The sequence below is a fragment of the Roseovarius arcticus genome, from assembly GCF_006125015.1.
GTDB classification, from domain to species: Bacteria; Pseudomonadota; Alphaproteobacteria; order Rhodobacterales; family Rhodobacteraceae; genus Roseovarius; species Roseovarius arcticus.
In genome coordinates, this window is record NZ_SZZN01000001.1 from 2,112,764 (window position 1) to 2,168,146 (window position 55,383).

Here is a 55,383-nt window from a genome sequence, read left to right on the forward strand (position 1 = left end):
CCAATCAACACGCGCCTCCGCCTTGTCTATTTTGGCCGCATAGGTGACGCCCTCCGTTGCCTGAGGCTGCGGAGCCAGACTATCCAGCCTCTCCAGCGCTTCGCAAATCAGCGGCGCGCCCATGGCGCTGAGGCGGTCATGGAACTGCCCGGTCGTCTCCTCCGTGCCTATTGGTGTCTCGCCGCGTAGCAGAACAGGGCCGGTATCCAGCCCCGCGTCCATTTGCATAATGCAGACGCCAGTGACCGCGTCCCCGGCCATGATCGCCCGGTGGATCGGCGCGGCACCGCGCCAGCGTGGCAGCAGGGACGCGTGAATGTTCAGGCATCCATTTCGCGGCGCGTCCAAAACAATCTGCGGCAGGATCAGACCATAGGCGACCACCACGGCGACATCCGCGTTCAGCGCGGCGAACGCCTCCTGAACTTCTTTCCCCTTCAGGCTGGATGGGTGGCGCACCTCCAGCCCCAGTTGCATCGCGCGGGCATGCACGGGCGTGGGCCGGTCCTTTTTGCCCCGCCCTGCCGGGCGCGGTGGCTGGCAATAGACAGCGGCGATATCGTGCCCCGCCGCGATCAACGCGTCCAGAACAGGGACTGAGAAATCGGGCGTTCCCATAAAAATAACGCGCATATCTAACCAACCCTCTTGCGTGCCTTGCGCAGCAGCATATCGCGGCGCAGTTTCGTCAGGCGGTCGAAATACATGCGTCCGTTCAGATGGTCGATCTGGTGCTGAACTGACGTGGCCCACAGATGGACGAAGTCGCGCTCTTCTATCTCGCCCGCCGCGTTCAAAAACCGCACCGTCACAGCGCGGGGACGCGCGACCAGCGCCGAAAGGCCCGGCAGGTTTGGGCTGGCCTCCTCATGCGGGCGCATCTCGGTGCTGGCGTGCAGCACCTCGGGGTTCGCCATACGGATCACGCGGCCCCGCTCGTCACTGGCATCCACGACGGCAAGGCGCAGCATCACGCCAATCTGCGGCGCGGCCAGACCGACGCCCGGCATCGCCTCCATCGTGTCGATCATATCGGACCAATGTGCCGCGATCTGGTCGGTGATGGCCTCAACCGGGGCGGCGGCGTTACGCAGCCGTGCGTCGGGCCAAGGGATGCAGCGGCGCACGCTCACGGTATCACTCCCGCGCCATTTCGCGTTTCAGTTTCTGCATCCTACGGGTGATTAACTGCCGCTTCATCGGGCCGATATGGTCGATAAAAAGCGTACCGTTCAGATGGTCAATCTCGTGCTGGACACAGGTTGCCCAAAGCCCGTCAAAACCGCTCGTTCGTTCGTTTCCGTCCATATCGATCCAGCGCACCTCTACCTCGGCAGGGCGGGTCACGTCGGCGAATTGATCGGGGATCGACAGGCACCCCTCCTCGTAGACATTTTGCGCGTCGGAACTGGCCGTCACCTCGGGATTAAACATCACCATCGGTTGCGGCGGCGCGCCCTCTTCTTTGATGCAATCCATCACAATCAGGCGGGTGAGAATGCCAATCTGCGGCGCAGCAAGGCCAATACCGGGGGCGCCATACATCGTCTCTAGCATGTCATTGGCCAAAGAGCGCAACTCGCCCGTCACATCTGGGACGGGATCGCACAGCTTTTTAAGGCGGGGATCGGGATGGATCAGGATGGGCATTTTCATGGGCTGCATGTAGGCCAAGCGGGCCTGCGGTGCAACGCCCCTTGCGCCCGGGATCAAACCGCGTAGCTTGCCTATGGACAGAATTGTGCCGTTGATACGCGGCAAGAAGGAGAGCCACATGAACTTCGACGAAATCATCGACCGCGTCGGCACCCATTCCAGCAAATGGGACATGATGATGCCGTTATATGGCGTCAGCCCCGAAGACGGTATTTCGATGTGGGTGGCCGACATGGACTTTCGCCCGCCTACCTGCGTCTCGGCAGCGGTGGCAAAGATGCATGATCATGGCATCTATGGATATTATGGCGACGACGGCGCCTACCGCGCCGCGATCCAGTGGTGGATGCAAGAGCGCCACGGTTGGAGCGTCGAGAAGGATTCAATCTTCACCACCCACGGCCTCGTCAACGGCACGTCGATGTGTATCGACGCCTTCACCGCACCCGGCGATGGCATTGTTCTGTTTACGCCCGTCTACCACGCCTTTGCCAAAGTGATCAAAGCATCCGGGCGTGAGGTGGTGGAATGCCCGCTAACCCGCGAGAGTGGACGGTACCAGTTTGACTTCGCCGCCTACGACGCCCAGATGACAGGGCGCGAGACGATGTTGATCCTCTGCTCGCCGCACAATCCCGGTGGACGCGTCTGGACCGAGGCCGAATTGCAGGGCGTCGCCGATTTCGCGCGCCGCTACGATCTGATCGTGGTGTCGGACGAAATTCACCACGATCTGGTGATGCCTGGTCATACCCACATTCCGATGGCCCGAATTCAGGGGGTGGAGGACCGCCTCGTGATGATGACGGCCACGACAAAAACATTCAATATTGCTGGATCGCACACTGGCAACGTGATCGTGCAAGACGGCGCACTGCGCGCCCGATTTGCCGCGCGGATGGCGGCGATGGGAATGTCGGCCAACTCCTTCGGCCTCTTCATGGCCGAGGCCGCGTATTCCCCCGAAGGGGCCGAATGGGTCGATGCACTGCGCCTTTACATTGATGGCAACCGCAAGCTGTTTGACGATGCGATTAATGCAATCCCGGGCCTTGCATCAATGCCGCTGGAGGCGACATACCTTGCATGGGTCGATTTTGCCGATACGGGTATGGCGCGCGATGAATTCGATGCACGTATCCAGCAACGGGCGCGCGTCGCAGCTAGTCACGGACCCACCTTCGGCGAAGGCGGCGAAAGCTTCTCGCGCTTCAACCTCGCGACGCCGCGTGCGCGCGTCGCCGAAGCAGCAGCGCGCCTAACGGATGCCTTCAGCGATCTTCAATAGTTGAGCTGCTGGGCGTCCACGTGCCGCCCGGCACATCCAATCACCCTTCCGGCACCTCGTCAGCTGCAGTTGAATCCTCAAGCAAAGCAGTCGGCGCATTCGGCGCGCGGACAAAATCGACAGGCTGGCCATCCGACACCGGGGTCATGCGTTTGTATTCGAAATGCTGTTCGCCGCCCTCCTCGGATGCGGCGACGATGAGACATCGTGACAAATGGCGCGGCCCGTCATAAAGATCGACCAACCCGCGGAGATGGGCGGCATCTGCCGCCTCAACTGCAAATCCACCGGGCCACGCTCGCAAGATGCGATAGGATACACCGCCAACCTCGACGGTCAGGCGACTACTCTTTAGCAGCGCCGCCCGGCGTGCCTTATCCAGACCCTCCTGCACGTCGGGTGGTAAATGCATATCCATAGCTAACCCCTATCGTGAAAATTGATTAATCCAAGAATGACGGTTAATTAGTTCCGATCAAGTTAAGATTTTGCGAAATGTGCGGCTGTGACTACGATGCTTTGCGCGGTCCGCAAGGTATCGGTCCTTGCGTGGAGAAACGATATCCGTTTGAACGCTCGCAGTATTCTTTGAGTTCTGCGAAAGGACGGCCCCTATGGACATCGCAGCAATCATCGCACTGGCCATGATCCTGGACGCCGCCATTGGCGAGCCGCGCTGGATATGGAGCCGGGTGCCGCATCCTGCAGTTCTGATGGGGCGCGCGGTCGCACTACTGGACGCCCGTTTGAATGTCGGCAGCGCACGGCGCGCAAAAGGGGTTGCGGCAGTGGTGATCCTCGCGTCCTGCGCGCTAGGGATCGGCGCCGCCGTTTCCCAACTGGGCGGATTTGCCAGTATCTTGGTCGCCGCAATCCTAATTGCGCAACGCTCCCTCGTTGAGCACGTTCGCGCCGTGGCCACCGGTCTGCGACATTCCACAGGCGCGGGGCGTTCGGCCGTTACAATGATCGTCGGGCGCGACACCGAGGGCATGGATGCGGCCGCCGTCACCCGCGCCGCCATCGAATCTGCGGCTGAGAATTTTAGCGACGGCGTGATAGCGCCAGTTTTCTGGTTGGCTGTGGCAGGTCTGCCAGGCCTTGTGCTTTATAAGGCGATCAACACTGCCGATAGTATGATCGGCCACCGCACCCCGCGCTATGAGCGTTTCGGCTGGGCGGCGGCTCGCCTTGATGATGCACTTAATATAATTCCCGCACGCGCAACTGCCGCCCTGATCGCAGTCCTCGCGCGGCCCCGCCCGCATTGGCGTGACATCGCGCATGAGGCGCGTCTGCACCGCTCGCCGAACGCCGGATGGCCAGAGGCCGCGATGGCGCGCAGTATCCGCGTATCACTGTCCGGCCCGCGCACATATAACGGGCAGGTGGCAGACTACCCGTTTGTCAACCCGGACGGAATGCGCACCCACGGTCCCGTCCAAATCGACGACGCTGTCACTGTCCTGTGGCACGCATGGCGGGTCGTCCTAATATTCGCGATTCTGGCTGCCCTCCTGCTTTGATTTGTATGGAATAAGCTGTCGTCGTTAACTTCGCGTTTAAGGCGTTCGTCTAAGTCATATAAGCTACGACGAAATTGCCCCCATTTGAGAGGCTGCGGATGCGCCTTCTACTCCTTCTGACCGCCCTTTCACTATGGACAGCGCCAGCAAGCGCCGCGCCCTGTGGCGGTGAATTTGATGACTTCGTCGATCACCTCAAGAGCGAGGCCGTGAGCCGGGGCCATGACCCCGGTGATGTCCAGCGGTTTTTTGATCCGGTAAGGCGCGATGGTGCCGTTATCAAGGCAGATCGCGCGCAAGGTGTGTTTCAAAAGCCATTCACCGATTTCGCACAGCGCCTGATTTCGTCACATCGGCTCAGTACCGGCCGCTCCAAGGCTAAAAGTTACGACACCATTTTTGACCAGATCGAGGCCGATTATGGCGTCAGTCGGGGAATCTTACTGGCATTCTGGGCGTTCGAGACCGATTTTGGCGGCTTTCAGGGCGATTTCAATACGCTGAATGCTCTTGTGACTCTCTCCCATGATTGCCGTCGCCCTGCCCTTTTTCGCCCGCAAATATTTGCCGCACTGCGCCTGTTTGAGCGGGGCGATTTTGATCCCGCCCGTACTACAGGCGCGTGGGCGGGCGAGATCGGGATGGTCCAGATGCTACCTCAGGACATTTTGGATAACGGCACGGACGGCGACGGCGACGGTCATGTTTCCCTCAAAACGTCGGCGCCTGACGCGCTGATGTCGGGCGGGCGAATGTTGCGTCATCTGGGTTGGCGCGCGGGCGAGCCATGGTTGCAGGAGGTCACGGTGCCCGCAGGGCTGGATTGGTCTCTGACTGGGCTACGTACAGCGAAAACCGGCCGGGAATGGGCCGAATTGGGTGTGCAGGCGCGACAGGGAAGCCTCGCGCAAGATTTACCGGGCAACATTCTGCTGCCTGAGGGGCGCGGCGGTCCGGCCTTTATTGCATACCCAAATTTTCGCGTTCTTTTCAAATGGAATCAAAGCTATACGTATGTTCTGACCGCGGCCTACTTTGCTACTCGGCTAGAGGGTGCGCCTGTTATGCAGTTGGGCAATCCCGAGACGGGCCTGTCATCTAAACAGATGATGCTGTTGCAACAAAAGCTTGCCGCGCTTGGCTATGACGTGGGTGAAATCGACGGTATCCTCGGCGGCGGCACACGCGCGGCTGTCCAAGACGTACAGCAGAAACTTGGGATGCCAGCCGATGCATGGCCCACGCGCGAGTTGTTGCGACGGCTGTAACGCGTCCTTGTCGTAGGAAAAACGATCGGATTGATGACTGCGTTTAAATGCAATCTGCGATCTAAGAAGGGAATGATCGAACGACTTTGACCGCAACGAATTGCTGAAATCCCAAAAGGCATCACATGTGCAGCATATGGTAACGCATGCTGGATCGGACGATCACGCCACCATCGCCTCAGCCTTGCGAAGATCCACTGAGACAAGCTGCGACACCCCCTGCTCGGCCATCGTAACACCAAAGAGGCGATCCATCCTACTCATTGTCACCGCATTATGTGTGATGATCAGAAACCGGGTTTCGGTGCGGCGGCACATCTCGTCTAGCAGATCGCAAAAACGGGCGACATTGGCGTCGTCGAGCGGCGCGTCTACCTCGTCCAGCACACAGATTGGGGCAGGATTTGCCAGAAACACGCCAAAGATCAGCGCCAGCGCGGTGAGCGTCTGCTCGCCGCCTGACAGCAAGCTGAGAACGCTAAGTTTCTTGCCCGGCGGCTGGCACATAATCTCAAGGCCGGCTTCCAGCGGATCGTCGCTCTCAACCAGCACGAGGTTCGCCTCGCCGCCGCCAAAGAGGTGTTTGAATAACATAGAGAAGTTTGAATTCACCTGCTCGAAGGCGGTCAGCAGCCGTTCGCGACCCTCCCGATTGAGACCAGCAATTCCGCTGCGCAACGCCTTGATTGCCTCCTCCAGGTCGGTCTTTTCTGCGACCAGTATATTGTGCTCTTCCTCGATCTCTTTTGCGTCTTCGTCGGCACGTAGGTTGACAGCGCCCAGCGCGTCTCGCTGGCGCTTGAGCCGGTTGACATCAGCCTCAATCGCGTCCGAGGTCGGCATCTTCTCGGTATTGATTTCCAGCGTTTCCAGCAGCGCCTCTGGTGTCGTTTCTAATTCGTCAGCGATGCGCTGCGTGGCGGTGCGGCGTGCCTCGCTGGCGGCATCGGTGCGGGCCTCGCTGCGGGCGCGGGCCTCTCGGGCCTCACCTGCGACGCGCTCGGACGCGCGCTCGGCCTCGGCGGCGTGGCGTAGCGCGCCCTCCCCTGCACTCAGCGCGTCACGGGCCGCAGCTTGTCGGGCCTCGGCATCCGTGATCTTGCCAGACAGCGCAGCACGCTGCTCGGCAATGCGTGCTGGAACAGCAGCGGCCTCTGCCAACTCAGCTTCGGAGGCATTTCTCCGCTCTTCCAGTTCAGTGCTGCGCTTTTCCGCCGTCTCCAGCCGCAATTTCCAGCCGCTGATTTCCTTCGTCACCTCCTGTTGTCGCCGCACTCGCGCCTCGCCCTCGCGGCGCACCTCGTCATGCGAAGAGCGGCGCGACATCATCAAGATACGAGCGCCCTCAACAGTCGCTTTGATATCCTCAGCTCGGACGCGCTCAGCCTCTAGGTCGCCCAATTCGGCTAGTCCGGCCTCGGCTTCTGCCAACTGGGTGCGCGCGGACAGCGCCTCGTCCTCGTGGCGCGTCACTGCCAGGCCAAGCGATTCCAGCTTGGACGCCGCCAGATTGCGATCGGCCTCGGCCCGGCTAAGCGCGCGCGCGGCGTCGTTGAGCGCCGAATCGGCGGCCCGGCGAGCGGTGCGCGCGCCCTTGTCGGCCTCCGTCCGCGCGGCCAATTGGCGGCCCAGCGTCTCGTGCGCGGCGCGGGCACCATCGGCCCGGGCGGTGGCATGGGCCATCTGCTGTTTCAGCTGCTCCAGCCGGTTTAGCTGCTCAAGCCGAAGCGCTGCCGCCGACGGCGCATCCTCGGCCCAGGCGCGATATCCGTCCCAACGCCAAAGATCGCCCTCAATGCTGACCAATCGTTGACCGGGTTTCAGCATCGGTTGCAGGCGCGGGCCGTCATCAGAATCGACCAAGCCAATCTGGCTCATCCGGCGGGATAGCACGTCAGGCACCGATACATTCAACGACAGCGCAGGCACGCCGTCCGGCAGCGTCTGAGGCACATCATATTCCGGCAACTCGGCCCAGCCAGAGGGGCCATCGGCCTCGACCTGCGGCGCGCGCAGATCATCGGCCAGCGCGGCGCCCAGCGCCTTTTCATAACCCTGCTGCACCTGCAGCCGGTCGAGGATCTGCCCGCCCTCGGCTGTATCCCGCTCCAGCAGGCGGGCCAGCGCGGACACTTCGGCGCTCAGCGCGCTCAGTTCGCCCTCGGCCTCGCTGCGCTCGGCGCGCGCGTCTGCCTCGCGCGATTGGGTGTCGCCGCGCGCCTCATCCGCCGCAATCAACGCAGCATCGGCGGCAACGGCAGCCGCTTGGGCGTCCGTCTCGGCGCGCCCTGCCGCCTCAAAATCACGACCTGCCTGCTCCATCGCGGCGCGGCTAGACTCTACGGCGTGGCGGGCGCGCTCTGCCTCGCTTTCGCTTCGTTCCAGCATCTTGCGATTGTCCGCCAGAAGACGCTGCGCCGATTGGTGACGCGCCGAAAGCCGCGCGACATCCTCGGTCAGCGTCGCAAGTTCGGTCTCGCGGGTCTGCAACACAAGGCTGGCCTCGCGCGCAGCGGTGGCTGCGGCCTCAAGCCTTTCCTCGTGGCCGCTCGCAGCCTTGGCCAGCTCTGACTGTTCCCATTCCAACCTCTGCACGGTGTCGCCTGCATCGCGGTTAAGGGCCGCCTCACGCTCGCTATCGCGGGCCAGTTGGGTAATGCGGCCCTCCAGCGTATCAATCCGCGCACGGGCGCCGGTTTCCTGATCGGCAAGGGTGGCCTGCTCTACGCTCAGACGTTGCAGTACGGCGGCGGCGATCGCCTCCTCCTCGCGCAGCGCCGGCAGGGCCTCATCGGCTGCGGTGCGGTCCTTCGCAGCCTCGCGCGCTGCGGTTTCTGCACGGGCAGTGGCGCCGGTGCGATCGCGCAACTCGCTGCGAGCTGTATTCAGTGCCTCGTCCGCCTCGCGCCAGCGACGATAAAGAAGCAGACCCTCGGCTGCACGCAATTCATCACCGATCGCACGATAGCGGGCAGCCTGCCGCGCCTGCCGGGCCAGCGTAGCAAGCTGGCTGGCGAGTTGTTCGACAGTGTCGTCGACGCGCGTCAGGTTTGCCTCTGCGCCCTTCAGCTTCAACTCGGCCTCATGCCGCCGTTGGTAGAGACCGGATATCCCTGCCGCCTCCTCCAGAATGCGGCGGCGCGATTTCGGCTTCGCGTTGATCAACTCCGATATCTGGCCCTGCCGCACCAATGCGGGCGAATGGGCACCAGTAGACGCGTCCGCAAACAGCATTTGAACGTCGCGAGCGCGCACATCCTTGCCATTAACCTGATATGCGCTGCCGATATCGCGGGTGATGCGACGGATGATCTCGATATGATCGGCGTCGTTAAAGCCGGCGGGCGCGAGGCGGTCCGCATTGTCTATGTGGATCGTAACCTCGGCAAAATTGCGCGCGCCGCGGCTGGAGGCGCCGGCAAATATTACATCCTCCATCCCTCCGCCGCGCATCGCCGTCGGGCGGTTTTCACCCATAACCCAGCGCAGTGCCTCCAGCAGATTCGACTTGCCGCATCCGTTAGGGCCTACCACGCCAGTTAGCCCGCTGCCGATGATCAAATCGGTCGGGTCAACAAAGCTTTTGAATCCAGTCAGTTTAAGCTTGGAAAAACGCAAGCGGTGTCTCGCTTCCTCGTTGTTTTGCATAGGCAGGCCGCGCGCCAATGTGGCGCGCCCTACGGCAACGTGTCAACGCTGAAACACCCTATCTGGCGAATCAACCATAGTTATCCACAAGATATTGACGCCGCGTTAGTTTGAAACTGCGTCATGGCTTGACTTTGCACCCTCTCGGATCACAAATTCCGCACATGTTGATCGTAGAGCCCGCGCACCCGAACGACCCTGGCCCTTGTGCCCTGCTGCAGCAGAGCCATGCCCTGATGCTGCAGCTCTTCGAGCCAGAGCAAAATCACTTTCTCGGCTTCGACGCGCTTAGCGCACCGAACGTACATTTCTTTGCCGCGCGTAACGGGTCGGAGGTCCTTGGGACGGGCGCGGTGGTACAAGTGGATGCCTACGGCGAGGTGAAATCGATGTTTACCAGCGCGGCAGCGCGCGGGCGCGGCGTGGCCGCTGCGATCCTGCGCGCGCTGGAGGATCACGCGCGCGGGCTGGGCCTGCCACATCTGCGGCTGGAGACGGGTGAGGCGCTGACGGCCGCTATCCGCCTATACGAGCGCAATGGGTTCACCCGCTGCGGCCCTTTCGGCGATTATCGCGCTGACGGCATCAGCGTCTTTATGGAAAAGTCGCTTTAGCCCTTTTTCTCAGGTGCTTTGTCCTCTGCCGCCTTCTCTTCTTGTGCGGCTTTCATTCGCGCAAGCAATTCGGCCTTGTCGGGCCGCTTGCCCGAGCGTTTGCCAAACGGATCCTTGTCCGATCCCGGCTGGTTATGTTCGCTGTGGCGTGGTGCGTTTCGGCCCATCTTGGGTGCTCCTTGTGCCTTGTAGTTCATGGCGGTCATCCTTGGCGGGCGTATCTGCCCCTTTGCCAGCTATTGCCGCAAACGCGCACGCTTTACAAGCAGGGCGAGTTAGTACCGCACCTCTTGGCAGGTCAGTTGAGCAAGGCTGCCCACGCTCTCATATACATCACAATCATATTCGTGACCTCGCGGAAGGGGCACCAACTGTTGCCCGCAATCCAGACGGGCGGTCAAGAGGGCGGCGTCGCCGTCCTTTTTGCGCACGCGGCAGCCAGAAACCTGCTCAATCGCGGTGACACCCTGCGGTGCAACCGCACTCAGCCGCGGCGCCCAGCGGGTATTGAGACGCATGGCCTGCGCCTTCAGGCCATCAACACGCACGTCAAAGACATCACCGCGCACTGAGATGCGAACAGGATCGATTCCGCGAAACGCCGGGCCGGGCGTATTGCAGCCCCCGAGCAGCAGGGCGAGCGTGGCGAAGGTGAGCAAAAATCTCATCCTCGCCCGTATTGCATGGCAATGGTTAACGAACAGTTATCGCGAACGTGGCAGATGCGTGAAACTTCCGCACAGAAACGGCGTCTACGACCCTAGTTTCGGCACCGCTATGACTGCTTGGCAGTTGGAAATTGACGGCTCGTTCAGTGCATGCCGCAATCCTGTTTTCTACTGCCCAGATCGCCACGACTGGCGCGAAGCAGCGGTTGAATCCGGCCGCCTAAGCGCCTCTTCATCGATGACGCGTGCGCCGTCGCCGCCCGGATCATCATCGGCCACAAGATCACCAGACAAAGGCGCTGTGCGCGGCGCGGCAACCGGACCCGGTGCCGCAAAACCTGCCGCTACGCACACCGCACGCTGCATTTGGATCGTTCGCAAACGCGCCATCGCCGCATCGCCGGAGCTGTCACCGCAGGCGCGAAAATCGCGATAAATAAAGTTCACCTTGAGCCCCTCCCAAAAGGCCACCACCCGTCTAGACGTTAACCGCAGAGCCAAAATCGCCCAAGCGTCATCGTGTCTAAGGCTTAACGCCGCATTTACCCTAGCTCAGCGCTTACGGCGCACAGCGAACGGTTGACTTTGAAGAGTGCGCAGCTGCCACATCGCCCCTTTCACATCCCTTCCCCATCGGGCAAACTGCGCCTGAGCGTTCCGTGCCGAACGCCAATGTCGGCAAGTCCGCCACCCTTGGCAATCGCTACCCGGTTCAAATAAAAAACGCCCTAGCAGCACCGCATAAGAAAGGCATATCTCATGGCAGCACCCGGACAGAACCTCAAAATCGACGGCCAGCGCCTGTGGGACAGCCTGAACGAGATGGCCAAGATCGGCCCCGGCGTCGCGGGCGGTAACAATCGCCAGACGCTGACGGATGCAGATGCCGAAGGCCGTGCATTGTTTCAGTCGTGGTGCGAAGACGCGGGCGCGGTCATGGGCCTTGATACGATGGGCAACATGTTCGCCCGCCGCGAGGGGACTGATGCAGGCGCCCTACCCGTCTATGTTGGGTCTCATTTGGACACGCAGCCGACGGGCGGAAAATATGACGGCGTCCTGGGCGTGCTTGCAGGGTTGGAGCTGATCCGCACGTTGAATGACCTGGATATCAAGACAAAGCATCCCATAGTCGTGACCAACTGGACCAACGAGGAGGGAACGCGCTTTGCCCCTGCCATGTTGGCGTCCGGTGTTTTCGCGGGTCTGCACGATCAGGACTTCGCCTATTCGCGCAAGGACACGGCCGGCAAGACCTTTGGCGAAGAGCTGGAGCGCATCGGCTGGAAGGGCGACGAGCCTGTGGGCGAGCGCAAGATGCACGCGTTCTTTGAGCTCCACATCGAGCAGGGCCCTATTCTGGAAGCAAACGGCATAGATATCGGCGTCGTCACGCACGGCCAAGGTCTGGACTGGACGCAACTGACGATCACCGGCAAGGACGCGCATACCGGATCGACGCCCATGCCGATGCGCCGCAACGCGGGGCTGGCCATGGCGCGCGTTCTGGAAAAAGTCGAGCAGATTGCACTGGATCATGCCCCGAATGCCGTCGGCGCGGTCGGCCATCTGGAGGTGTTCCCCAACTCGCGCAATGTCATCCCCGGCAAGGCAGTGTTCACGGTCGATTTTCGCTCGCCAGACATCAACGTGCTTGCCGAAATGGTCGACCAGATGCGCGAGGCGGCACAAAAGATATGCGATGATATGGATTTGCAGGTCGAATTTGAAAAGGTCGGTGGGTTCGATCCGGTCGAATTTGACGCAGGCTGCGTTGGCGCCATCCGGTCGGCCGCCGAACGTCTGGGATATTCGCATCAGGATGTGATCTCGGGCGCGGGCCACGATGCCTGTTGGATTAACCGCGTTGCGCCCACAGCCATGGTGATGTGCCCCTGCGTGGACGGGCTGTCGCATAACGAGGCCGAAGAAATCACGCTGGAATGGGCCGCAGCGGGCGCCGATGTGTTGCTGCATGCAGTGGTCGAGACGGCGGTCGTCGAGTAGGGGCTAGCGAGTGGCGCGCGGTTGAAACTTCGCGTGCCCCGCATCCCTGACCCTATGCCTCATCGCCGTGCATCACTCGCTGCGGCTGATCGCAGCGCCCAGACCGTGCATCAACGGCTCGAAAATGGGGAATGATGTGGCGATCGGGCCGCCATCATCGACGGTGACGGGCGCGTTGGCCGCCATGCCGAGGATGAGCAGCGACATCGCGATGCGGTGATCCAAATGGCTGGCGCAGGTGGCGCCGCCCGGCACATTGCCGTGGCCCCGGCCATGGACAATCCACCAGTCTGGTCCATCCTCGACCTCGACACCGTTCGCGCGCAGGCCCGTGGCCATTGCGTCAATCCGGTCGGATTCTTTGACCCGCAGTTCGGCGACGCCGTGCATAACCGTCGCGCCCTCCGCAAAGGCGGCGACGACCGACAGCACAGGGTATTCATCGATCATCGATGCGGCGCGGGCCGGATCGACCTCAATCCCCTTCAGATCAGGGGAAAAACGCGCGCGTAGGTCGGCCACAGGTTCCCCGCCCTCAAGCCGCTCATTTTCATAACTCAGATCAGCGCCCATCTCGCGCAGCGTGGTAAAGAGGCCGGCGCGCGTTGGGTTCAGCCCGATATTTGGCACCAGCACGTCCGAGCCGGGTACAATCAGCGCGGCACAGACCGGAAACGCGGCCGAGCTGGGATCGCGAGGCACGTCAATGACCTGCGGTCGCAGCTCGGGTTGGCCCGTCAGGGTAATGACGCGGCCTTCATTCGTCACCTCGGTCGAAATTTCCGCGCCAAAGCCGGCCAGCATCCGCTCGCTATGATCGCGCGTCGCTTCGCGTTCGATCACCACGGTCTGGCCGGGGGCGTTCAGGCCAGCCAGCAGAACCGCCGATTTGACCTGCGCCGACGGCACCGGCACGGCATAGCGCACCGGCACCGGGTCGGCCGCACCGACTATGGTCATGGGCAGGCGCCCGCCCGCGCGTCCCACCGTTCGCGCGCCAAAGAGCGCGAGCGGATCGGTCACGCGCGCCATCGGCCGCTTGTTCAGCGATGCATCGCCAGTGAATGTGACCGTAATTGGCGACGTCGCCATCGCGCCCATGATCAGACGCACACCGGTGCCAGAATTACCGCAATCAATGACATTCTCAGGCTCGGCAAAGCCGCCAACACCGACGCCGTGGACCGACCACGCGCCGTCGCCCAGATCTGTCACCTTAGCGCCGAAGGCACGCATGGCGCGAGCCGTATCCAGCACATCCTCACCCTCCAAAAGGCCGGTGATGCGCGTCTCGCCTATCGCCATCGCGCCCAGTATCAGCGCGCGGTGCGAAATTGATTTATCGCCCGGCACGTTTGCGGTGCCGGTTAGCGGGCCACATTTGGCCGAACTCATGGGGATGGGGGTGCCGTGGCCGGACATGGGCGCGCCTTCGTCTAAGGATGTTCGCAACGTTGATAGACCAGCACGCGGCGGGGGTCCATCGCGCCTATTCTGGGTCGCCGCTCGTTTCGCCCAGCGACAGGGTATGCGTACGTAGCCATGTCATAAATCCGCGCGGATCGCTCTGCAGCATTTCCATCCGCTCGTCCGATACCGGCGCGCCCACGACAGGCCGCTGGGGCCGGTTGCAGCTGTGCACAACCTCATGCAGCAGCAGCCCCTGCCGCAAAGTTGGCGAAATGCGATTGGCGACTTGGTACCAGCGGCTATTGGAGCCGGGAAAGAAGATCGGAACCACCTTTGCCCCCGAGCGGCGGATCATCTGGGCGGTAAAGACATTCCACTCCCGCTCAACCGCCGGACCGAACATCGTATCTGACGACGCGACCACGCCCGACGGAAAGACGCTGATCAGCCCGCCCTCCTTGAGGTGGGTCATGGCGCTCGCGCGCATTTCCACCGATTTTCGCTGCGCGTCAGGCTCATGCGGGAAAGGCACGGGGATCATATAGCTTGCCGCGACCTCGTCGATGCCGGTCAGCAAGGCGCGGGTCAGGATCTTGTAATCGGTCCGGCGGCGGCCAATCAAATCGGCCAAGATCATCCCATCAACAAGGCCATGAGGATGGTTCGCCACGGCAACGACCGGGCCGTCCAGGGGGATATTCTCCAACTGCGCGTCAGGCGTCAGCAGATCAATCCCCATCGTGTCGAGGGATGCACGCCAAAACGGCTGGCCCGTGGGGGCGCCGCGCCGCTCAAAATCGCGGATCATGCGGATAATCGACAGCTTGCCCGTCATCCATTCGATCCCGCGAATGACGGCGGCTGTCAGCGGCGCATCAAATGAGTTGCTATAGGTCAGACTGCGGCGATCATACTTGGGAAAGACCATCGTCTTTCCTGCGCCAGCGGGCGTGCGATCACCTACATCCCCAGCCGGGGATGCAAGATCGCCGTCGTCACGTCGCTCGATTGCCAACTTGGACCATTCCAATCCGTGCTTAGCGCGCAGCGCGCGCTACATGTCTTCGCCGAACTTCGCCGCCACAAGAGCAGCCACGGCATCGGCTAGCGCGCTAGCGTCCGGGCCGCGCGTTTCGACGTCAATAGTGGTTCCCATCGCGGCTGCCAACATCAAAAGGCCCATTATGCTGTCGCCACTGGCCGACTGACCGTCATGCGATACCTCGGCAGTGGCGTCGAACCCCTCAACCACTTCGACCAACTTGGCCGAGGCGCGCGCATGCAGGCCCTTGACGTTCACGATCTTCAGCTTGCGCGTCACTGGTGCTGACATAAATTCAATCTTCCACTGAAATGTTTTGGCTGTCGATGTACTTGCGCGCCGCATAAAGCGCATCACGCACCGCATCCGGCAGCGCCTTGTCCCGGCTTTTGGCCAGCTTGATCAGCATCGGAAGGTTCGCGCCATAAAGCATCCGTCGATCCCCGCTGCGGCACGCTGGCAGCGACAAGTTCGACGGCGATCCGCCGAACATGTCGGTCACGACAGCGACACCAGCACCGCGATCAACCTCGCAGGCTGCGCGGCTGATCTCATCGGCCTTTGCCTCGCGGTCGTCGTCGGTATTGACGGAAATTGCGCGAATACCTTGCTGGGGCCCGACGACGTGCTCAATCGCGGCCAGATACTCTCGCGCGAGGCCCCCGTGGGCGACTATGACGATCCCGATCAAAGCCTTGAATTCCTCATCTGTCAGTGCCTGTCATGGCGCGGACGCGCGGCTTGCGCGCAACTCTAACTCACGGTGTCTAATTGACACCTGCCAGCCCCCTTCTGCAAGGGTCCGGGCTAAAGATTCCGCCATCGCAACCGACCGATGCTGCCCGCCGGTACAGCCTAGCGCAATCGACAGGTATGATTTCCCCTCCGTCTCGTAGGCGGGGAGTAAAAGCTGGACCATTTCCGACAGTTGCTTCTGAAACGTCACGAACCGCGCGTCGCTCGCAATGAACGCCGCCACATCAGGATCGCGCCCGTCACGCGCGCGCAGCTCTGGTTCCCAATAAGGGTTTCGCAGAAAACGGCAGTCCAGAACCATATCGACCCCGCGCGGCAAACCACGCTTGTATGAAAATGAGTGGACCGACACAGCCATTCGCCCTGCTACACCCGGCACGGCCCACTGCTCCAACTCGGTGCGCAGCTCTTGGGGGCTTAGCTCGGAGGTGTCGATCAAAATGTCGGCGCGGGCGCGCACCTCGCGCAGCATGTCCAGCTCGCGCGCGATGCCAATCCGCGCGCTTTCGGTGGGTGCCAGTGGATGGCGTCGCCGCGTTTCGGAAAAACGGCGCTCTAACACTTCGGGGCTGCAATCCACAAACAGCAGTTGCACCGGGCGGTCGCTGAGCGTGCTTAAGTGGTCCACCGCATCGATGAGCGCCTCGGCGGAAAACTCGCGATTGCGAGGGTCAACGCCAAGCGCCATAGGGCGTTCGGGCGCGTTCTCCGCACCGGGCGGCGCGCTTAGCAGTCTGGGCAGCAGGCTGAGCGGTAAGTTATCAATCGCTTCATAGCCCAAATCCTCCAGTGCGCGGATCGCGGTGCTGCGCCCTGCGCCGGATGGCCCTGTGACCAGTATCAAAGGCGGCGGGGCGGGCAGGTTTTTCGAGTGGAGATTTGTCACGTCATAGCTCCGTTCGGGTGTCCGCCTCAGGCGCGGCGCCCGTATTTGACATAAAATAGGATCGCCGCCGGCAAATGGGCAGCGTCATTTCCCCGCACTAATGGCAACGCTCGGCCCAGCAGTACCCCTTCTTCCCACAAGGGCAAGCGGTCCGCCACGGGTCCGTCCATATCTACGATCAAAGCGGCGGGTGTTGGTCCCGCCGTAGGTGAATTTAGAATGCCGACCCCGCGTGCCTCAATCTGGCCGCGAATGGTATCAGGCGCATCAAGAAAGACATCGCCCCCGTCCAGGCTGGCACGGGTCCTGTCATCTGCGATCAGAACTCCGCCAAGCGCCATTAACTGCAACCCAAGCGATGACTTACCACTGCCAGACGCACCCCGGATCAACACCCCGCGGCCGTCTATCTCAATGCTTGTCGCGTGCAATACCTGTGCCTGCACGTCCTTAGACCGGCAGGCCGACGACGAACCGAGCGCCCAGTGGGTCGGACGTGATATCTGCATCTGTCGGGCGGATGTTTTCAGCCCAGATCACGCCGCCGTGCGCCTCGACGATCTGTTTGGAAATCGCAAGGCCAAGGCCAGAATTATTGCCGAAATCACTGGCATCGCGCTGCGAGTAGAAGCGCTGGAAAATTTTGGTCAGAGCTTGATCGGGGATGCCGGGGCCGGTATCCTCAACCACGATCAGCACCCGGTTCTCGCGGCGGCGCGCCCACAGACGAATTGCATCGCCATCTTCGCAAAAGCTGGTGGCGTTCGAAATAAGGTTGACGAAAACCTGCGCGAGGCGCGCTTCAAGCCCGTTGATTACGATGGGCTTGTCAGGAAAATCAGTGATGAACTCGATGCCTTTCTCGCCGGCCTGTTCACCTAAATACTGGCCCAGATTGCGCATCATGCTAAGCAAGTCGAAGGATTCCTCCTCCTCTTTGACCAACTCGCTGTCGAGGCGCGACGCATTGGAGATATCGCTGACCAGTCGGTCGAGGCGGCGGACATCGTGCTCAATGACTTCCAAAAGCTTTTCGCGCTGATCCTCACGCTTGGCCACACGCATCGTTCCGACCGCGCTGCGCAAACTGGCAAGCGGGTTCTTGATCTCGTGGGCAACATCTGCGGCAAACTGCTCGTTTCCGTCAATTCGGTTATAGAGCGCGGCGACCATACCGCGCAGAGCGCCTGAGAGGCGTCCGATCTCGTCAGGGCGTGCTGTCAGGTCGGGAATACGAATGCGGCCCGCGCCTTGGCTGCGCCGATTGCGTGCGCCGCCAATTTCCGCGGCGGCAGCCAAATCTGCTAGGGGATGTGCGATCGTCGATGCCAAAATCAGGCTCAGACCGATCGACACAAGCGTCGCAATAATGAACATCTGCAACACGCGCTCATGCTCGGACATCACCAGGTTGTCGATCTCGCCACTTGCGCTGACCATCGCGACGACAGCGACAGGCGATCCGCCCTGCATAATCGGCGTCGCAACGGCGAAAACGGCGCCGCCGTCAACCTCGCCGGTCATGACTTGCGTGCCTAGTTTTATCGCGCCTGCGACCTGACTACGCGCCAGTTCCTCGATATTGGGCGCATCGACGTCGCTTTTGGATGTGAACGGCGTCGAGAGCCATTTCCAAAAGCGCGTCAGCGCGTCTGTGATTACAGTTGGCTTCCGGCGCGTATCGTCGCCGGGGCGGGTCGCGGCGCCGGTGATCTGGCCCGCTAATGTTCCGTTCGTGTCAAAGACGAACACTTCGGCGCCGTCCTGCACACTCAGCGCATCTAGCGTCGCCACCACATCAATTCCGTCGCCCGTCACGATGTTTACTGGCGATTGTGCGGGCATCTGCACTTCAAACACGTTGGCCACCAGTTCGGCCTCGCCGACCAAGCCGCTCATGCGCTGCAGCGCCAAGCCATCGCGCGATGCGTTTAGATAAAGAATTCCGGCAACGAGGATGTTGAGCGCGATTAGATTGAAGATGATAATTTTGCGTGTCAGAGGCGACTCGCGCAGGGAAAAGAAGCCGCGCCGCGCCCTGCGTGCACGCACCTCATCCTCGACCACGCTATCGGGTGCGACAAAATCGTCACCCAGGACCACATCACCATCCCGTCCCGGTCCCGCGTCCCGCACGCTTATCCCCTCGGCCAGCGTCATACTTATTCTTCGTTATATCTGTAGCCGATCCCGTAGAGCGTCTCAATCGCCGAGAATTCGGTGTCGACCTGGCGCAACTTCTTGCGCAAACGCTTGATATGGCTGTCGATGGTGCGGTCGTCGACATAAACCTGATCGTCGTAGGCTACGTCCATCAACTGATCCCGGCTCTTGACGAAGCCAGGGCGCTGCGCGAGCGCCTGAAGCAGCAGGAATTCGGTCACAGTCAGCGACACGTCCGCGCCCTTCCACGTTACCGCGTGGCGCAGTGGATCCATCCGCAACTCGCCCCGGTCGATAACCTTGCCATCTTCCGCGTCGGCGGGCGATATGTTTCCGTCCAATGCGTCTTGGCGGCGCAGAAGTGCGCGAATGCGTTCAACCAAAAGACGCTGGGAAAATGGTTTTTTCACATAATCATCGGCGCCCATTCGAAGGCCTAGAACCTCGTCGATCTCATCGTCTTTGGAGGTGAGAAAAATCACTGGCATCTGCGATTTCTGGCGCAGTCGTTGCAGCAGGTCCATCCCGTCCATGCGCGGCATTTTAATGTCTAGCACAGCCATATCGGGTAACTTTTTCGAAAAAGCATCCAACGCTTGCTGGCCGTCATTATAAGTCTCAACCTCAAAGCCTTCTGCTTCGAGGGTCATGGATACGGATGTCAGAATATTCCTGTCATCGTCCACAAGGGCGATTTTGGACATGTCGTCATTCCTTGTACTGCTCAAATTGCCTGATTTTTTTCATTACTATGGTCTTGTTTTCCCGCCGCGATCAATCCCAATTCGCGAATCACCGGGAATTGCACCCTATCTGAGGCCGATTTGCATAACGAATGGCTAATATGACTCACATTGTTGCGCAGCATTGTCCTAATTCAGGCGACGTTCGGCCAATGGCCACGCTGATTGCGCTAACTTCAAGCTGGTTGCGCTAACGAGGCGCAAGCTGCCTGTTCAAGCCCCGAAACGCCATGGTAAGAGGCCCGCGTGCTGTCGCGCGGCGCCTGCGCAAGCGAAACGCCACTAGCAAGCATCGACAAGATATTCGGAGAGAGATTGTCATGACATTTGGACGGGTAAACCCAAAATTTCGCCTCGAGGATCAAGGAATTGAAGGGCTGGAGAGCGTCCACTATAATCTGATCGAGCCTGCGCTGGTCGAGGCGGCCCTTAAAAACCGCGAAGGAACATTGGGCCGGGGCGGCGCTTTTCTGGTCACAACCGGAAAGTTTACCGGACGTTCGCCGCAGGACAAACATGTCGTCCGCACAGATAGCGTCGCAGACAACATTTGGTGGGAAAACAACGCCGAAATGTCGCCTGAAGGGTTTGACGCACTTTATGACGACATGAAAGAGCACATGAAGGGTGGCACCTACTATGTGCAGGATCTGGTCGGCGGCGCTGATCCCGCGCATGCGATCAAGGTCCGCATGGTGACTGAGATGGCGTGGCATGGCCTCTTTATCCGCCACCTGCTGCGCCGCCCCGAGCGGGAGTCTCTGGATCACTTTATCGCTGATTTTACAGTCATCAACTGCCCCAGCTTTAAGGCCGACCCAGCCAAGCACAACTGCCGGTCAGACACCGTGATTGCGATGAACATTGACCGTAAGATCATCTTGATCGGCGGCACCGAATATGCGGGCGAGAATAAGAAGGCGGTCTTTAGCCTGTTAAATTACCTCCTGCCCGAAAATGACGTAATGCCGATGCATTGCTCGGCCAACCATGCCCACGGTAATCCGGTCGATACCGCCATATTCTTTGGCCTGTCGGGTACAGGCAAGACGACGTTGTCGGCTGATCCTGACCGCACGCTGATTGGCGATGACGAGCATGGCTGGTCGGATCACGGCACGTTTAATTTCGAGGGTGGCTGCTATGCCAAGACGATCAACCTGAACCCCGAAGCCGAGCCCGAAATTTACGCAACGACGTCCAAATTCGGCACTGTGATCGAGAACATGGTCTTTGACGAAGAGACCAAGGAACTGGATTTCGACGACGACACGCTCACCGCCAATATGCGCTGCGCTTATCCGCTAGAGTATATCTCGAATGCGTCAAAGACGGCGATCGGCGGCCATCCCAAGAACATTATCATGCTGACCTGCGACGCGTTCGGCGTGCTGCCTCCCATTGCCCGGCTCACGCCCGCACAGGCAATGTATCACTTCTTGTCCGGCTTTACCTCCAAGGTTGCAGGCACCGAACGCGGCGTGACCGAGCCCGAACCGACGTTTTCCACCTGCTTCGGCGCGCCCTTCATGCCGCGCAGGCCCGAGGTCTATGGCAACCTCTTACGCGCCAAGATCGCCAAGCACGGCGCAACCTGCTGGCTGGTCAACACCGGCTGGACGGGCGGCGCCCATGGCACCGGCGCGCGCATGCCGATCAAGGCGACACGCGCCCTGCTAACCGCCGCGCTGGATGGATCGTTGGGTAAGGTAAAGTTCCGCACTGACGCCAATTTCGGGTTTGAAGTGCCAGTTGATGCGCCCGGCGTGCCAACCGTTTTGCTGGACCCGCGCCGCACTTGGGACAAGCCGGACAGCTATGACCGGCAGGCGGCCAAGCTGGTCAAGATGTTCTCAGAGAATTTTGAGCAGTATTTGCCGCATATCGACGAGGACGTGAAGGCTGCTGCAATCGGCTAAGGCTGCAAGTCGCTGAAAGTTAAAGGCGCGCCAGTTTGGTGCGCTTTTTTTCTGGATCGTCGAAGTTCGCGGGTCTGCACCGGACCCCCGTATGCCTCACGCAAAAATAAAGTGCAGCTATCGCATCTTCTTCTTGCCCAAAATATCCCCGCCGGAGGCAGAAGGTTCTTTTGGCGCGGCGACTATCCCAGCAGGTACAGCATCAGGTAGAGCGCCGCCGCCCCCGAGAGGATCGCGGCCAGTACGTTGCGCGTCACCAGCCCTGCGATGATCGTGACCCCCGCGGCAATGAGGCGCGGCGCATCCAACGCGCCCCCGGTGGCGGGCGGCCACATTACCATCGGTGCAACGAGGCCCGGCAGAACCGCGACAGCCGTATAGCGCAGATGGCGCAGCACCCAAGGCGGCATGGGGCGGTCGCCGATGATCCCCAGAAAGACGAACCGCAGGGCAAAGCTGCCAAGCCCAAGTCCGATCAGCACGATCCAGATGTCCAGCGTTGCGACATCCCTCATGTGGCTGCCCCCCGGCGCGCTATCCACAGTTCGACCTGCGCGCCAGCCATCATGCCCGCGGCCCCCGCAACCAGCAAGCCCATGCTGTAGGGAACAAACGCCAGCGCCAGCGAAACGATGATTGATACCAGTGCCGCGACCACATGCGCGCCAGTGCGCAGCATCGGCGCTATCATCGCCAAAAACGTGATCGGCACCGCGAAATCCAATGCGAATTCAGGCGGGATCGCATTACCCACCATCGCGCCGACGACGGTAAAGGTCAGCCATAGCGGAAATAGCGGTGTCACCGCGCCAAAGTAGAAAGCCAGCTTTTGCGGCACGCCCCATTCCGGATGACGCTCGTATTCGAGGATTGCGCTGGCGTAGGCCTGATCGACCATGAGGTAGGCCACCAGTGCCCGCTTCCCCAGTGGCGCGCGGCCTAAATGAGGCGTCAGGGACGCTGAATACATCGCCATGCGCAGATTGACTGCCAACGCGGTCGCGACGATGATCAGCGTCGGCGCGTGCTCTGACAGCAATTGGACGGCGGTGAACTGCGCGGCGCCCGCGACCACGAGGGCGGAATAGGCGAACGTCTCGATCACGGTAAATCCTGCCTCGGTTGCCACCACACCAAAGAGCAGCGCGAAAGGCACCAAGACCAGGATGAAAGGCGCGCCTGCGCGCACGCCTTGCCAGTAGGTGGATTTGGTGGTTTGTGTTGCCATGATGCGCCAGCCTGTCCGAGAATTATCGCCTCTTTTCGGACCTATCGGCCCCGCCAAGGAGATGCAATTGCCCCCCGATCCTGAGCATGGTTATATCATCGCCCCCCAGCCGGATGCACCGGGCCTGACACGTGCCGTTACCGGCACCGATCACTTGGGCCAGGCCCAGACGATCCGCGTTGTTGAGGAGCGCCCGTTGACAATATTTCTCAACGGGCAGGAAATCGTCACCGCGATGACTATCGGCGACTATCCCGAATACCTCGCTCTCGGCTTTCTGCGCAATCAGGGGATGCTAAAGGATGGCGAGACCGTGCTGCGGGTCGATTATGACGATGAGCTGGAGACGGTCGTCGTGCGCACCGATGGCAGCACCACCTATGAGGACAAACTGCAGAAGAAAACCCGCACAAGCGGCTGCGCTGTCGGCACTGTCTTTGGCGACATGATGGAGGGGCTTGAAGGGCTGGTGCTACCGGATGCGCAAGTTCGCACCTCGGACATCTACGCCCTAGCGCACAAGATCAACACGACCCCGTCGCTTTATCTGACCGCCGGAGCGATCCATGGCACGGTTCTATGCGAAGGGCCTCGCCCGCTGGTTTATATGGAGGATGTCGGACGCCATAACGCTGTCGACAAGATTGCCGGGTGGATGCTGTCAACAAAGACGGGACCTGAGGGCAAGATGCTTTATACCACCGGGCGGCTGACCTCCGAGATGGTGATCAAGACGGCTCTGATGGGGATTCCGGTGCTGGCCTCGCGCTCGGGCTTTACCGCGTGGGGGGTTGAGATCGCGCAACAAGTTGGCCTGACCCTGATCGGGCGGATGCGCGGTCAGCGCTTTGTCTGCCTTTCGGGCGAAGAGCGGCTGGTGCGCGACGCCAACCCGGCGGACGTGGCCGAAGAAGATGGCAAGCACCGCCGCAAAAGCGGGCGCGCCGACGCGGAGCGCGAAACATGAATCAGCCCGTCGCAATCATCCTCGCGGGAGGCCGCGCAACCCGGATGGGCGGCGGTGATAAGGGGCTGCTGCGATTGGGCGACACCACGCTACTGGCCCATGTGATCGAGCGGATTCAGCCACAGGTGGCAAGCGCGGCGCTAAATGCCAACGGCAATCCGGCTAGGCTGACGCAGTTCGGCCTTCCCGTTCTGGCCGATCCGATCGAGGGGTTTGTTGGCCCACTAGCGGGTGTGCTGGCGGGCCTCGACTGGGCGGCTGAGCGGGGCGCGGACAGTGTTGTGTCCGTTGCTGCCGACACGCCGTTTTTTCCCTGCGATCTGGTGCCTCGCCTGCTGCTGGCAGCAGAGGGGATGCAGGCGCCGTTAGCGCTGGTCGCCACGCCAGACGGGCGCCACCCCACGTTCGGTCTTTGGCCGGTATCGCTGCGCGATGACCTGCGCGCGGCGCTTGCGGGCGGCCTGCGCAAAGTGGTGCAATGGACCGATGCGCATGAGGCGCAGACGGCCATGTTCGACGGTGCAGGCGATCCCTTTTTCAACGTCAACACACCTGAGGATCTGGTGCGTGCACAGGCAATCTGGGACGCGCAAAAATGAAGGTCTTTGGCGTTACTGGCTGGAAAAACGCGGGCAAAACAGGCCTGATGGAGCGGCTGGTGTCTGAGATCACCGCGCGCGGCCTCGCCGTTTCGACCATCAAGCATGCGCATCACAGCTTCGACGTGGACCAGCCCGGCCGCGACAGCCACCGCCACCGCATGGCCGGCGCGCAGGAGGTGCTGCTCGTATCCGGTACTCGGGTTGCGCTCATGCAAGAGCTGCGCGGCGCGCCCGAGCCTGAGTTGGACGATCTGCTGGCGCGGCTGAACCCTGTCGATCTGGTTCTGATCGAGGGCTACAAACGCGCGCCCCACCCCAAAATCGAGGCCTATCGCGAGGCCGCGGGCAACCCACTGATCGCGCCGGGTGATGCCACCATCCGCGCTGTCGCCGCTGACTGTCCGCTCAAGGTAGATCGCCCAGAGGGCTGCCCAGTGTTTGAGTTGAATGACACCAGCACCATTGCCGATTTCATTTTGCGCGAGGTAGGCTTGTGACCGGATTCGATAGCGTTCTGGTCGTTGATTGGTCGGCCGCCGGGACGCGCGCGCCCACGCAACCGTCGAAGGATGCAATCTGGCTCGGCCTCGTGCGTAGCGGTGTCGCGGAGGGCCCTATCTATTGCCGCACGCGCATCGAGGCTGAGACCCGCATCACCCAGATTATGGAGGAAGAGCGCGCCGCGAGCCGCCGCCTGCTTGCCGCGTTCGATTTCCCCTTTGGCTATCCTGCGGGGTTCGCGCGGCGCATCACCGGCGAGGATGATCCATTCGCGGTCTGGGATTGGCTCGCTGCGCGCATCACCGACAGCGACACGGGTGCGAACAACCGCTTTGACGTGGCCGAGGAGATCAATGCGCACTGGGACGCGCCCGGCCCCCTCTGGGGCAAGACGCACGACGATCGCTGGCCCGGCATTCCCTATCGCAAGGCCGGTATCGTCTATGACGAAGTGGCCGAAAGGCGTGCCTGCGATGTGGCCGCCAAGGCCGCCAGTAGCTGCTTTCAGCTGTGCTTCCCTCCGACCGTGGGTAGCCAGATGTTAATGGGCCTGCCGATGCTGGCGCGGTTGCGGCGGCGCACTGGCGTCGCCGTCTGGCCGTTTCAGCACTGGCAAGACGCGCCCACCGTGCTGGCAGAAATCTGGCCGGGCCTTATTGAGCCTGCGGTCAAGGCCGCTATGGCACAGCCCGGTGCGCCGGTTCGCGACACCGTGCAGGTCGATCTGCTGGCGCGCGCGCTTGCTGGCATGCCATCGCCAGAGCTTTACAGTCTGATGTCGAACCTGCCGGATGCAGCGCACGAGGAGGCGTGGATACTAGGCGCCGGTCATGGCGCACGCCTGTCTGAGCTGGCCTCATCCACGCAAGCGCCCCCTCGTCCGCCGCCCCTGCGCGACGATTGCTTTGCCATGCCCGCGGGCATTGAATGGACGCCGGTAGATACCGCCCTCAGCGCGCTGCGCGAAGGATTGCACCCGATCGCGAGGCAGTCGCGCTGCGCATTGCCGGGCGCCAGCGGGCGCATATTGGCCGAGGCTGTAATCGCCCGCCGCGCCAGCCCGCCACATGCAAATTCGGCGGTCGACGGCTATGGCTTTGCCCATGCTGCACTGCCGGCGGGCGACGCGATCCTGCCGCTGGCGCCCGGCCGCGCCGCTGCCGGCGCGCCCCATGTCGGCGCGCTGCCGCATGGCCAGGCGCTGCGCGTCCTGACGGGCGCGATCATCCCGGAGGGCGTCGATACCATCGTACTGGAAGAAGATACCCGGCAAAGTGCAGGTCAAGTCGCCTTTCGCGCAGGGATCAGACGCGGCGCCAACACTCGCAAAGCAGGCGAAGATATGGTGGCGGGCGCACAAGTACTGCAGCCGGGCCGCGTCCTGACCCCTGCCGATCTTGCGCTGCTGGCGTCGGTCGGCATCGGCGAGGTGCGGGTCTATGATCGGCTGCGGGTCGCCGTGATCTCGACCGGGGACGAGTTGATCGAGGCGGGGCAGGACGCCGAACGCGGCCAAATCTTTGACGCGAACCGTCCTATGCTATTGGCGCAGATCGCCAGCTGGGGGATGGAGGCGGTCGATATGGGCCGCATCGCCGATAATCGCGGAAGCCTGCGCGCCGCATTAAACAAGGCAGCTCGCCGTGCGGACGTTATCCTCACCTCTGGCGGCGCGTCGGCGGGCGACGAGGATCATGTGTCGGCCTTGCTGACCGAGGCGGGCGCGATGCAGCAATGGCGCATTGCGCTCAAGCCCGGGCGCCCACTGGCGCTGGGATTGTGGCAGGGCACGCCGGTCTTTGGCCTGCCCGGCAATCCGGTGGCCGCGCTGGTCTGCACGCTGATTTTCGCGCGTCCCGCCCTCAGCCTGCTGGCCGGCGCAGGGTGGAGCGTGCCGCAGGGCTTTGACGTGCCCGCCGCCTTTGAGAAGTCAAAGAAGCCGGGCCGCCGCGAATATCTGCGCGCACGGATCCGCGAGGGCCGCGCCGAGGTGTTTGCCTCCGAGGGATCAGGCCGGGTCAGCAGCCTCAGCTGGGCCGAAGGACTGGTAGAACTACCCGATGGCGCAATGCAAATCGCGCAGGGCGATCCGGTGCGCTACATCCCGTTCGGCAGTTTCGCGCTTTAACGCGCACCCCACGTATCCGACAGACGGTACCCGCCCGGCCACGGATCATCTGGGTCCAGCATGTGCTGATGCGTGCCGGTAATCCAACCGCGTCCTGAGATCTCGGGGATGATTGCAGGTCTACCCCCTACGGATGCCTCGGCCACAATCCGGCCCGCAAAGGTCGAGCCGATCAATGACACAGCGGTCAGCGTATCATCCACGCCCATCTGTCCGCGCGCTGCCAGCACCGCCATCCGCGCGCTCAAAGCGGTGCCGGTGGGCGAGCGGTCTATCTTGCCCGGCCGGACGGCGCAGGCCGCGCCAGCGCGCAGTTGATTTCCTTCGCGCACTACAGGGCCAGCAAAGAGACAGAACGAGATGTGCCGCCAGTCAGGGTTGTCGGGATGATGAAATCCAAGCGCCTCGTTCGCCGCTGCGGTGATCTGCATCCCCATTCGGGCGAGCGTGTGCGCCTCATCCGGCACCAGCGAAAATCCAAGTGCGGCGGCATCGACAAAGACAAAGCTGTCCCCGCCATAGGCTGTATCGACGGTGAGCGTGCCCAGCCCTTCGACCTCAAGCGGAACATCCAATTGCGCGGCAAAGCTGGGCAGGTTTTGCACAAAAATACGCTGCGCTTTGCCACCGCTGCACTCGGCGCGGACCTTGACCAGACCGCCCGGCGCCTCCAGCAGCATTTCGGTCACAGGCTCGGTCATGGGTACGATACCGCTATCCAGCAGGACCGTTGCGACGCAGATCGAGTTTGAGCCGGACATTGGCGGCGTGTCCTCCGGCTCCATAATGATAAAGGCCGCATCCGCGCGCGGATCCTTGGGCGGCACCAGCAAATTGACATGGCGAAAGACGCCGCCTCGCGGCTCGTTCAGGACGAAATTGCGCAGGGTATTATCCTGTGCGATCCAGCGGCTCTGCTCCCATATCGTATCGCCGGGCGGGGGTGCGACGCCGCCGACGATAACGTCGCCAACCTCCCCTTCCGCATGGGCAGAGATAACGTGAATGGTCTTGGTGCTGCGCATAGGGTCGCCTTTCTAAGTGGTTAGCCAGTTCGGCGGATCGCTGGGCGCGAAACCTGTCACCGCGGCATCAGCGCAATCAGTCAAACTGCCAAAGCGCACGCTGCGCCCCGATAGACCGGGCGCGTAATGGGCGTATTTGCCGGAATTCGTCATCAAGACGCGCGCGCTGGGTGGAAACACCGGCTCGGAAATTGAGCACCAGCAGATATCCGGCACGACCTGCACGCCCGATGCTTCTAGGCGGGTGAGAATGCCGCCCGCGCGGATCACGTCCAGCACATTCTGGCCGACGGTCACGATCACGGCCGTATCCGCGTGCCGTTTGCGCCCGGCCAGCGCCGCATCCAGTGCGCGGCATTCATCTGCTGAGAAATGCGGGCTGCCAAACGCGATCAAATCGACCTTCGCCGGGCCAGCGTTGAACTGCTGCCAGGCATCCGCCAGATCGGCCGCGCCGACCCGCACCGCGTCTGCATCCGGCGCCAGCGCGCCCACCGCTTCGGGCGTCACGCCTGCGACATGCAGCATGGGCGCGGCAGAGGTTGTGCCGAAAGCCGCGCAGAGCGCCTTGAGATCGTCAGGGCTGGGCGATGTGTTCTCCAACCCCGTCAGCATTGGGATGCGGTCGGGTGCGACGCGCCCGGCCAGCCAGCCCAGCAGCGGCCAAAGAGCGTCGTCGTAGGTCTCCGGCAGATCAATGTGCACCGCCCGGCGCGCTGCGCGGCCCGCATCCAGATAGACGCCCGACAGCGGCGCGCGTCCGGTGATAGCGATAAACAGGTCCATGAAGTCAGGGTGTTTTACGGTGCGCGCGCCAAGGATCGAATTTGCATAAATCACGGCATTGGATTCAGACCAGCCGATCATTTCGCCCACCTTCGGCGCGTCCTGCAGCAGATATGGCGCGCAGGTAAAGCTAGGCCGTGCGCCCATCTCAACATACGCGTCGGCCAGTTTCTGCGCTGGCCCGCCAAAGCTGGGCGGTACGCCCTGCTCGCGCCAATGCGCGTGATCCACCGATATCGCGTTCATCGTGGTCGGCACGCGTACGCGCGCGCCCATGTCGGCCATCGCGCGGGCAAATGTCAGGTTGGCCGGGCTGGCATAAATGCAGCCGTCGATATGCGCCCGGGTCACGTCCACCAATTGCCGCGCCCCCTGCCCTGCGGCCACGGTGCAGATCACCTCCAACGCCAGCTTGGCCGCGTTGCCCTCTGCCCCGTCCAGCATGGCGCGGTCGGCGTCCGTCAATTCAAGCGTGGCTGTAGGCGGCGGGGCGAGGTCCAACGACCAATCCTCCGCGATTAGCTTTCCGGCGCCAATCGTCGCGTAATCTGCCTGCGCCAGCCTGTCCCATTCCTCGGCGTCCAGCCGCAGGACGGCCAAAGGCGTCTGAAACATCCGCCCCGCGATCAGCGCACCCAGCGTCAGGATGTCCTCTGCCTCGCGAAACACCAGCGCGGCCGGCGCATTGCCGCCCAGCGCCAGTTCCAACAGCACGCCGCTGCCGGTGCAGGAGCCGCGGCTGGTCGGTAGCAGCACCACCGCCCCGGCCAACGAGCGACCATGAAACGGGTGATGCGCGTCGATCACTACGCCAGTTGCCGCATCGACGCCGCCCCAGAAACTGAGGCCTTCGGGGCTGGCCATGACCGGTCCCTCGGCTGCGGCCTCAACGATAATTTGCGCCATAACGGCCCCTTTTAGATAACGACAAAGCCATGTGCGAACGGATCACGCTCGTCGATGAAAATAGTGTTGAAGCCCGTCGCGCGCGCCCAGCCAGCAATGGAGGGGATGATCGCGGGTTTCCCCGCCACCTCGGTCGCCGCCTCCACCCGGCCGCTAAAAAGCGAGCCGATGATGCTTTCATGTACAAACTCGTCGCCGACGTTCAGCAGCCCTTTGGCCGCGCGCTGCGCCATGCGGGCGGACGTGCCAGTGCCGCAGGGCGAGCGGTCGATCGCCTTGTCGCCGTAGAACACCGCGTTGCGGGCATGCGCGCCGGGTGCGCGGGGCGCACCGGTCCATAGGATATGGCTCAGGCCATTGATCGCGGGATGCTCGGGGTGGATGAACTCGTACTTTGCATTAAGCGCCGCGCGCAGTTTTGGGCTGAGGCCAACAAGCTGTGAGGCAGTGAAATCGGCGATGTCCGAGAAATTCGCCTGAGGCTCGACGATGGCATAAAAGTTGCCACCATAGGCGACGTCGACGACCACCTCGCCCAAACCCTCGACATCGGCAGTCAGCCCTTCGGAGTGCAGAAACCCCGGCACATTGGTCAGGCGCACCTCTTCGACAAAACGGCCCTCTTGGCGATAGGTCACGTCGACGCGCCCGGCCGGCGTCTCCAGCGCCAGTTGGCCCGCCACAGCAGGTTTCACCAGCCCGTTTTCCAGCGCGATCGTGACGGTGCCGATGGTACCGTGGCCGCACATAGGCAGGCAGCCGGACGTCTCGATAAACAGGACCGCGATATCGCAATCACCGCGCGTCGGCGGGTAAAGGATCGCGCCAGACATCTGGTCATGTCCGCGCGGCTCAAACATCAGGCCGGTGCGAATCCAGTCATACTCGGCCAAAAAATGCGCGCGTTTCTCTAGCATATTCGCACCGTGCAAGAGGGGCGCGCCCCCGGTGACGAGGCGCACAGGGTTGCCGCAAGTATGGCCGTCGATGCAAGGAAATGTGTATTGCGTCATGATTGCCTCATAAAGCGCGCGGGCGTGAATGGGGTCATGTCGATCCCCGGTGCCTTGCCTGTCAAGAGGTCTGCAACAATGGCCGCAGTCGCTGTGGATTGCGTTAGGCCCAGATGGCCGTGCCCAAAGGCGCAGATTACGTCTGGACGGCCGGGCAGCGCCCCGATAGCGGGCAGGCTGTCAGGCAGCGACGGGCGAAACCCCATCCACTGGGTGCCGCCGGTCGTAACAAGGCCGGGCAGGAAATCTGCCGCCTTGCGCAACATGGCATCGGCGCGTTTGTAATTGGGCGGCGCAGTTAGCCCGCCCAGTTCAACCGCGCCGCCAACGCGCAGCTTGCCTGCCAGTTTCGACACGACAAAGCCGTGAGCGGGGAACGTAATATGCTGGCGCAGATCAAAGCCGCCATGCGGAAGCGTGGTGTTGTATCCGCGCTCAGTCTCAAGCGGGATACGCACGCCTGCGGTGCGGGTCAGATGATGCGAATGCGCGCCGGCGGCGATCACAACCCGGCCTGCGAGGTCGCCGGTGCTGGTACGCAGACCTGTAGCTGTCAAAGCCTCGGCATCAGCGATGATGATCTCTCCGCCGCCCGCGACAAACTTATCCGCCAAGGCCTGCACATACACCTTGGGATCGTCGATCGTGGCCCAGCCGGGGGTAAAGGTCCCATGGGTAAAGCGCGGCGATAGGCCCGGCTGCATTTTGGCCAGATCGTCGCCCGTCAGGTGGCTAAACTCCACGCCGCCAGCCTCGCGCGCGCGCCAGCCGTCCAGCGACGCCTCGAACTGATCGAGGCCCTCATAAACCTGCAACTGCCCCTCACGGCGCAGCATGTTCGACGCGCCCGCGCGCATTAGGAACCTGTCCAGCGTCCCTTGAGCGTGGTTCATCAGCGCGGTCTGCGCCGCCGTCGATGCAGCCACCTGCGACGGACGGCTGGCCCGCCAAAAGCGCCACATCCACGGCAAGATGCGCGGCGCGTAGCCTAGCGGGATGCTCAGCGGCCCCAGCGGGTCCAGCAGCCATTTCGGCGCTTGGCGCATGATACGCGGCGAGGCAAGCGGCAAGATATCGGCAAAGGCGAACGCCCCGGCGTTGCCCGCAGACGCGCCCGCCGCAGGACCAGTGCGGTCGATAACACGCACGGACAAGCCTCGCGATTGCACCTCCAGCGCGATGGACAGGCCCACAACGCCCGCGCCGACGACAAGCACCTTGCCTGTCATTACCGGACGCTCGACAGGAACTTGCGGGTTGCCTCATTCTTGGCGTCGCCGAAAATTTGCTCGGGCGGGCCAATCTCAGCCATCACGCCGCTCTCGAAATAGGCCACGCGGTCCGACACGTCGCGCGCAAATCCCATCTCGTGCGTGACGCAGATCATGGTCATCCCGCCTTCTGCCAATAGCTTTAGCGTATCCAGAACCTCGCCCACCAGCTGCGGGTCCAGCGCCGACGTTACCTCGTCAAACAGCATGTAGGCGGGCGACATCGCCAGCGCGCGGGCGATGGCCATGCGCTGCTGCTGGCCGCCGGACAGACGGCCGGGATAGACATTGATCTTGTCGCCAAGGCCGACATGGTTCAGCTGCTTTACCGCGATCTCCTCGGCCTCGGCGCGCCCCATGCCCTTGACCTTGCGGGGGGCGAGCGTGACGTTCTCCAGCACGGTGAGATGCGGGAATGCGTTGAACTGCTGAAACACGATGCCGATGCGCTGGCGCAGCTTGTTGATATCGGTACTGCGCGCGTGAACCTCGATTCCGTCTACCTTGATACGGCCGCTGTCGATAGGCTCCAGCCCGTTGATGCAGGTCAACAACGTCGATTTACCCGAGCCTGAGCCGCCGATCACCGACACGACCTCGCCCTTGTCGACGGTCAGGTCGATCCCCTTCAGCACCTTCAACGAGCCAAAGGATTTGTGGACGTTCTCGATCTCAATCATTCTCTTGCCACTTTCTTTCCAGATGCCCGCCCAGCCGCGCAATGGGGAAGCTGAGGGCGAAATATATCGCGCCGGCGATCAGCAGGATCAGCATCGGTTCCTGCAACCTTGTGATTATGATCTGGCTGGACTTCAGCAGCTCAATGATGCCGAGCCACATCACCAGTGCACTGTCCTTCATCACGCCCAGCGTCAGACCGATCCAGCTGGGTAGGCCAACGCGCAGTGACATGGGAAACACGATCTGCGTCATGTCCTGCCCCCAAGTGAGGCCCAGCGAGCGGGCCGCGCGGCGCGTCACCGGCGGCACGGCGTCAATCGCGCCGCGCACAATCTCGGTACAATAGGCCGAGGTATAAAGCGCCAGCACAATGCAGGACGTGGTGAAGGGCGAGATTTGCAAACCCGCAATGGCCTGAAATGCATTGGCAAGGATCAACTGGATCAGCAGCGGGACCGAGCGGAAGATGTCCAGCAAAAAGACCAGCGGAAGCGTCAGCCAAGGGTTCACATGGCTGCGGATTACGCCAAACGTGACGCCCAAGAGGGTGCCGCCCGTGACGGCAAAGAAGGTAATCGCCAGCGTGACGCCAGCGCCCTTCATCATGAACCACAAATCGCTAGCGGTAAGGCTCGTATCAAACATACTCAGCCCCTCAATACCGGAAGAGACGCCAGGCGAGCAGACGCGCGCCCAGCATCACCGCCTTGGCAATGCAGTAGTAAACAACACCCGCCAGCGCGAACAATTCGAACGTGCGGAAGGTGCGCGAATTCAGGGCCTGCGTGACGCCAGTCAGGTCGGTGTTCATGCCCACCGTGACGCCCAGCGACGTCATCAGAATGGCCCAGACCATCTGGTTCGTCGTCGGCAGAAACGCGATGCGGAACATCTGCGGCGCGACGATCAGCCGAAACGCCTTGGCCTGCCCCATACCCAGCGAGCGGCCCGCGCGCATTTGAGTATCGGGAATAGCGCGCAGCGCACCGCGAAACGTCTCGCAGAGGTAGCCGGCGTTGTTAAACGTGATCCCGGCCAACAGCGCGACGAACGGGCTTAGGTAGATACCAAACGATCCAAGGCCGAAATGCGCCATGTAAATCTGAAACAGAGCGGGCGTGTTGCGCGCCACTTCGACCCAAGCGGTCGCAGGCGCGCGCAGCCAGACCGACCTCGAATTTCGCCCCACTGCCAGCAGCACAGCGATCGTGATGCCCAGCGCCATCGACAAAAGGGAGATTTGCATCGTGACCAATGCGCCCTCCAGCATCTGCGGGAGGGCGCGAAAGGCCTGTCGCCATTGGAATGTATATTCGAACATGCGCGCTCCGGCGTCGGGGGCTGGTCGGTGGGGCTGGATTAGAAGTAGTCAGACGGGGGGCACGCGGCCCCCCGCCCTGCTGCAATCAGTAATAGACCTTGTCGACGGTCAGGCGGGGCGCGTCGCCACCGATATACTGCTCGTACAGTTCTTGGTAGCGGCCCGTGCGAACCTGCTGGTTCACGAACAGGTCAAGGTAGTTCAGCAGGCCGTACTCCTGACGCAGCGCGATCAGACCCACGTAATCGACGTCATAGGGTGCCTCGCCGGTCATGCTGAGACCCTCGTACTTGCCGCCCTGAACGATGGCCGACGCAACGGTGGAGGTCACTGTGGTCGCGTCGATCTGCCCTTGCGACAGGGCAAGGAACACGTCTGCCTGGCTCTGATACGAGCGGAAGGAGCCGCCTTTGTCCCACTTCTTGATGTCCTCTTCCAGACGGATCGCCTCATAGGTGCCTGCGACCGAGCCGACGGTGCGGTCCGCCAGATCCTCATAGGTTTGAAGGCCAGCATCTGCATTCGTCACCACATTAAATGTGAACGCGAAGTAAGGAATCGTGAAGCCGACGGTGCGCGCCCGCTCCAGCGTGTCCGAAGTCGATGCGATGCCCACGTCAGCGCGGCCCGAGACCAGCGCCGGGATGCGGTCGGGGAACGGTGTCTCGACGATTTCGGCGGTCACGTCCAGCGCTTTGGCCAGATCGTTGCAATAGTCAACGTCAAAGCCGATCGGCTCGTTGTTGGCATCGCGCGAGCCCATGGGCGGAAAGTCCAGCACAACTGCGCAGCGCAGCGTGCCCGAAGCGATGATGTCGTCCAGCTTGTCAGCGCTTGCGGCCGGTGCCACCAGCGCGGCGGCAACCAGCGCGCCTGTAAATTTGATGAATTTCATTTTTATTCTCCCTGTTGCGCCCCCGGCCGTACCGCCAACGTGGCGACGAGTCGGGTAGCTAGTTAAAACGAATACCACTTAACCCTTGAATACAAGTTGCATATTTCAAAAATTAAGCAAGTTAGCCTCAAAACCCGACGATCCGGTCCGGCAGCCATGTCGCCAGCGCCGGAAATATCACTAACAGTCCCAGCGTCAGGAGCTGCAAGCCTATGAAAGGCAGCACGCCGCGGCACATCTGGCCGTAAGTCATGTCCGGCGGCGCGATGGATTTGAGGTAAAAGATCGACGATGCCATTGGCGGTGTCAGATAGCCGGTCTGGATTACAATCAGAACCAGCACCGCAAACCAGACCGGATCAATGCCCGCTTCGCGGATGAATGGCGTAAATAGCGGCACACAGATCAGCACGTTCGCCGTCCAGTCCAGAACAAAGCCAAGAACAAAGACAACAGCGAGGAAGAACACAATCATTGCAGTCGGTCCCATTCCTGCGCCATCGACGACATCACGGATCAGGCGCGCGCCGCCATTTGCCGCGAATGCGCCCATAAACATCGTGCCCGCCGCGACGATCAGCAGGATCATCGCTGAGATCCGAACCGTAATTGTCAGCGATTCGTGCAGCACGGCAAGGCTGAACCGCCCGTTCGCGATGCAGAGAAGCAACGCCCCTGCCGCGCCCACTGCCGCCGCCTCGGTCGGCGAGGCGATACCAGCAAGGATCGAGCCGAGGACCGCGAGTATCAGGCCGAAAACGGGGATCAGGACAGTGGCCGTCGCGATCAATTTCTCGCGCAGGGGGATATCGTCAGGTTCGGGACCGTCCAGATGCGGCTCAACCGGGTTCAGGCGGCCCTGAAGGTAGATATATCCGAGGAACAGCACGACCATGACCATGGCGGGCAGCATCATGCCCGCCATCAGCTTGCCCACCGAAATCTGGGCAAGGGACGCGTACATCACCGCGATAACAGATGGCGGAATCATCGTGCCCAGCGATCCGCCAGCGCAGATCGTGCCAGCGATCAGGGAGTTGCCGTATCGCGCCCGCTGCATCGCAGGGATCGCCATCAGGCCGATCATCACCTCGACCGCGCCGACGACGCCGGCCGAGGCTGCAAATATCGCGCCCATCGCAATCGTCGCCAGCGCGAGGCCACCGGGCAGACGGCCCAGCCACATGTTCATAACATTGAACAGCCGCTCGGCTATTCCCGACCGCTCAAGCAACGCGCCCATAAGGATAAACATCGGAATGGCCGACAGGATGAAATTCGTCGAGGCTGAGTAGAACGATCCGTATAGCTGATTAAACGCCACGTCGCCAAAGGCCATTAGCCCCGCGCCCACCGCCACGATGGTCAGCGAAAACGCGACCGGGATGCCCAGGAGGATCAGCGCGAAGAGCGCGGGAAACATTAGTGCTGCGATTTCCATATCAGGTCTCGATCCTGAAGCTGTCATCGGCGGGCGGGTTCGTAAATGCTCGGATACCTGCCGCCGCCAGTTGCAGCGCCAGCGCAGCGAGGCCAATGGTCAGCGCTGTATAGAATGGCCACATAAGCGGCGCCCAAGGACTGACATGCTCAACCTCGCCGGTGTTAAAGGCGCGCAGGGTCCGCTCCCCCCCGATCCAAGCTAACCGGGCGAAAATCGGGCATAGAACGAACAAAAAGGCGATGCCATCTATCGTCCCGCGCACCCGTCGCGGCATTTTTGCGGACAGGAAGTCAATGCGCACATGTCCGTCGACGCGCAGCACCTGCGCAGCGCCCAGAACAAAGAGTATCCCGGTGCTCATGTAGGCGATATCGAACGCCCAGAGGGTTGGCGCGCCAAAAGCATAGCGCGCCACCACTTCGTATAGCATGGAGGCGATCAAGATCAGGACCATCGCTTGCGCGAGATATCCCAAGGTGGCTGAAATTCCGTCGGCCACCGCCAGAAAGGTCCGCTTCATGATCGCTCCCATGCGCTTAGTTGCCGTTCCGGATCAGGTATCCACTTTGCGCCGTCCAGCGATCCTCGTAGGCGAGGTATTCGGCCAGCATTTCGGACATGCGCGGACGGCCCTCAGCCTTCTCGGCCTCGGCCTTCTTCTTGATCCAGTCGATACCGGCTGCCTCAAGCTCGTCCTGGAACGCGGCGTCCAGCTCGATCACTTCGGCCTTGGAGGCGCGGAAAGTCTCCATCGCCTTCATGTCGCCATCGTAGAAATTCATCAGCGACTGCAGGGTCGTCAGCTCGGCGGCTGCCTCCAGCTTGGGCTTCAGCGCGTCGTCCAGCGCGTCCCACGTCTCCTGCTTGACCACGACTTCCCACAGGAACGTCGGCTGATGAACACCGGGTGTGATGATGTAGGGCGCGGCCTCGTGAAAACCTTCGGGCAAGTTGGCCGATGGGGTGGCCCACTCGATTGCGTCGACACCCTTACGCTCTAGCAGGGTATAAATCTCGCCAGGGGGGACGACCGTTGGAACGGCGCCGAAATAGTCCTTCATCACTTCGGCCCAAGGACCCGACGTGCGATATTTCAGACCCTTCAGGTCTTCGGCGGTGCGGATCGGCTTGTTGGCGTGTGCCATGATCTCGGACGCGCCGATGCCGACGATAAGCGACTTGAAGCCGTCCTCGCTGCGGATCTCCTGTAGCAGATCCTTGCCGCCGCCCTCGTAGATCCATGTGACATAAGCCTCGGGGCCCATGCCGCCGGGAAAGCCGGAAAAGATAGCATTGATCGGGTTCTGGTTGACCAGATAGCTGGGCGTGGAATGCCCGGCCTCGGTGATGCCATCGCGCACGCCGTCATAGACCTGCAAGGCCGGCACAAGGATGCCCGCACCAAATGGCTGGATTTCAACAGCGCCGTCGGTCAGCATCTCGGTGTTATCTGCAAAACGCTCGAGAAAGTTGACGTAGAAGGGCGAGCCTTCGGGGACGGATGTGGGCACTCGCCAGGTGACGTCCTGCGCCATAGCGGTGCTTGCGGCCAGCGACAGCGCGCCGGCAATGGCCACGGATTTAAGGGAAAGGGTCAATGTATCACTCCTGTTGTTGAATCGCGCCGCGGTCAGGTTCGCCGCAGCTTGGGAATGAGACTACAAGACAGATGATAATCGTGTCGACAAATAAAATACAAAAAATAAGAATGGTGATGAAGCATAAGATAGGCTGTTGTTACAAATTACATTTCAGCCAGATAGGCAAAGAGAAGAACGGCGCGCAAAATGTTGCGCGCCGCCTTTACTAAGTAGAATCGATGCCTGTGAGGCGATTAATCCTCAAGGCTTTCGGGCAGCAGCCCGGCCGGCATGTTCTGATAGCAGACCGGGCGAAGGAAGCGGCGGATCGACAAGGTGCCGACGCTGGTCGCGCCGAAATTGGTGCTGGCGGGGTATGGTCCGCCATGCACCATCGTATCCGTTACCTCGACCCCGGTGGGAAAGCCGTTGACCAGCACGCGGCCGGCCTTACGCTCCAGCACTGGGCGCAGGGCGCGGGCGGCGTCCATGTCGTCGTCATCCATGTGCAGCGTCACTGTCAGCTGGCCCTCTAGCCCGCGTGCGATTTGCAGCGCCTCATCCTGAGACGCAGCGCGCACGACCAGCCCCAAGGGTCCAAACACCTCGTGATGCAGCTCGGGATTGGCCAGAAATGCCTGCGCCGTGGTCTGGTAGAGCGCCGGTGCGGCGGTGCGGCCCTCAGCCTCGGCCACCTGAACAGGTTGCACGTCTTGCGCGCCAGCGACGCGGCTGCGCCCTTCGGCAAAGGCGCCCGCGATGCCATCGGTCAGCATGACCTGCGGCGCGACGCCCTCCAGCGCCTCGGCGGCGGCGGTGACGAAACGGTCTGCGGCGCCGCCATCGACGATTACAGCGATGCCCGGGTTGGTGCAGAACTGCCCCGCCCCCATCGTCAGCGATCCGGCCCAGCCTGCGCCCATCTCCTCGGCGCGCGCCTCTGCAGCCTCGGCCAATACGAACATCGGGTTAACCGACCCCAACTCACCAAAGAACGGGATGGGTTCGGGGCGCTGCGCACACAGGTCAAAGAGCGCGCGGCCCCCACCAAGCGAGCCGGTGAAGCCGACGGCCTTGATCAGTGGGTGCTGAACGATGGCCTGCCCGACCTTGCGATCGCCGCCTTGAATCAGCGAGAATACTCCGGCGGGCATGCCCGTGCGCGCGGCGGCGGCCTTGATCGCCTCGGCCACGATTTCGCCAGTACCGGGGTGGGCTGAGTGGCCTTTGACCACAACAGGGCAGCCAGCGGCCAGCGCAGCCGCCGTGTCGCCGCCGGCAACCGAAAACGCCAGCGGGAAGTTGGACGCGCCAAAGACAGCAACTGGTCCGATGGGTCGCTGCATCATCACCAGATCGGGGCGCGGCGCGGGCGCACGATCCGGCATGGCGGCGTCATGGCGGCGGTCCAGATAAGCACCATCGCGAATGTGATTGGCAAAGAGGCGCATCTGGCCAGCGGTGCGCCCACGCTCACCTTCTAGCCGTCCTTCGGGCAGGCCGGTTTCCTGCGTACCGATCTCGGTGATGTCCGCACCGCGCGCCTCGATCTCTTCGGCTATGGCGTCAAGAAAATCGGCACGGGCGCCTCGGCTGGTAGCCGCATAGGCATCAAACGCATCCTCGGCGGCTTGCACAGCGCGGTCGACCAGTTCAGGCGCTCCGACAGAGTAGTCATGTGCAGGGCCATGCGCAGGCTCCGATTTGAAGGTGGAGGTGCCTGCAACCCACTCGCCAGCGATCAGGTGTTTTCCGTGCGGTGTGAAAGTCATATCATGCTCCGTAAATCTGAATGGCGGGGCGGCATCCGCCCCCTTGAATTGATACCTATATGCATACAGTGTGTATGCAAGAGCGCAACCACCACAAACCGGCGAGGCCCCCATGACCGACACCACGATGAGCTATACAGACCTGTCCGCGCGCGTGTCGCAAATCTTTCAGCGTGCGGGCCTTACTTCGCTGCAATCGGATGCGGTCGGCCGCACCATTGCAGCGGGCGAGCGGGACGCATGCAAATCCCACGGTATCTACCGCATTGACGGCTGCCTGCGCACAATGCAGGCCGGCAAGGTCACACTGGACGCCGTTCCGGAGTTAATGCCCGAGGACGGCGCAATCGTGCGCGTCGCAGCTAACGGCGGCTTCTCCAACGCAGCGTTCGAGCTGGGCGCGCCCGTGCTTGCCCAGCGCGCCAAAGATTTGGGCATCGCCGCGCTGGTCATCAACGATTGCACACATTTTGCCGCACTCTGGCCCGAAATCGAGGCGCTGGCCGCAAATGGCCTAGCCGCGATGGCGATGTGTCCCAGCTATTCCAGCGTCGCCCCCGCTGGGGGCACGGAGGCGCTGATGGGCACCAACCCCTTTGCCTTTGGCTGGCCGCGTGAGGGGGCCGATCCCTATGTGTTCGACTTTGCCACCAGCGTCGCGGCACGCGGCGAAATTGAGCTTCACCGCCGCGCTGGGACCCCCCTGCCCGAAGGTTGGGCGATGGATGCCTCGGGCGCGCCGACCACCGATCCGGCCGCCGCCCTTGATGGCGCGATGCTGCCCTTCGGCGGGCACAAGGGGTCAGCTATTGCCACGATGATCGAATTGCTGGCAGGCATCATGATAGGCGATTTAACCAGCCGCGAAGCGCTGGACAGGCTGGGCAGCTTTACCCTGCTCCCGGGGCATGGCGAATTGATCCTTGCCTTCGATCCTACGCGATTTGCGGCAGGCCGTGCTGGCGATCCGATGGCGCGGGCCGAGACGTTGTTTGCCGCTATTCTAGGCCAGGGCGCACGCCTGCCATCGCAGCGCCGGTTTGCCGCGCGCAAGGCCGCGATGGCCGATGGCATTACCCTCACCGCCGAGGAGATCGCCCGACTGGACCGTCTGCATGAAAACGGCATGGACGCCGCTGTATGAAATGAAAAAGGGCCCCTCCATCGCTGGAAGGGCCGTTTCATTTTAGGGCCTCGGCAGTTCGGGCGTTTACTTGCCCGCAACGCTGGGCTGCTGGCTCCACTCAGCATACCATGTGCGGAACAGCTTGAGCTGTGCCTCGACATAGCCGCGCTGGCTGTCTGACAGGGCGTCATCATCGTTGAAGTGCAGCTTGTAGGCGTCATCGCCGTTCAGCACCATCATATGCTTGTAATACAGCACCAGATCGGGGCCCTCGTCGAAGGACGACAACACGCCCATGGCCTCATCCAACTCGGCGGCATGCTTGCGCGCGGCGACATCGCCCTTGGCGGCGGCTTGGCTGAGGGCCACCAGATGCAGCACCTCGCGGGGCAGCACGTTACCAATGCCGGTGATCGCGCCCGCTGCGCCGCAATTGACAAAGCCGTGCACGACGTTTGTGTCAACGCCGATCATCAGCGTGACGTCATCGCCGCCACTGGTGATGCTCTCTGCGGCATAGCGCAAATCGTCGGCGCCGCCGAATTCCTTGAACCCGACGAGGTTCTTATGCTCGGCCCGCAGCGCAAAGAAGAGATCCGCCTTGGTCGCAAAGCCGTAATAGGGGCTGTTATAGATGACCGACGGCAGATCGGGCGCAGCCGACAGGATTGCCTTGAAGTGGTTGCGCTGCGCGGTGGGCGAGATGCCCCGCGACAGAACGCGCGGGATAACCATGAGGCCGGCTGCGCCAACTTTTTGCGCGTGCGCCGCATGCTGGACCGCAATGGCCGTGTTGACCGCGCCGGTGCCAACGACGACAGGCACGCCTGCCTCAACCAGCTTGGCCACGCCCTCCATCCGATGATCGTCCGTCAGCAAGGGCCAGTCGCCCATAGAGCCGCAATAGACCACGCCGCGCATGCCCAGATCAATCAACTCGCGCCCCTTGCGCACCAGCGCGTCGAAATCGGGGCTGCGGTCTGCCTTGCATGGCGTCATCAGAGCGGGAATCGTACCCGAGAAAATGCTGGCGGTCATAGTCGTCTCCTTGTGAATCGGGGTGGGCCTGGACCCTGTCAGGCGCACGCCAGAGATCGGCGCGAGCGTTGGAATCGGCGCCAAGATATCACTTGTATATTATTTGTCGACACAAATTCCGCGCATGCAGCACCCCCGCCAATTAGCGCATCGCGTCGCAGGACGTTACAGGGCGATGTCTTTGCGCCGGTCGACCGCGATCATCGTGCGTATCTGTGTCGTGATTTGGTCCGCATGGGCCTTGGCCAGCCGGTCGCAGGTCTCTACATCGCTGGCCTCGATTGCGGCGATAATCTCGTCATGCTCGGTCACGTAGCGCATGGGCAACTGGTCGTCGAAGGACGAGTAATACAGCCGCAACAGGCGCCGCCCTTCATCCAGCAGCCGCAAAAAAAGCCCCTCGTAATAGGGGTTGCGCCCGGCGGCGGCGATGGCGGCGTGAAACTCGCGGTTCGTGCCGATCATGCCCAGCGCGTCCTGCGCTGCGACAGCCTGCGCAAATTCGGACTGCCGCGCGCGGATCGCCACCAGATCGGCGTCTGTGTGATACTCAGCCGCAAGCCGGGTCGTGACGCGGTACATTAGCGTGATCGCGTCAAAAAACGTATGAAGATTGAGAAAATCAATGTTCGAAACCACTGTCGAGCGGTTTGGCAGCGTCGTCACCAGCCCCTCGCCCGCCAGCCGCACCAACGCTTCGCGAATGGGGGTACGCGACATCGACAGCCGCTCAGATAGCTGCACCTCATCAATAGGGCTGCCCGGTGCAAGCGTCAGATTGAGGATCTCGTCGCGCAGCACTCCATAGATGAACTGAACGCCCGACCCCCGCTTACGCTCGGTCGGTTTGCGGGGTGTTATAGCGACCATGACGCCTCCTGTTATCAATCCGCAAAATACAGCCCGCAGGCGAGCATACAAGCGCTAAGACAGTTCTGCCTAGCCTCACGTCGCCCAGCGCGCCATTTCAGGCAGAAGGGTGTTTAGGATAGCCTGAAACGCCGCGACAACATCTGCCGGTTGATCGCTCGCTGCGGTCGCCTGATTGCGAAAGGCGCGCGTTCTAATCACGCTTTGATCGCGGTCGCGCAGAAGTGTCAGGCTAATATCGACACGCGCCGTGACGGGCCCGCCCGCTACATCCACTTCAAAATTGTCGATGCGGGCCAGAAGGGCCAGATCAGGGACCGGGCCGCCCTCGCTGGGGCCGACATAGCCCATCCGGCCAGTCCCGGCGATGGAGCGTACCAGCAACGATTGCACCACCGTTGGCAGCTCATCAGCCCAGCGGGCGTCGGGCAGATAGGTAATCGCGGCGGCGCCGGGCCTCACCATGATCCTATCCGTTGCGATGCCCGCAGGCGCGCCGGGGCGCGCCACCAGCAAAGTCCTGCCCGACCCACCACCAGAGGCCACGGCGGGCGCTGGCGTCAGATCGTAGGTATCAATCGGTGTCGCGGCCTCATTGAGCGACGACAGCGCGCTGCACCCTCCGAGGGTTGCGGCAGCGCCAAGGATTGCCAGACGGCGCGTCAGAAGCAGGTGTTGCATAATCATCTCCGATATTCATCTACGGTACTCTGGCACGCGGCCCTCCAGCAGGAAGCGTGCGGGATCTTTGCTGATGCGGCGCACCAACTGTTCCAGTGATTGGACCAGCGTGCGGGCCTCGGCGCTTAGCCTGCCCAGCTCGTTCAGGCCGCTGCCAGTGAAATTGCTGACGCCGGGCGCGGCGTCTGCGATCATGCCCTGCGCCTGCGCCACGACCCTGTCGGCGCGGGCGATCAGAGCGCGCAGATCGGTGGTGACCTGCGGCAGATCTTCGGACACTTGGGTCGCAGCGCCGCCGATCCGGTCGGTCGCGGCGCGAATATCAGCCAGCACGGGGCCGAGGTCGGTGGATATCGCGCCATCGGCACTATTAAACGCCCTCTCGGCCGCGCCTAGCGCGCGGTCAGCCGATACCAGCGACCCGTCGATACCATCCAGCGTCGCTGACGCCCGATTAAACAGATTAGTCGCAGCTGTGACAGCTTCGCGGGTTTCGGTCGCCAGCGGGTCCATCCGATTGGTGAATCCGGCCAGATCAGCAGCGGCTTTGTCCACTGCGCCCGATGCGCTCGACACGGCGCTGCGGATATCGCGGGTGACGGCAGGCACGTCCTCGTTGATTACGCGCTCTATGCCGGCCATCGAAGTCTTGGCGCTAGCCAGCACCTCGCGCGCGTCAGCCACCATTTGGGTTCCATCGCCCGCCACCAGTGTATTAACGCTGTTCGACGCATCGGACACGGCGGTGAACGCCTCGCTGGCATCGTTCAGCATCGTCTCCAGCTCGCTAAGCCGAGCGTTAAGCAGACCTGCGGTTTCGTCAAAGCCGTCCAGCGTGGTGACCGAGCGTTCCGAGATCGCGCCGACCGCAACGTTCAGCGTCTTAACCGTGTCCGATATTTGCGCCACGATGCTCGGCACCTGCTCGCGCATCAGTGTCTCAGCTTCGGCAAAGGCGGCGCCGGCGCTGTCGATGGCCGTGCCGGAATTGGCGATCACCTCATTGGCCGTATCAAACGCGCCAGTGGCCGAATTCAGCGTCTCGTCGGCATTGGCCAGTGTGGTCTCGGCGGCGGCGCCGAGCGTTTCCAGCCGCTCGCTAAAGCCAGATATCTGAGTGGTCGCGTCGGCCACGGTCTTTGTGATGCTGGAGAAATCGGTCAGCGCCTTTTGCAAACCGCCGGACGCCTCGCTGAGATTGCTGAGGATGTTTTCCACATAGGCCTGATTTTCCGGACCGGCAATTTTCTGAAACCGGGTCAGCAGTTCGGTCGCCTCGGTGATCAGATCGGGCGCATCCTCGACCAATTGCTGCACAGTCGAGCGGCGCGAAGGGATAATGGGCAACTCGCCGTCCGGCGCGATCAGAGGCGCCGCATCCGCGCTCTTGTTGCTTAGCGCGATATAGGCCACGCCCGTCACACCGGAAGAGCTGAGCTGCGCAACGGTATCCTCACGCACGGGAGTTGTCGCATCGATCTCGATCTCGACATAAACCTTGGAAGGGTCAGTCTCGTAAATGCGCAGATCAATTACGCGGCCTACGCCGATCCCGTTGAACACCACGTCGCCCGACGAAGCGAGACCCGACACGTCGTCAAAAAGGATGGCGTAGTAGGCGTATTGCCGGTCCAGCTGAACACTGGACAGCCATACGGCAAAGGCGAGGCTGCCGATGATGCCAAGCAGCGTGAAGGCGCCGATCAGGATATAATTCGCACGGGTTTCCATCACTACACCTTTTCATCATTGCCCAAAGCCGCCCGCGCGCGGGGACCGTGGAAATATTCATGGACCCACGGGTGATCCACCTTCATCAATTCGGCCATCGTGCCCACCGCCAACACCTTTTTCTCGGCCAGCACGGCGATACGGTCGCAAATCGCATGTAGCGAATCCAGATCATGCGTGACCAGAAATACCGTCAGCCCCAAGGCTGCCTGAAGCTGGCGAATAAGAATATCAAAGGCCGCCGCGCCAATAGGGTCCAGCCCTGCCGTCGGCTCGTCCAGAAACACAATCTCAGGGTCGAGCGCGATGGCGCGCGCGAACCCTGCCCGCTTGCGCATGCCGCCCGACAACTCGGACGGGTATTTGGTTTGCGCGACCTCCTCCAGGCCGACCATGCGCACCTTGATCCCCGCCAGCGTCTCGCGCAGATTTTCGGGCAGGTCCAACTGCTCGCGCATAGGTGCCTCGACATTCTGGCGCACGGTCAGGGATGAAAACAGCGCACCGTCCTGAAACATCACGCCCCAGCGGCGGCGTAGTTGGCGGTATTCATCGGCCGATTTGCTCTGCACGCTTTCGCCGAATACCTCAATGCTGCCCGCATCGGGGGTCAGCAGGCCGACGATCTGTTGCAGAAGCACCGATTTGCCAGTGCCAGATCCGCCGACGATGCCAATGATCTCGCCCCGGCGCACGTCCAAATCCAGGCCCTCATGCACCACATGGCTACCAAAGGATTTGCCCAAGCCGCGCACCTTTATGATAGGGGCGTCAGCAGCTTGCACTGCGTTCTTCATCATATACCTATCAACGCGAATACGACAGAGAAAAGCGCGTCGGCCACGATCACCATAAATATCGACAGCACCACCGAGGTCGATGTCAGTCGTCCCAGAGATTCCGCGTTTCCACCCACTTTGAGCCCCTCGTAACAGCCGATAATGCCGATGATCAGCGCAAAGAACGGCGCCTTTATAATGCCGACAAAAAAGTGCCAGACATCCGTATTTGCCACCAGCCGCGACTGGAATACGGCAGGCGACACTCCCAGTTCAATCCACGACATCATAGCGCCGCCCACCAACCCCGATATGTCCGAGATCAAACCAAGGACCGGTAACATTAGCATCAGCGCAAGAACGCGCGGCACCACCAAAATATCTATCGGGTCGAGGCCAAGGGTGCGCATCGCGTCCACCTCTTCGCGCATTTTCATTGATCCGATAGCGGCGGTATAGGCCGACCCCGACCGGCCCGCGACAACGATTGAGGTCAGCAAGATCCCCAGCTCGCGCAGCACCGCAATGGCGATCAGATCGACAACAAAAACCTCGGCCCCGAATTGGCGCAGTTGGACCGACCCCTGAAAGGCAAGGACAACGCCGATCAGGAACGACATCAGCGCCACGATGGGGATCGCGTTCCAGCCGACCTCCTGCATGTGATGCACCAGCGACGTCAGGCGCAGGCGGCGCGGGCGGATAAAGATACCGCCCATCGCCGCAATCACCTGGCCCAGAAAGCTGATCAGTTCCACCGCGACCTTTCCGGCCTCTGACGCGCGCCGCCCCAGCGCCTCTATGCGGTCTGGCAAAGTGCGGCGTTTGGTCCGGGCGCTCCCCTTGGGGGGCATGTTACGGCGGACAGTGTCGATTAACTGAGTTTGGGCCTCGCTGGCGCCAGTGATGGGGACGTCGCCGCCTTCTGCAATGCGCTGCTGCATATCGACGACATACCATGCGCCCGCCGTATCCATATGGCGGACATTCGATATATCGATGGCACTCGCACCCTTGGCATCATGGCGCAGCGTTGCAATATTTTCGATCACAAGGGTGCCCGACAAAATCAGGGCGCCGTCTTCCACGCTCGCCTCGGGCGCCTGCCGGGCGCCGGGATCATTCTGGATCAGATTGCCATTTCGCCCAGTCATGTCCTGTCTCGATCCCTTTGGTATTGCGCGCAGCATCTGGCGGCTGCTTAACTGGCTGAATGCGGCGTCCGAACATCACAGTGACGTGATCGCATAGGGTATGCACGATTGTCCATCGGGCGTGCTTTGCCAATCCTTTTACATTTGGGTTGGTAAAATGGCCATTGCAGGAAACGTCGCACGCGTCCCGGGTTGTTTGCACAATGCGTTGCGCAGCGTAGCAAACGCTATCAGCGCCCACGGAACCCGGCACGCAACGCGATGCCGGGTCTGCCGAAATGTAGGCCAGCCGTGCGAGTTCTTTCAAAAGGTGCGTGACATAGACGCGGCCCATCGGCTATGACTCTTGCGATGAAACATGTCCCCAAAAATACCACGGATGATGCGCTTATTCAGGAGTTCCTGAACAAAGGCGGCAAAGTCAGCATCGGAAAGACCAAGCCTCTGCCGAGCGAGCTGGGCCTCAGCAACAACACTTGGAACAACAAGCTGACCAAGGAAGAAAAGGCCGCTCGCGGTAAGAGGTGAGCACGCGGCGCGAGACATGATTGCCGCGCAGCAGTGACGTGTAGTCTAACACGGTCATTCAGCAGCGCCAAAATTCCCCAGAAACAGGCCTATTCGACCACCTTCTTTACGAACTGGGATTTCAGGCTCATCTGTCCGAACTTAGGTATCTTGCAGTCAATATCATGATCGCCAGCGACCAGCCGGATTCCCCGAACTTTGGTGCCGACTTTCAAAACTGACGAAGATCCCTTGACCTTCAAATCCTTGATGACCGTCACAGTGTCACCGTCCGCAAGGACATTTCCGACACTGTCGCGCACCTCCGCGGACGCGTCGGCCTGCACCTCTGGCGACCACTCATGGCCGCATTCCGGGCAGGTGAGAAGCGCGTCCAACTGATAGGTAAAGACGGACGAACATTCGGGGCATGGAGGCAGGGTATCATTCATGCGATAGCTATAGCCGCATCGCTGGGCCGTGGCCAGAAAGAGATCGACATACCCTTTCTGGGTTTTGGCCAATCGATCACGCTGTTTTTGCGCAGTGCTATCAGGCAATTTCGAAGTGGCTAGGCCGTTGCAGTCTAGGCGAATGTTGCGCACCCTTGCCATCAATGCCACCACTTCGGGGCGCGCGGCCAGTCGTCCGTGTGGGTACACCGCCGACCCCACCTCAGAGGAGCCTCGAATGGCTGATGTCACAAACCTGATAGGACGGATTCTGCTTGCGGTTCTGTTCTTTGCTGGCGCAATCCAGAAATTCGTGGACCCGGCGCCCGTGCAAATGATGATCACCTCGATTGGCCTGCCCGGCGCGCTGGTCTGGTTGATCGCACCCTTCAATCTGGTTGCCGCAAGCTGTCTGGTGATCGGTCCCAAGATCAGTCGCTGGGCGGTAGTCTTGGCAGCTTACTGTATTTTCACCAGTTGGTTTCACTGGCAACTCCGCGCTGATCCTTGGCAGGTGTCGATCATGATCAAAAATTGGGCAATTGCAGGGGGCTTGCTGATCCTCGCGGCGCAAGGACCGGGGCGTTACTCAATTTTTCGGTGACTTGGCCACTTTTACAGGGCGCTCCCCCATTAGTGTCGCGCATGCCCCCCGCACTCTGGCGGTTTGCGGCTATGCCCAAAGTCCATTGGGCAGTCTGAATTCACACGCTGCCCGGTTGCCTGCGACGGGCGCAACGGCGTAGAATGAGGCCGAGGCAGAAAACAGGAGAAAACAATGCGCAAAGCCATCTTTGCCGCGCTCGCAGTAGGTGTGCTAACGGCCGTTTCAGGCTGCGACACTGCAAGACACAATCCGGCTGGTGTTTACGAGGTCGCTGGCGTTGAAGCAGACGACATGTTGAAATTGCGTGCAGGGCCGGGAACAGGCTTCAGCATCATCGCAGGCCTGCCGAACGGAACCGTCTTGCGCGTTAAAAGTTGCGAGCGGACAGGCGGCACCCGTTGGTGCAAAGTCTCGATGATGCCTGCGCGCGGTGCCTATGGCTATGTCTCGTGGGCCTATTTGCGTCCAATCTAGTGCCATAGGCAGCCATTTCAGGCGCGCTACGAGTGCGAGGCCGAATTGCCATCCTTCCCTGCCGGCAACCGACCGTTATCGGATAGACCGCACCGCTAGGTTGCCGCAGGCCATGCCCATCCCGCGAGGAAACGCTTGCAATAGGGCGAACTCGCGGCCATTCCGGCAGTCATGGCTCATTCATCAGATCAGGTATCAGTGTCCTTGGCAGCCCTTGGCTGGTCGGAGTATTTCGAAGGCCAACTGGACCCCGATGAGGCCCCGTTAGCGCGGATGCGGATCGCAACCGTCCACCGGAGCAGGCTGACGGCAGAATCCGAAACCGGCCCCGCGCGCCTCAGCCTTCCCGCCCATGCCGCAACGACTGATTTCGCCGTGGGTGATTGGGTGCTTGTAGAGCCAGAAACGCATATGCTTGTCCGGCGTCTGGATAGACGCGCGCTATTGCAGCGGCGGACCGAAGGCGGTCGGCAACCGCAACTGATTGCGGCAAATGTCGACACGCTCTTCATCGTGACGTCCTGCAATGACGACTTTAATCCCGCAAGGCTAGAGCGGTATCTGGCCCTTGCCAATGAGGCCGGGACGCGCCCGGTCGTCGTCCTGACAAAGCTGGATCAGACACCGGATGCTGCGCCTTATCTGGCGCAGGCCGCAGCATTGCAACGCGGTTTGGATGTTGTGGCGGTAAACGCGACCGCGCCCGAGGCAGCGCAAACTTTGGCCTCATGGTGCGGCCCCGGACAGACCGTCGCGCTGGTTGGATCGTCGGGCGTGGGCAAGTCGACGCTGCTGAACACCCTGTCGCTAAAGGCGCCCGAGGACGCGCAGCCGACAGGCCCTATTCGCGAGGCGGATGCCAAGGGGCGGCACACAACCACCTCGCGCTCGCTTCATATGATCCACGGCGGCGGCTGGGTGATCGACACCCCCGGCATACGAACGCTGCATGTCAGCGACATGTCGGCTGGCCTCGACGTGCTGTTTGCCGAGATTGTCGAACTTGCGCCCAATTGCCACTTTCGCGATTGCACCCATGCTCACGAACCGCGCTGCGCAGTGCAGGCTGCAATAGCCGCCGGAACGATGGATCCGGCGCGGCTTGATCGATGGCGCAAGCTGCTGGAGGAGAACCAGTCCAATACCCCCGTTCAGTCTGGTCCCCGCGGCAACAAGGCCCCAAAGACGCACGGCAAACGGGGCTGAGATTTTCGTCTCGCCCTTTGCCCCACATCGGAACCAAACCCTGCCGCGAATTCCTAGCCGTAATCGTCGGGCCGGGCGTCAGCGCGGGTCATAAGCGATCTGATATGGCGCGCGAAAAACCACGTCACCGGAACGCCTAGCACGCAGCCGCCTATGACTGCCGGCACCGGAGGTATTACTGGCAGGCCGAACCAAGGCGCTATGAGGCCGGCAAAGAACAAGTTAATCGCGGCAGCACCTGCACCAAAAGGATATAGGGCGAGCGCTATCTTCCAGACCGGCCAGCCGGGCGGCGTCACCGGCGCCTCACCAAAAGGAACACCGCCAGCAGTGCCCCAAGAAGCGCCAGGGAGGCGGCGAAAAACCACCATTCTGCCGTCGCAGACTGCGCTTGCGGGATTGGGCGGTCAAATCCTGCCGCGGAGGCCGTGGCCGGAAGAAAGACGGCGATTGTGCATAAGATACGGCGCATGTCATGTCTCCTGTGTCAGGGTGCGGTAAATGTCTGGCAGCACGCGGGTCAGACGCTCGGGCCGGGGCAGAAGATGAAACCCGCCGCGCCCAAAGATGCGCGCGAACCAGTCTTGTCCGTCCTCGTCGATGATGATCCCGTGCAGAGTCTGGCCAGCGCGGCGCGCCTCCGCGACGGCCATATGGCTATCCTCGATGCCATGCTGCCCCTCGTAATGGTCCAGATCATTGGGCTTGCCATCGGTCAGCACGATCAGCAATTTTCGTGCGGCGGGCTGCGCGGCAAGTTGCGCGCTGACGTGGCGGATTGCAGCGCCCAGCCGGGTATAATGGCCGGGTTTTAGCGCGCAGATATTGTCGATGATCGCGCCGCTCATCTTCTCGTCAAACGCCTTGCAACGCGTCACAAAGACCCTGTCCCGGCGGAGAGACGAAAACCCCCAGATACCCAGACGGTCACCTGCCGCATCAATCCCACCCGCAAGGGCCGCCAGCGCATCGCGCGCCACGTCAATAACGCAGGTATCGCCCACGGCGGATTCGGTAGAACGCGATGTGTCGATCAAAAAGGCCACCGCCAGATCCCGCTGAGTTTGGCGCGCAGATTGAAAAACGCGGTCGTCGCAGCGCCCCGTCGCACGCAGCTCAATCTGGGTCGCGATCGCTGCGTCAAGATCCAGCTCGTCCCCATCAATCTGGCGGGGCTGCACAATGCGCCGGGGGCGCAATGCCTCAAACTGGCGCCGCACCTCTGTTATGCGCTTGGCATTCGGAACAAAGGCGCGTTCCGGATCAGGCTCGGCCTCAGCCTCCAACACGCGGCAATGATCGACCATGTAACTGCGCGAGCGGTGGTTCCACTCAGGATAGGTATGCTCGGCGGACAGGCGTTCATGGTCGGCGTCCGCGGGGGACAGATCCAGATGCAGGCGCAGACGTGTCGCGGCGCGCCGATCGTTTTTCGACAGGGTGATGTCGTCCTGATCCTCTGCCGCCTTCTGGGCGTTCTCATCGTCATCATCATGGATCGAACGATTGAGGTTCATCGATTCCACCCATGACAGGATCGACTCGAACCTGTGCAGAATAAAGCTGTCCTTACGGTTGGCCTCATCGCGGGACTGGCGCGCGCCCATCTTGCGGGTGGTCGTAGCGACAGCTTGGGGCGCGTTAGCCGCGTCGTCCTGCGGATCATCGGGCGCGCTGCCACTGCCTGCGCGGCCAAAGTCCAGCCACATTGGCACCGGCGCGAATGGCATGTACCGCTGCGATGAGGCAGTGCTGTCTATCTGGTGCGCGGTGCCGCCCGCCAGCCCGTCGCGCAGGGCACGCTCAACTGCTAGTTCGGGCGCGGGCAGGCGAACATTCGGGCGCGCTGCGAGGGTATGGGCGGCCATCGCGGCATAGCTGTCGCGCAAACCGGGACAGGCCGCAAAGGCACGTGCGCCCGCCGATAGGTTTGCACGGATAGCGGCAAGGTCGCGCTGAACACCTGGCTCGCCGCACGTCTCAAGAGCGGCTGGGTCGCATAGTGCTGCCAGAGCGACCTGCCAGAAATACGCAGCCCGGTTCAGGGCGCAAGAGGGAAAGACGTCGATCATTGGCGGCAGGCGCAACCGCTCCCCGTCAAAGCTGGGCAAATAGACCTTATCCCGCTCGGTCGCCAGCTTGCGAATATGCGGTCTGCGATGGCGGGCAACCACGGCGGGCGCCTCAGAAAGCTCGGCGCCCGCCGTGCCGCCCAATGCGCGAAACATCATCGCCAGGCTGGGGCGCACGTCCGCGAGCGTGGCGGCCTCATCCGGATATGAAGTTTGCGCGCCGATCCCGACCGCATAGTCGTGCCAGATGTTGCCGACGGCCTCTTCGGGGTCCATCAGGTCGAGGGGGCGCAGTGCCATGACGTTAGCCGTAGATCGTCGTGACCAGATCGCGCAGGGCGATCTGGACGTCGACATCATCGGTCAGCGGCTCAATCACTGCGGCCTCCAGCGCCCGATCCACGCCCATGCCGCCGGCGATCAGCGTGGCGGCATAGATCAGCAGCCGGGTCGATACGCCCTCCTCCAGATCCATACCAGACAAGTTGCGGATATGGCCGCCCAAGCGCACGAGGGGGGCAACACGGCCCGCCTCAAGCCCGCTTTCTTGCGCAACCACGGCAATTTCCGTCTCGGGATCGGGAAAATCGAAGGTGACTGCCAGAAACCGTTGCCGGGTCGATGGCTTCATCCGTTTCAGCACGTTTTGATAGCCCGGATTATAGCTGGCGATCAGCATGAAACCGGGGGGCGCAATCAGCTCTTCGCCAGTACGGTCGATCATCAGGGTGCGGCGGGTGTCGGTCAGAGGGTGAAGCACCACGATAACGTCCTTGCGGGCCTCGACGACCTCATCAAGATAGCAAATGGCCCCCTCACGCACCGCGCGGGTCAGCGGGCCGTCAACCCATTCCGTCTCGCCCCCGCGCAGCAGGTAGCGCCCGATCAGGTCAGCGGCTGACAGATCGTCATGGCAGGCCACGGTATACAGCTTTCGGCCGGACCGCGCGGCCATATGCTCGACAAAGCGGGTTTTGCCGCAGCCTGTTGGCCCCTTCAGCAGCAGCGGCAATGTTTTTTCATGTGCGGCATCGAATAGCGCGCACTCATTGCCCGTCGCGGCATAGTAAGGAATGCGTGGCATGTGGTGGCTGTGGGAATTCATTTTCATTCTCCCGGAACCGGGTCAGATTTAGCAGGGGCCGGATTGGCGGCGCCCGGCGCGACCACCTCGCGGCGGCGCACCACCAACACGGAGTAAATGAACAAAAGCGCGCCCAGCACCACGGCGATACCGGCCGTGAACCGCATGACGTAGAACAAGGTCAGGCCGTCCTGCACTTCCATGTAATAGTAGCCCAGCACCCGCTGCATGTGCGTCTGGATCACGCCCGCGAATGTCAGGGTAAAGGTCATGAACGCCATGCCCCCCGTCATCAACCAGAAGGATCCCATGTTCAGCACTTGGTTATAGGGCTCGCGGCCCCGCAGCAGTGGCATCGCATAGGTTATGATCGCTAGGTTCATCGCCACATAGGCGCCGTAGAAGGCAAGGTGGCCATGCGCCGCCGTGATCTGCGTGCCGTGGCTGTAGAAGTTCACGCCGTGCATGTTATGCAGCACGCCCCACACGCCTGCGCCAAAGAACGCAACGGTGGCAGAGCCCAGCGACCATAGCAGCGCCGCCTTGTTGGGATGGTTGCGCCGCCCCTTCCAGACCATGACGAACGCAAAGGACATCATCAAAAAGAACGGCACGATTTCGAGCGTGCCAAAGATTGTCCCGATCCATTGCCAATAGCCCGGCAGGCCGATCCAGTAAAAATGGTGCCCGGTGCCAAGGATGCCTGTAAAGAGCGCGGTCGCGACGATGACATAGAGCCATTTCTCGATCACTTCGCGGTCAACCCCCGTCAACTTGAGCAGCAGGAAGGCGAGGATCGCAGCCATCACCAGCTCCCACGTTGCCTCGACCCACAGGTGGACGACAAACCACCAGTACATCTTGTCCAAGCTCAGGTTTTCGGGGTTGATAAAGGCAAACACCCATAGCAGCGACAACAGCCACAGGCCCATCAGCAGAACGCCGGTTACGGCAGTCTTGCGCCCCGCCAGGACTGTCATCGAGATATTGAAAAGGAATATCAACGCGGCGACGAGGATGCCGAACTTGACCCACAGGGGTTGCTCCAGAAACTCGCGCCCGCCGTGGATGCCCATCAGATAGCTGCCCACGGCCCCCAGCGTGCCGATCATCATCAACGCCAGTTGGATATAGGCCAGCTTGACCGACCAAATCTCGCGCTCGGATTCTTCGGGCACCATAAAGTAGGCGGCACCGAAAAAGCCCAGCAGCAGCCAGACGATGAGCGCGTTGGTGTGGATCATGCGAATGATGTGAAAAGGAAATGTCTCGGCCAGAAAATTCGGCTGGACGTAGATCCACCCAATCGTCAGTCCGCCCAAAACCTGCACAGCAAAGAGCGCCATAGCGCAGACGAAGTAAGCATACGCGACCTGTTGTGATTGATATTTCATGTCTTTGATCCCTTAACCTGCGTCATTGGGCGGCCAGCCCTGCGTGTCGGTTTGGTCGGCCCAGCGCAGAAATTCTGCCAGCCCGCGCTTGTCCTCTTCGGTCAGCTTAAAATATGGCATCTGGCGGCGGCCTTCGATGCCGCTGGGCTGTGCCTCGATCCAGCCGTCCATCATCTCGAACGCGCCTTCGGGATCGTCCTGCACGCCCCAGCGGGTCATGACGTTGCCCAGTTCGGGTGCAAAATAGGCCCCCTCCCCGTGCAGCGTATGGCAGTTGATGCAGCTGTTACGCTCCCACACGCGCTTGCCGTGCGCGACCTCTTCGGTCAGCGGCATGCCGGCCGTCGATGTGGACACCACATAGCGGTGGCTTTGTACGGTTAGCGCAAGGAATACGACGACGAAGAAAATCGACCCGCCGTAGAAGATATTGCGCGCCCGCGACTTGGTCAGGAACTCGGCCATGCCGGGGCCTCCATTGATTGGTTGCAGTC

57 protein-coding genes (1 of these 57 running past the window's edge) are annotated in these 55,383 nt (G+C 61.7%); 15 read left to right on the forward strand and 42 right to left on the reverse strand.

All coding sequences use genetic code 11. The annotated features are described in order from the left end of the window. The 3 genes in view from fmt to def (MK6180000_RS10080) are tightly spaced (at most 4 nt apart) and all read right to left on the reverse strand, a layout consistent with a single transcriptional unit that may run on beyond the window. Positions 1 to 633 carry the 5' portion of a methionyl-tRNA formyltransferase gene (gene fmt, locus MK6180000_RS10070; protein WP_138934613.1) on the reverse strand. 285 nt of this gene lie to the left of the window's left edge, so only the first 633 of its 918 coding nucleotides appear in the window; the start codon lies at positions 631 to 633; its stop codon lies beyond the left edge, outside the window. Positions 634 to 635: 2 nt separating this feature from the next. Further along, on the reverse strand, positions 636 to 1,133 hold the full coding sequence (gene def / locus MK6180000_RS10075; RefSeq protein ID WP_138934614.1) for a peptide deformylase: 498 nt from the start codon (positions 1,131 to 1,133) through the stop codon (positions 636 to 638). 4 nt (positions 1,134 to 1,137) lie between these two features. After that, on the reverse strand, positions 1,138 to 1,656 hold the full coding sequence (def, locus tag MK6180000_RS10080; protein ID WP_138936443.1) for a peptide deformylase: 519 nt from the start codon (positions 1,654 to 1,656) through the stop codon (positions 1,138 to 1,140). Between the two features lie 118 nt (positions 1,657 to 1,774). Here def (MK6180000_RS10080) and MK6180000_RS10085 point away from each other — a divergent pair, with 118 nt between their 5' ends. After that, on the forward strand, positions 1,775 to 2,944 hold the full coding sequence (locus MK6180000_RS10085; RefSeq protein WP_138934615.1) for a MalY/PatB family protein: 1,170 nt from the start codon (positions 1,775 to 1,777) through the stop codon (positions 2,942 to 2,944). A gap of 40 nt (positions 2,945 to 2,984) precedes the next feature. Here MK6180000_RS10085 and MK6180000_RS10090 read toward each other — a convergent pair whose 3' ends face one another. Next, complete coding sequence (locus MK6180000_RS10090) at positions 2,985 to 3,362, reverse strand: hypothetical protein (protein WP_138934616.1); 378 nt, start codon at positions 3,360 to 3,362, stop codon at positions 2,985 to 2,987. A 196-nt stretch (positions 3,363 to 3,558) separates the two neighbouring features. Between MK6180000_RS10090 and cbiB the strand changes: the two genes are divergently transcribed. Next, complete coding sequence (gene cbiB, locus MK6180000_RS10095) at positions 3,559 to 4,470, forward strand: adenosylcobinamide-phosphate synthase CbiB (protein ID WP_138934617.1); 912 nt, start codon at positions 3,559 to 3,561, stop codon at positions 4,468 to 4,470. Between the two features lie 98 nt (positions 4,471 to 4,568). Then, positions 4,569 to 5,738 carry a lytic murein transglycosylase gene (locus MK6180000_RS10100; protein WP_138934618.1) on the forward strand — a complete coding sequence of 390 codons (1,170 nt, stop codon included), beginning with the start codon at positions 4,569 to 4,571 and terminating at the stop codon, positions 5,736 to 5,738. A gap of 162 nt (positions 5,739 to 5,900) precedes the next feature. On the opposite strand, the gene MK6180000_RS10105 is transcribed toward MK6180000_RS10100, so the two are convergent. After that, a complete protein-coding gene (locus MK6180000_RS10105) occupies positions 5,901 to 9,356 on the reverse strand; it encodes a chromosome segregation SMC family protein (RefSeq protein ID WP_212751892.1) in 3,456 nt (1,151 codons plus the stop codon). A 194-nt stretch (positions 9,357 to 9,550) separates the two neighbouring features. Between MK6180000_RS10105 and MK6180000_RS10110 the strand changes: the two genes are divergently transcribed. After that, positions 9,551 to 10,000: a GNAT family N-acetyltransferase gene (locus tag MK6180000_RS10110; protein WP_138934620.1), complete on the forward strand. Its 450-nt coding sequence runs from the start codon at positions 9,551 to 9,553 to the stop codon at positions 9,998 to 10,000. Here the strand turns inward: MK6180000_RS10110 and MK6180000_RS10115 are convergent. The 3 genes from MK6180000_RS10115 to MK6180000_RS10125 all read right to left on the reverse strand — a co-directional run bounded on the left by MK6180000_RS10115 (position 9,997) and on the right by MK6180000_RS10125 (position 11,115). Further along, the gene (locus MK6180000_RS10115) at positions 9,997 to 10,197 is read right to left on the reverse strand and encodes a hypothetical protein (protein WP_138934621.1); all 201 of its coding nucleotides are present in this window, start codon (positions 10,195 to 10,197) and stop codon (positions 9,997 to 9,999) included. The genes MK6180000_RS10110 and MK6180000_RS10115 overlap by 4 nt on opposite strands. Before the next feature lie 78 nt (positions 10,198 to 10,275). Continuing rightward, positions 10,276 to 10,659 (reverse strand): hypothetical protein, encoded by a 384-nt coding sequence (locus tag MK6180000_RS10120; protein WP_212751893.1) that lies wholly within the window; start codon positions 10,657 to 10,659, stop codon positions 10,276 to 10,278. A gap of 177 nt (positions 10,660 to 10,836) precedes the next feature. Further along, positions 10,837 to 11,115 (reverse strand): hypothetical protein, encoded by a 279-nt coding sequence (locus MK6180000_RS10125; RefSeq protein ID WP_138934622.1) that lies wholly within the window; start codon positions 11,113 to 11,115, stop codon positions 10,837 to 10,839. A gap of 312 nt (positions 11,116 to 11,427) precedes the next feature. Between MK6180000_RS10125 and MK6180000_RS10130 the strand changes: the two genes are divergently transcribed. Continuing rightward, a complete protein-coding gene (locus MK6180000_RS10130; protein WP_138934623.1) occupies positions 11,428 to 12,675 on the forward strand; it encodes a Zn-dependent hydrolase in 1,248 nt (415 codons plus the stop codon). Between the two features lie 72 nt (positions 12,676 to 12,747). Here the strand turns inward: MK6180000_RS10130 and aroA are convergent, their stop codons facing one another. From aroA to MK6180000_RS10170, 8 genes are all read right to left on the reverse strand, one after another. After that, on the reverse strand, positions 12,748 to 14,097 hold the full coding sequence (gene aroA, locus MK6180000_RS10135; RefSeq protein WP_138934624.1) for a 3-phosphoshikimate 1-carboxyvinyltransferase: 1,350 nt from the start codon (positions 14,095 to 14,097) through the stop codon (positions 12,748 to 12,750). A 67-nt stretch (positions 14,098 to 14,164) separates the two neighbouring features. After that, the gene (locus tag MK6180000_RS10140; RefSeq protein ID WP_138936444.1) at positions 14,165 to 15,013 is read right to left on the reverse strand and encodes a lysophospholipid acyltransferase family protein; all 849 of its coding nucleotides are present in this window, start codon (positions 15,011 to 15,013) and stop codon (positions 14,165 to 14,167) included. A gap of 126 nt (positions 15,014 to 15,139) precedes the next feature. Further along, entirely contained in the window at positions 15,140 to 15,418 is a 279-nt protein-coding gene (locus MK6180000_RS10145; RefSeq protein ID WP_138934625.1) for an HPr family phosphocarrier protein, read from the reverse strand. Positions 15,419 to 15,422: 4 nt separating this feature from the next. Continuing rightward, positions 15,423 to 15,818 (reverse strand): PTS sugar transporter subunit IIA, encoded by a 396-nt coding sequence (locus tag MK6180000_RS10150; RefSeq protein ID WP_138934626.1) that lies wholly within the window; start codon positions 15,816 to 15,818, stop codon positions 15,423 to 15,425. Positions 15,819 to 15,848: 30 nt separating this feature from the next. Continuing rightward, positions 15,849 to 16,769, reverse strand: a complete 921-nt coding sequence (gene rapZ / locus MK6180000_RS10155) for an RNase adapter RapZ (protein ID WP_246040482.1) — start codon at positions 16,767 to 16,769, stop codon at positions 15,849 to 15,851. A gap of 26 nt (positions 16,770 to 16,795) precedes the next feature. Beyond that, positions 16,796 to 17,278: an HPr kinase/phosphorylase gene (locus MK6180000_RS10160; protein ID WP_138934627.1), complete on the reverse strand. Its 483-nt coding sequence runs from the start codon at positions 17,276 to 17,278 to the stop codon at positions 16,796 to 16,798. Beyond that, positions 17,220 to 18,929: a sensor histidine kinase gene (locus tag MK6180000_RS10165; protein WP_138934628.1), complete on the reverse strand. Its 1,710-nt coding sequence runs from the start codon at positions 18,927 to 18,929 to the stop codon at positions 17,220 to 17,222. Before MK6180000_RS10165 ends, MK6180000_RS10160 begins: the two co-directional genes overlap by 59 nt. Positions 18,930 to 18,931: 2 nt before the next feature. Continuing rightward, a complete protein-coding gene (locus tag MK6180000_RS10170; protein WP_138934629.1) occupies positions 18,932 to 19,636 on the reverse strand; it encodes a response regulator transcription factor in 705 nt (234 codons plus the stop codon). Between the two features lie 359 nt (positions 19,637 to 19,995). Between MK6180000_RS10170 and MK6180000_RS10175 the strand changes: the two genes are divergently transcribed. Then, positions 19,996 to 21,594: a phosphoenolpyruvate carboxykinase gene (locus MK6180000_RS10175; RefSeq protein ID WP_138934630.1), complete on the forward strand. Its 1,599-nt coding sequence runs from the start codon at positions 19,996 to 19,998 to the stop codon at positions 21,592 to 21,594. 182 nt (positions 21,595 to 21,776) lie between these two features. On the opposite strand, the gene MK6180000_RS10180 is transcribed toward MK6180000_RS10175, so the two are convergent. Both MK6180000_RS10180 and MK6180000_RS10185 read right to left on the reverse strand, forming a co-directional pair. Continuing rightward, complete coding sequence (locus MK6180000_RS10180) at positions 21,777 to 22,109, reverse strand: AzlD domain-containing protein (RefSeq protein ID WP_138934631.1); 333 nt, start codon at positions 22,107 to 22,109, stop codon at positions 21,777 to 21,779. Next, the gene (locus MK6180000_RS10185) at positions 22,106 to 22,822 is read right to left on the reverse strand and encodes an AzlC family ABC transporter permease (RefSeq protein ID WP_138934632.1); all 717 of its coding nucleotides are present in this window, start codon (positions 22,820 to 22,822) and stop codon (positions 22,106 to 22,108) included. The genes MK6180000_RS10180 and MK6180000_RS10185 overlap by 4 nt, the downstream gene beginning before the upstream one ends. 61 nt (positions 22,823 to 22,883) lie before the next feature. Here MK6180000_RS10185 and MK6180000_RS10190 point away from each other — a divergent pair, with 61 nt between their 5' ends. The 4 genes from MK6180000_RS10190 to MK6180000_RS10205 are packed head-to-tail and all read left to right on the forward strand — an operon-like array spanning position 22,884 to position 27,020. Beyond that, positions 22,884 to 23,789: a formate dehydrogenase accessory sulfurtransferase FdhD gene (locus MK6180000_RS10190; RefSeq protein WP_138934633.1), complete on the forward strand. Its 906-nt coding sequence runs from the start codon at positions 22,884 to 22,886 to the stop codon at positions 23,787 to 23,789. After that, the gene (gene mobA / locus MK6180000_RS10195) at positions 23,786 to 24,388 is read left to right on the forward strand and encodes a molybdenum cofactor guanylyltransferase MobA (RefSeq protein ID WP_138934634.1); all 603 of its coding nucleotides are present in this window, start codon (positions 23,786 to 23,788) and stop codon (positions 24,386 to 24,388) included. Before MK6180000_RS10190 ends, mobA begins: the two co-directional genes overlap by 4 nt. After that, positions 24,385 to 24,888 carry a molybdopterin-guanine dinucleotide biosynthesis protein B gene (gene mobB / locus MK6180000_RS10200; RefSeq protein ID WP_138934635.1) on the forward strand — a complete coding sequence of 168 codons (504 nt, stop codon included), beginning with the start codon at positions 24,385 to 24,387 and terminating at the stop codon, positions 24,886 to 24,888. The genes mobA and mobB overlap by 4 nt, the downstream gene beginning before the upstream one ends. Then, positions 24,885 to 27,020, forward strand: coding sequence for a molybdopterin-binding protein (locus MK6180000_RS10205; protein WP_138934636.1), 2,136 nt, complete (start codon positions 24,885 to 24,887; stop codon positions 27,018 to 27,020). The genes mobB and MK6180000_RS10205 overlap by 4 nt, the downstream gene beginning before the upstream one ends. Here MK6180000_RS10205 and MK6180000_RS10210 read toward each other — a convergent pair. The 12 genes from MK6180000_RS10210 to MK6180000_RS10265 form a co-directional block, all read right to left on the reverse strand. Continuing rightward, on the reverse strand, positions 27,017 to 28,045 hold the full coding sequence (locus MK6180000_RS10210; protein ID WP_138934637.1) for a trans-3-hydroxy-L-proline dehydratase: 1,029 nt from the start codon (positions 28,043 to 28,045) through the stop codon (positions 27,017 to 27,019). The genes MK6180000_RS10205 and MK6180000_RS10210 overlap by 4 nt on opposite strands. Before the next feature lie 12 nt (positions 28,046 to 28,057). Further along, on the reverse strand, positions 28,058 to 29,737 hold the full coding sequence (lhpI, locus tag MK6180000_RS10215; RefSeq protein ID WP_138934638.1) for a cis-3-hydroxy-L-proline dehydratase: 1,680 nt from the start codon (positions 29,735 to 29,737) through the stop codon (positions 28,058 to 28,060). Positions 29,738 to 29,748: 11 nt separating this feature from the next. After that, a complete protein-coding gene (locus tag MK6180000_RS10220; protein ID WP_138934639.1) occupies positions 29,749 to 30,750 on the reverse strand; it encodes a 4-hydroxyproline epimerase in 1,002 nt (333 codons plus the stop codon). Beyond that, complete coding sequence (locus MK6180000_RS10225) at positions 30,747 to 31,979, reverse strand: NAD(P)/FAD-dependent oxidoreductase (protein ID WP_138934640.1); 1,233 nt, start codon at positions 31,977 to 31,979, stop codon at positions 30,747 to 30,749. The genes MK6180000_RS10220 and MK6180000_RS10225 overlap by 4 nt, the downstream gene beginning before the upstream one ends. Next, positions 31,979 to 32,701, reverse strand: a complete 723-nt coding sequence (locus MK6180000_RS10230) for an amino acid ABC transporter ATP-binding protein (RefSeq protein ID WP_138934641.1) — start codon at positions 32,699 to 32,701, stop codon at positions 31,979 to 31,981. The genes MK6180000_RS10225 and MK6180000_RS10230 overlap by 1 nt, the downstream gene beginning before the upstream one ends. Continuing rightward, positions 32,694 to 33,347: an amino acid ABC transporter permease gene (locus MK6180000_RS10235; RefSeq protein ID WP_138934642.1), complete on the reverse strand. Its 654-nt coding sequence runs from the start codon at positions 33,345 to 33,347 to the stop codon at positions 32,694 to 32,696. The genes MK6180000_RS10230 and MK6180000_RS10235 overlap by 8 nt, the downstream gene beginning before the upstream one ends. A gap of 10 nt (positions 33,348 to 33,357) precedes the next feature. Then, entirely contained in the window at positions 33,358 to 34,023 is a 666-nt protein-coding gene (locus tag MK6180000_RS10240) for an amino acid ABC transporter permease (RefSeq protein WP_138934643.1), read from the reverse strand. Positions 34,024 to 34,108: 85 nt separating this feature from the next. Continuing rightward, the gene (locus MK6180000_RS10245; protein ID WP_138934644.1) at positions 34,109 to 34,918 is read right to left on the reverse strand and encodes an ABC transporter substrate-binding protein; all 810 of its coding nucleotides are present in this window, start codon (positions 34,916 to 34,918) and stop codon (positions 34,109 to 34,111) included. Positions 34,919 to 35,045: 127 nt separating this feature from the next. After that, positions 35,046 to 36,359 carry a TRAP transporter large permease gene (locus MK6180000_RS10250; RefSeq protein WP_138934645.1) on the reverse strand — a complete coding sequence of 438 codons (1,314 nt, stop codon included), beginning with the start codon at positions 36,357 to 36,359 and terminating at the stop codon, positions 35,046 to 35,048. A 1-nt stretch (position 36,360) separates the two neighbouring features. Next, the gene (locus tag MK6180000_RS10255; RefSeq protein ID WP_138934646.1) at positions 36,361 to 36,882 is read right to left on the reverse strand and encodes a TRAP transporter small permease subunit; all 522 of its coding nucleotides are present in this window, start codon (positions 36,880 to 36,882) and stop codon (positions 36,361 to 36,363) included. A gap of 16 nt (positions 36,883 to 36,898) precedes the next feature. Next, on the reverse strand, positions 36,899 to 37,960 hold the full coding sequence (gene dctP / locus MK6180000_RS10260) for a TRAP transporter substrate-binding protein DctP (RefSeq protein ID WP_138934647.1): 1,062 nt from the start codon (positions 37,958 to 37,960) through the stop codon (positions 36,899 to 36,901). A gap of 236 nt (positions 37,961 to 38,196) precedes the next feature. Then, a complete protein-coding gene (locus MK6180000_RS10265; RefSeq protein ID WP_138934648.1) occupies positions 38,197 to 39,714 on the reverse strand; it encodes an aldehyde dehydrogenase (NADP(+)) in 1,518 nt (505 codons plus the stop codon). 112 nt (positions 39,715 to 39,826) lie between these two features. Here MK6180000_RS10265 and MK6180000_RS10270 point away from each other — a divergent pair, with 112 nt between their 5' ends. Next, positions 39,827 to 40,858, forward strand: coding sequence for an Ldh family oxidoreductase (locus MK6180000_RS10270; protein ID WP_138934649.1), 1,032 nt, complete (start codon positions 39,827 to 39,829; stop codon positions 40,856 to 40,858). A gap of 66 nt (positions 40,859 to 40,924) precedes the next feature. Here MK6180000_RS10270 and MK6180000_RS10275 read toward each other — a convergent pair whose 3' ends face one another. The 6 genes from MK6180000_RS10275 to MK6180000_RS10300 form a co-directional block, all read right to left on the reverse strand. Beyond that, a complete protein-coding gene (locus tag MK6180000_RS10275) occupies positions 40,925 to 41,878 on the reverse strand; it encodes a dihydrodipicolinate synthase family protein (protein WP_138934650.1) in 954 nt (317 codons plus the stop codon). A 165-nt stretch (positions 41,879 to 42,043) separates the two neighbouring features. Beyond that, positions 42,044 to 42,748 carry a GntR family transcriptional regulator gene (locus tag MK6180000_RS10280; RefSeq protein ID WP_138934651.1) on the reverse strand — a complete coding sequence of 235 codons (705 nt, stop codon included), beginning with the start codon at positions 42,746 to 42,748 and terminating at the stop codon, positions 42,044 to 42,046. Positions 42,749 to 42,823: 75 nt separating this feature from the next. Beyond that, positions 42,824 to 43,429: an ABC-type transport auxiliary lipoprotein family protein gene (locus MK6180000_RS10285; RefSeq protein WP_138934652.1), complete on the reverse strand. Its 606-nt coding sequence runs from the start codon at positions 43,427 to 43,429 to the stop codon at positions 42,824 to 42,826. Positions 43,430 to 43,444: 15 nt separating this feature from the next. Then, positions 43,445 to 45,160, reverse strand: coding sequence for an MlaD family protein (locus MK6180000_RS10290; RefSeq protein ID WP_138934653.1), 1,716 nt, complete (start codon positions 45,158 to 45,160; stop codon positions 43,445 to 43,447). 2 nt (positions 45,161 to 45,162) lie between these two features. Continuing rightward, entirely contained in the window at positions 45,163 to 45,960 is a 798-nt protein-coding gene (locus MK6180000_RS10295; RefSeq protein WP_138934654.1) for an ABC transporter ATP-binding protein, read from the reverse strand. Beyond that, positions 45,957 to 47,093 (reverse strand): ABC transporter permease, encoded by a 1,137-nt coding sequence (locus MK6180000_RS10300; protein ID WP_138934655.1) that lies wholly within the window; start codon positions 47,091 to 47,093, stop codon positions 45,957 to 45,959. The genes MK6180000_RS10295 and MK6180000_RS10300 overlap by 4 nt, the downstream gene beginning before the upstream one ends. A 351-nt stretch (positions 47,094 to 47,444) precedes the next feature. Here MK6180000_RS10300 and MK6180000_RS20310 point away from each other — a divergent pair, with 351 nt between their 5' ends. Next, complete coding sequence (locus MK6180000_RS20310; RefSeq protein ID WP_171054591.1) at positions 47,445 to 47,621, forward strand: hypothetical protein; 177 nt, start codon at positions 47,445 to 47,447, stop codon at positions 47,619 to 47,621. Positions 47,622 to 47,710: 89 nt separating this feature from the next. Here the strand turns inward: MK6180000_RS20310 and MK6180000_RS10305 are convergent, their stop codons facing one another. Then, positions 47,711 to 48,052 (reverse strand): zinc ribbon domain-containing protein YjdM, encoded by a 342-nt coding sequence (locus MK6180000_RS10305; RefSeq protein WP_138936446.1) that lies wholly within the window; start codon positions 48,050 to 48,052, stop codon positions 47,711 to 47,713. Positions 48,053 to 48,290: 238 nt separating this feature from the next. Between MK6180000_RS10305 and MK6180000_RS10310 the strand changes: the two genes are divergently transcribed. The 3 genes from MK6180000_RS10310 (at position 48,291) to rsgA (ending at position 50,339) form a co-directional block, all read left to right on the forward strand. Continuing rightward, positions 48,291 to 48,656, forward strand: coding sequence for a DoxX family protein (locus tag MK6180000_RS10310; protein WP_138934656.1), 366 nt, complete (start codon positions 48,291 to 48,293; stop codon positions 48,654 to 48,656). A gap of 174 nt (positions 48,657 to 48,830) precedes the next feature. Further along, the gene (locus MK6180000_RS10315; RefSeq protein WP_138934657.1) at positions 48,831 to 49,133 is read left to right on the forward strand and encodes an SH3 domain-containing protein; all 303 of its coding nucleotides are present in this window, start codon (positions 48,831 to 48,833) and stop codon (positions 49,131 to 49,133) included. 171 nt (positions 49,134 to 49,304) lie between these two features. Next, positions 49,305 to 50,339 carry a ribosome small subunit-dependent GTPase A gene (gene rsgA / locus MK6180000_RS10320; protein ID WP_138934658.1) on the forward strand — a complete coding sequence of 345 codons (1,035 nt, stop codon included), beginning with the start codon at positions 49,305 to 49,307 and terminating at the stop codon, positions 50,337 to 50,339. Positions 50,340 to 50,392: 53 nt separating this feature from the next. On the opposite strand, the gene MK6180000_RS10325 is transcribed toward rsgA, so the two are convergent. The 5 genes from MK6180000_RS10325 to MK6180000_RS10345 form a co-directional block, all read right to left on the reverse strand. Beyond that, the gene (locus MK6180000_RS10325) at positions 50,393 to 50,710 is read right to left on the reverse strand and encodes an NnrT protein (RefSeq protein ID WP_342777714.1); all 318 of its coding nucleotides are present in this window, start codon (positions 50,708 to 50,710) and stop codon (positions 50,393 to 50,395) included. 102 nt (positions 50,711 to 50,812) lie between these two features. Continuing rightward, positions 50,813 to 52,711: a nitric oxide reductase activation protein NorD gene (locus MK6180000_RS10330; RefSeq protein WP_138934660.1), complete on the reverse strand. Its 1,899-nt coding sequence runs from the start codon at positions 52,709 to 52,711 to the stop codon at positions 50,813 to 50,815. Between the two features lie 4 nt (positions 52,712 to 52,715). Then, a complete protein-coding gene (locus MK6180000_RS10335) occupies positions 52,716 to 53,516 on the reverse strand; it encodes a CbbQ/NirQ/NorQ/GpvN family protein (protein ID WP_138934661.1) in 801 nt (266 codons plus the stop codon). A gap of 2 nt (positions 53,517 to 53,518) precedes the next feature. Further along, positions 53,519 to 54,889 carry a cbb3-type cytochrome c oxidase subunit I gene (locus MK6180000_RS10340; protein WP_138934662.1) on the reverse strand — a complete coding sequence of 457 codons (1,371 nt, stop codon included), beginning with the start codon at positions 54,887 to 54,889 and terminating at the stop codon, positions 53,519 to 53,521. Between the two features lie 12 nt (positions 54,890 to 54,901). Further along, complete coding sequence (locus MK6180000_RS10345) at positions 54,902 to 55,354, reverse strand: c-type cytochrome (protein WP_138934663.1); 453 nt, start codon at positions 55,352 to 55,354, stop codon at positions 54,902 to 54,904. Positions 55,355 to 55,383 lie beyond the last annotated feature (29 nt).

Coding starts and splice junctions, on each gene's coding strand:
- MK6180000_RS10110 (WP_138934620.1), top strand. CDS start 9,551: ATGTTGATCGTAGAGCCCGCGCACCCGAACGACCCTGGCCCTTGTGCC.
- MK6180000_RS10245 (WP_138934644.1), bottom strand. CDS start 34,918: ATGAAATTCATCAAATTTACAGGCGCGCTGGTTGCCGCCGCGCTGGTG.
- cbiB (WP_138934617.1), top strand. CDS start 3,559: ATGGACATCGCAGCAATCATCGCACTGGCCATGATCCTGGACGCCGCC.
- MK6180000_RS10315 (WP_138934657.1), top strand. CDS start 48,831: ATGCGCAAAGCCATCTTTGCCGCGCTCGCAGTAGGTGTGCTAACGGCC.
- MK6180000_RS10165 (WP_138934628.1), bottom strand. CDS start 18,929: ATGACGCTGGCCGAGGGGATAAGCGTGCGGGACGCGGGACCGGGACGG.
- MK6180000_RS10185 (WP_138934632.1), bottom strand. CDS start 22,822: ATGGCAACACAAACCACCAAATCCACCTACTGGCAAGGCGTGCGCGCA.
- MK6180000_RS10170 (WP_138934629.1), bottom strand. CDS start 19,636: ATGTCCAAAATCGCCCTTGTGGACGATGACAGGAATATTCTGACATCC.
- MK6180000_RS10230 (WP_138934641.1), bottom strand. CDS start 32,701: ATGATTGAGATCGAGAACGTCCACAAATCCTTTGGCTCGTTGAAGGTG.
- MK6180000_RS10265 (WP_138934648.1), bottom strand. CDS start 39,714: ATGACTTTCACACCGCACGGAAAACACCTGATCGCTGGCGAGTGGGTT.
- aroA (WP_138934624.1), bottom strand. CDS start 14,097: ATGTCCGGCCACGGCACCCCCATCCCCATGAGTTCGGCCAAATGTGGC.
- MK6180000_RS10275 (WP_138934650.1), bottom strand. CDS start 41,878: ATGACCGCCAGCATTTTCTCGGGTACGATTCCCGCTCTGATGACGCCA.
- lhpI (WP_138934638.1), bottom strand. CDS start 29,737: ATGGCGCAAATTATCGTTGAGGCCGCAGCCGAGGGACCGGTCATGGCC.
- MK6180000_RS10305 (WP_138936446.1), bottom strand. CDS start 48,052: ATGAATGATACCCTGCCTCCATGCCCCGAATGTTCGTCCGTCTTTACC.
- MK6180000_RS10290 (WP_138934653.1), bottom strand. CDS start 45,160: ATGGAAACCCGTGCGAATTATATCCTGATCGGCGCCTTCACGCTGCTT.
- MK6180000_RS10090 (WP_138934616.1), bottom strand. CDS start 3,362: ATGGATATGCATTTACCACCCGACGTGCAGGAGGGTCTGGATAAGGCA.
- mobB (WP_138934635.1), top strand. CDS start 24,385: ATGAAGGTCTTTGGCGTTACTGGCTGGAAAAACGCGGGCAAAACAGGC.
- MK6180000_RS10100 (WP_138934618.1), top strand. CDS start 4,569: ATGCGCCTTCTACTCCTTCTGACCGCCCTTTCACTATGGACAGCGCCA.
- MK6180000_RS20310 (WP_171054591.1), top strand. CDS start 47,445: ATGAAACATGTCCCCAAAAATACCACGGATGATGCGCTTATTCAGGAG.
- MK6180000_RS10310 (WP_138934656.1), top strand. CDS start 48,291: ATGGCTGATGTCACAAACCTGATAGGACGGATTCTGCTTGCGGTTCTG.
- MK6180000_RS10115 (WP_138934621.1), bottom strand. CDS start 10,197: ATGAACTACAAGGCACAAGGAGCACCCAAGATGGGCCGAAACGCACCA.
- MK6180000_RS10335 (WP_138934661.1), bottom strand. CDS start 53,516: ATGAATTCCCACAGCCACCACATGCCACGCATTCCTTACTATGCCGCG.
- MK6180000_RS10235 (WP_138934642.1), bottom strand. CDS start 33,347: ATGTTTGATACGAGCCTTACCGCTAGCGATTTGTGGTTCATGATGAAG.
- MK6180000_RS10220 (WP_138934639.1), bottom strand. CDS start 30,750: ATGACGCAATACACATTTCCTTGCATCGACGGCCATACTTGCGGCAAC.
- MK6180000_RS10325 (WP_342777714.1), bottom strand. CDS start 50,710: ATGGTGGTTTTTCGCCGCCTCCCTGGCGCTTCTTGGGGCACTGCTGGC.
- def (WP_138936443.1), bottom strand. CDS start 1,656: ATGAAAATGCCCATCCTGATCCATCCCGATCCCCGCCTTAAAAAGCTG.
- MK6180000_RS10255 (WP_138934646.1), bottom strand. CDS start 36,882: ATGAAGCGGACCTTTCTGGCGGTGGCCGACGGAATTTCAGCCACCTTG.
- MK6180000_RS10225 (WP_138934640.1), bottom strand. CDS start 31,979: ATGACAGGCAAGGTGCTTGTCGTCGGCGCGGGCGTTGTGGGCCTGTCC.
- MK6180000_RS10240 (WP_138934643.1), bottom strand. CDS start 34,023: ATGTTCGAATATACATTCCAATGGCGACAGGCCTTTCGCGCCCTCCCG.
- MK6180000_RS10140 (WP_138936444.1), bottom strand. CDS start 15,013: ATGGTCTTTCCCAAGTATGATCGCCGCAGTCTGACCTATAGCAACTCA.
- MK6180000_RS10180 (WP_138934631.1), bottom strand. CDS start 22,109: ATGAGGGATGTCGCAACGCTGGACATCTGGATCGTGCTGATCGGACTT.
- MK6180000_RS10190 (WP_138934633.1), top strand. CDS start 22,884: ATGCAATTGCCCCCCGATCCTGAGCATGGTTATATCATCGCCCCCCAG.
- MK6180000_RS10285 (WP_138934652.1), bottom strand. CDS start 43,429: ATGCAACACCTGCTTCTGACGCGCCGTCTGGCAATCCTTGGCGCTGCC.
- MK6180000_RS10345 (WP_138934663.1), bottom strand. CDS start 55,354: ATGGCCGAGTTCCTGACCAAGTCGCGGGCGCGCAATATCTTCTACGGC.
- MK6180000_RS10300 (WP_138934655.1), bottom strand. CDS start 47,093: ATGACTGGGCGAAATGGCAATCTGATCCAGAATGATCCCGGCGCCCGG.
- MK6180000_RS10130 (WP_138934623.1), top strand. CDS start 11,428: ATGGCAGCACCCGGACAGAACCTCAAAATCGACGGCCAGCGCCTGTGG.
- MK6180000_RS10210 (WP_138934637.1), bottom strand. CDS start 28,045: ATGCGCAGCACCAAGACCATTCACGTTATCTCTGCCCATGCGGAAGGG.
- MK6180000_RS10270 (WP_138934649.1), top strand. CDS start 39,827: ATGACCGACACCACGATGAGCTATACAGACCTGTCCGCGCGCGTGTCG.
- MK6180000_RS10175 (WP_138934630.1), top strand. CDS start 19,996: ATGACATTTGGACGGGTAAACCCAAAATTTCGCCTCGAGGATCAAGGA.
- MK6180000_RS10145 (WP_138934625.1), bottom strand. CDS start 15,418: ATGTCAGCACCAGTGACGCGCAAGCTGAAGATCGTGAACGTCAAGGGC.
- MK6180000_RS10160 (WP_138934627.1), bottom strand. CDS start 17,278: ATGCAGATATCACGTCCGACCCACTGGGCGCTCGGTTCGTCGTCGGCC.
- MK6180000_RS10085 (WP_138934615.1), top strand. CDS start 1,775: ATGAACTTCGACGAAATCATCGACCGCGTCGGCACCCATTCCAGCAAA.
- MK6180000_RS10330 (WP_138934660.1), bottom strand. CDS start 52,711: ATGGCACTGCGCCCCCTCGACCTGATGGACCCCGAAGAGGCCGTCGGC.
- rsgA (WP_138934658.1), top strand. CDS start 49,305: ATGGCTCATTCATCAGATCAGGTATCAGTGTCCTTGGCAGCCCTTGGC.
- MK6180000_RS10280 (WP_138934651.1), bottom strand. CDS start 42,748: ATGGTCGCTATAACACCCCGCAAACCGACCGAGCGTAAGCGGGGGTCG.
- mobA (WP_138934634.1), top strand. CDS start 23,786: ATGAATCAGCCCGTCGCAATCATCCTCGCGGGAGGCCGCGCAACCCGG.
- MK6180000_RS10340 (WP_138934662.1), bottom strand. CDS start 54,889: ATGAAATATCAATCACAACAGGTCGCGTATGCTTACTTCGTCTGCGCT.
- MK6180000_RS10250 (WP_138934645.1), bottom strand. CDS start 36,359: ATGGAAATCGCAGCACTAATGTTTCCCGCGCTCTTCGCGCTGATCCTC.
- MK6180000_RS10295 (WP_138934654.1), bottom strand. CDS start 45,960: ATGATGAAGAACGCAGTGCAAGCTGCTGACGCCCCTATCATAAAGGTG.